Annotated in this window: 42 protein-coding genes and 1 tRNA gene (1 of these 43 cut by a window edge); 21 read left to right on the forward strand and 22 right to left on the reverse strand. The window is 37.9% G+C overall.

Annotated features, from left to right (window positions below; translation table 11 throughout):
- The 4 genes in view from A9996_RS03000 to A9996_RS03015 are tightly spaced (at most 34 nt apart) and all read left to right on the forward strand, a layout consistent with a single transcriptional unit that may run on beyond the window.
- A protein-coding gene (locus A9996_RS03000) for a hypothetical protein (RefSeq protein ID WP_066430738.1) crosses the window boundary here: on the forward strand, positions 1 to 225 show its 3' end. The gene continues 690 nt to the left of window position 1, outside the view; only the last 225 of its 915 coding nucleotides appear in the window; its start codon lies off the left edge, out of view; its stop codon occupies positions 223 to 225.
- A 34-nt stretch (positions 226 to 259) separates the two neighbouring features.
- Entirely contained in the window at positions 260 to 1,264 is a 1,005-nt protein-coding gene (locus tag A9996_RS03005; protein WP_066430740.1) for a glycoside hydrolase family 113, read from the forward strand.
- Positions 1,264 to 2,526, forward strand: a complete 1,263-nt coding sequence (locus tag A9996_RS03010; protein ID WP_066430741.1) for a POTRA domain-containing protein — start codon at positions 1,264 to 1,266, stop codon at positions 2,524 to 2,526. Before A9996_RS03005 ends, A9996_RS03010 begins: the two co-directional genes overlap by 1 nt.
- Positions 2,527 to 2,559: 33 nt before the next feature.
- Entirely contained in the window at positions 2,560 to 3,318 is a 759-nt protein-coding gene (locus tag A9996_RS03015; RefSeq protein WP_066430743.1) for a metallophosphoesterase family protein, read from the forward strand.
- A gap of 6 nt (positions 3,319 to 3,324) precedes the next feature.
- Here the strand turns inward: A9996_RS03015 and A9996_RS03020 are convergent, their stop codons facing one another.
- The 18 genes from A9996_RS03020 to A9996_RS03105 form a co-directional block, all read right to left on the reverse strand.
- The gene (locus tag A9996_RS03020; RefSeq protein WP_066430744.1) at positions 3,325 to 4,116 is read right to left on the reverse strand and encodes a TIGR04283 family arsenosugar biosynthesis glycosyltransferase; all 792 of its coding nucleotides are present in this window, start codon (positions 4,114 to 4,116) and stop codon (positions 3,325 to 3,327) included.
- An 87-nt stretch (positions 4,117 to 4,203) separates the two neighbouring features.
- Positions 4,204 to 5,007, reverse strand: a complete 804-nt coding sequence (locus A9996_RS03025; RefSeq protein WP_066430745.1) for a DUF547 domain-containing protein — start codon at positions 5,005 to 5,007, stop codon at positions 4,204 to 4,206.
- A 40-nt stretch (positions 5,008 to 5,047) separates the two neighbouring features.
- Positions 5,048 to 5,935 (reverse strand): sterol desaturase family protein, encoded by an 888-nt coding sequence (locus A9996_RS03030; protein WP_066430746.1) that lies wholly within the window; start codon positions 5,933 to 5,935, stop codon positions 5,048 to 5,050.
- Positions 5,936 to 6,369: 434 nt separating this feature from the next.
- The gene (locus tag A9996_RS03035) at positions 6,370 to 7,182 is read right to left on the reverse strand and encodes a purine-nucleoside phosphorylase (protein ID WP_066430752.1); all 813 of its coding nucleotides are present in this window, start codon (positions 7,180 to 7,182) and stop codon (positions 6,370 to 6,372) included.
- Positions 7,182 to 7,853: a TIGR04282 family arsenosugar biosynthesis glycosyltransferase gene (locus A9996_RS03040; RefSeq protein ID WP_083993826.1), complete on the reverse strand. Its 672-nt coding sequence runs from the start codon at positions 7,851 to 7,853 to the stop codon at positions 7,182 to 7,184. The genes A9996_RS03035 and A9996_RS03040 overlap by 1 nt, the downstream gene beginning before the upstream one ends.
- Positions 7,854 to 7,949: 96 nt before the next feature.
- Entirely contained in the window at positions 7,950 to 8,444 is a 495-nt protein-coding gene (locus tag A9996_RS03045; RefSeq protein WP_066430755.1) for a rhodanese-like domain-containing protein, read from the reverse strand.
- A 1-nt stretch (position 8,445) separates the two neighbouring features.
- Positions 8,446 to 9,273 (reverse strand): metallophosphoesterase family protein, encoded by an 828-nt coding sequence (locus tag A9996_RS03050; RefSeq protein ID WP_066430757.1) that lies wholly within the window; start codon positions 9,271 to 9,273, stop codon positions 8,446 to 8,448.
- Complete coding sequence (locus A9996_RS03055; RefSeq protein ID WP_066430758.1) at positions 9,258 to 10,646, reverse strand: sodium:solute symporter family transporter; 1,389 nt, start codon at positions 10,644 to 10,646, stop codon at positions 9,258 to 9,260. The genes A9996_RS03050 and A9996_RS03055 overlap by 16 nt, the downstream gene beginning before the upstream one ends.
- Positions 10,647 to 10,737: 91 nt before the next feature.
- Complete coding sequence (locus A9996_RS03060; protein ID WP_066430760.1) at positions 10,738 to 12,180, reverse strand: SusD/RagB family nutrient-binding outer membrane lipoprotein; 1,443 nt, start codon at positions 12,178 to 12,180, stop codon at positions 10,738 to 10,740.
- A gap of 72 nt (positions 12,181 to 12,252) precedes the next feature.
- Complete coding sequence (locus tag A9996_RS03065) at positions 12,253 to 15,465, reverse strand: SusC/RagA family TonB-linked outer membrane protein (protein ID WP_066430762.1); 3,213 nt, start codon at positions 15,463 to 15,465, stop codon at positions 12,253 to 12,255.
- Positions 15,466 to 15,555: 90 nt separating this feature from the next.
- On the reverse strand, positions 15,556 to 16,239 hold the full coding sequence (locus tag A9996_RS03070) for a TIGR04282 family arsenosugar biosynthesis glycosyltransferase (protein WP_066430822.1): 684 nt from the start codon (positions 16,237 to 16,239) through the stop codon (positions 15,556 to 15,558).
- A gap of 81 nt (positions 16,240 to 16,320) precedes the next feature.
- Positions 16,321 to 17,373 carry an arsenosugar biosynthesis radical SAM (seleno)protein ArsS gene (arsS, locus tag A9996_RS03075; protein ID WP_066430764.1) on the reverse strand — a complete coding sequence of 351 codons (1,053 nt, stop codon included), beginning with the start codon at positions 17,371 to 17,373 and terminating at the stop codon, positions 16,321 to 16,323.
- Between the two features lie 95 nt (positions 17,374 to 17,468).
- Positions 17,469 to 17,804, reverse strand: coding sequence for an arsenosugar biosynthesis-associated peroxidase-like protein (locus A9996_RS03080; RefSeq protein WP_066430767.1), 336 nt, complete (start codon positions 17,802 to 17,804; stop codon positions 17,469 to 17,471).
- A 169-nt stretch (positions 17,805 to 17,973) separates the two neighbouring features.
- On the reverse strand, positions 17,974 to 18,453 hold the full coding sequence (locus A9996_RS03085; RefSeq protein ID WP_066430769.1) for a nucleoside deaminase: 480 nt from the start codon (positions 18,451 to 18,453) through the stop codon (positions 17,974 to 17,976).
- An 11-nt stretch (positions 18,454 to 18,464) separates the two neighbouring features.
- The gene (locus A9996_RS03090) at positions 18,465 to 18,788 is read right to left on the reverse strand and encodes a type II toxin-antitoxin system PemK/MazF family toxin (RefSeq protein WP_066430770.1); all 324 of its coding nucleotides are present in this window, start codon (positions 18,786 to 18,788) and stop codon (positions 18,465 to 18,467) included.
- On the reverse strand, positions 18,779 to 19,024 hold the full coding sequence (locus tag A9996_RS03095; RefSeq protein ID WP_066430771.1) for an AbrB/MazE/SpoVT family DNA-binding domain-containing protein: 246 nt from the start codon (positions 19,022 to 19,024) through the stop codon (positions 18,779 to 18,781). Before A9996_RS03095 ends, A9996_RS03090 begins: the two co-directional genes overlap by 10 nt.
- Positions 19,025 to 19,122: 98 nt before the next feature.
- Positions 19,123 to 21,375, reverse strand: coding sequence for a translocation and assembly module lipoprotein TamL (gene tamL, locus A9996_RS03100; protein WP_169817236.1), 2,253 nt, complete (start codon positions 21,373 to 21,375; stop codon positions 19,123 to 19,125).
- Between the two features lie 214 nt (positions 21,376 to 21,589).
- The gene (locus A9996_RS03105) at positions 21,590 to 26,602 is read right to left on the reverse strand and encodes a translocation/assembly module TamB domain-containing protein (RefSeq protein WP_083993827.1); all 5,013 of its coding nucleotides are present in this window, start codon (positions 26,600 to 26,602) and stop codon (positions 21,590 to 21,592) included.
- 284 nt (positions 26,603 to 26,886) lie between these two features.
- Between A9996_RS03105 and A9996_RS03110 the strand changes: the two genes are divergently transcribed.
- Positions 26,887 to 27,528, forward strand: coding sequence for a fasciclin domain-containing protein (locus A9996_RS03110; protein ID WP_066430774.1), 642 nt, complete (start codon positions 26,887 to 26,889; stop codon positions 27,526 to 27,528).
- Between the two features lie 225 nt (positions 27,529 to 27,753).
- Here A9996_RS03110 and A9996_RS03115 read toward each other — a convergent pair whose 3' ends face one another.
- The gene (locus A9996_RS03115; protein WP_066430776.1) at positions 27,754 to 28,788 is read right to left on the reverse strand and encodes a bile acid:sodium symporter family protein; all 1,035 of its coding nucleotides are present in this window, start codon (positions 28,786 to 28,788) and stop codon (positions 27,754 to 27,756) included.
- A 262-nt stretch (positions 28,789 to 29,050) separates the two neighbouring features.
- On the opposite strand from A9996_RS03115, the gene A9996_RS03120 reads away from it, so the two are divergent.
- From A9996_RS03120 to A9996_RS03155, 8 genes are all read left to right on the forward strand, one after another.
- Positions 29,051 to 29,428 carry a PH domain-containing protein gene (locus tag A9996_RS03120; RefSeq protein ID WP_066430777.1) on the forward strand — a complete coding sequence of 126 codons (378 nt, stop codon included), beginning with the start codon at positions 29,051 to 29,053 and terminating at the stop codon, positions 29,426 to 29,428.
- 2 nt (positions 29,429 to 29,430) lie between these two features.
- Complete coding sequence (locus A9996_RS03125) at positions 29,431 to 29,928, forward strand: thermonuclease family protein (RefSeq protein ID WP_066430778.1); 498 nt, start codon at positions 29,431 to 29,433, stop codon at positions 29,926 to 29,928.
- Positions 29,929 to 30,115: 187 nt separating this feature from the next.
- Entirely contained in the window at positions 30,116 to 31,684 is a 1,569-nt protein-coding gene (locus A9996_RS03130; protein ID WP_066430779.1) for a type I restriction-modification system subunit M, read from the forward strand.
- A gap of 76 nt (positions 31,685 to 31,760) precedes the next feature.
- Complete coding sequence (locus A9996_RS03135) at positions 31,761 to 33,002, forward strand: restriction endonuclease subunit S (RefSeq protein WP_066430783.1); 1,242 nt, start codon at positions 31,761 to 31,763, stop codon at positions 33,000 to 33,002.
- A 362-nt stretch (positions 33,003 to 33,364) separates the two neighbouring features.
- Positions 33,365 to 33,703 (forward strand): GIY-YIG nuclease family protein, encoded by a 339-nt coding sequence (locus A9996_RS03140; RefSeq protein WP_066430786.1) that lies wholly within the window; start codon positions 33,365 to 33,367, stop codon positions 33,701 to 33,703.
- A 220-nt stretch (positions 33,704 to 33,923) separates the two neighbouring features.
- A complete protein-coding gene (locus A9996_RS03145) occupies positions 33,924 to 34,439 on the forward strand; it encodes a hypothetical protein (protein ID WP_066430789.1) in 516 nt (171 codons plus the stop codon).
- The gene (locus A9996_RS03150; RefSeq protein ID WP_066430791.1) at positions 34,436 to 35,686 is read left to right on the forward strand and encodes a PDDEXK-like family protein; all 1,251 of its coding nucleotides are present in this window, start codon (positions 34,436 to 34,438) and stop codon (positions 35,684 to 35,686) included. The genes A9996_RS03145 and A9996_RS03150 overlap by 4 nt, the downstream gene beginning before the upstream one ends.
- Complete coding sequence (locus A9996_RS03155; RefSeq protein ID WP_066430794.1) at positions 35,683 to 38,556, forward strand: type I restriction endonuclease subunit R; 2,874 nt, start codon at positions 35,683 to 35,685, stop codon at positions 38,554 to 38,556. The genes A9996_RS03150 and A9996_RS03155 overlap by 4 nt, the downstream gene beginning before the upstream one ends.
- Before the next feature lie 250 nt (positions 38,557 to 38,806).
- On the opposite strand, the gene A9996_RS20925 is transcribed toward A9996_RS03155, so the two are convergent.
- The gene (locus A9996_RS20925; protein WP_083993828.1) at positions 38,807 to 39,652 is read right to left on the reverse strand and encodes a YqiA/YcfP family alpha/beta fold hydrolase; all 846 of its coding nucleotides are present in this window, start codon (positions 39,650 to 39,652) and stop codon (positions 38,807 to 38,809) included.
- Positions 39,653 to 39,957: 305 nt separating this feature from the next.
- Between A9996_RS20925 and A9996_RS03165 the strand changes: the two genes are divergently transcribed.
- Positions 39,958 to 40,263 carry a hypothetical protein gene (locus tag A9996_RS03165; protein ID WP_066430795.1) on the forward strand — a complete coding sequence of 102 codons (306 nt, stop codon included), beginning with the start codon at positions 39,958 to 39,960 and terminating at the stop codon, positions 40,261 to 40,263.
- A gap of 189 nt (positions 40,264 to 40,452) precedes the next feature.
- Positions 40,453 to 41,790, forward strand: a complete 1,338-nt coding sequence (locus A9996_RS03170; protein ID WP_066430797.1) for an MATE family efflux transporter — start codon at positions 40,453 to 40,455, stop codon at positions 41,788 to 41,790.
- Positions 41,791 to 42,058: 268 nt separating this feature from the next.
- On the opposite strand, the gene A9996_RS03175 is transcribed toward A9996_RS03170, so the two are convergent.
- On the reverse strand, positions 42,059 to 42,244 hold the full coding sequence (locus A9996_RS03175) for a hypothetical protein (RefSeq protein ID WP_066430799.1): 186 nt from the start codon (positions 42,242 to 42,244) through the stop codon (positions 42,059 to 42,061).
- 299 nt (positions 42,245 to 42,543) lie between these two features.
- Positions 42,544 to 42,619, reverse strand: a tRNA-Phe gene (locus tag A9996_RS03185).
- Positions 42,620 to 42,761: 142 nt separating this feature from the next.
- Between A9996_RS03185 and A9996_RS03190 the strand changes: the two genes are divergently transcribed.
- The 6 genes from A9996_RS03190 to A9996_RS03220 all read left to right on the forward strand — a co-directional run bounded on the left by A9996_RS03190 (position 42,762) and on the right by A9996_RS03220 (position 50,834).
- A complete protein-coding gene (locus tag A9996_RS03190; RefSeq protein ID WP_066430802.1) occupies positions 42,762 to 43,490 on the forward strand; it encodes a type III pantothenate kinase in 729 nt (242 codons plus the stop codon).
- Positions 43,490 to 44,794: a BamG family beta-barrel-assembly machinery protein gene (bamG, locus tag A9996_RS03195; protein ID WP_066430804.1), complete on the forward strand. Its 1,305-nt coding sequence runs from the start codon at positions 43,490 to 43,492 to the stop codon at positions 44,792 to 44,794. Before A9996_RS03190 ends, bamG begins: the two co-directional genes overlap by 1 nt.
- Positions 44,795 to 44,812: 18 nt before the next feature.
- Positions 44,813 to 46,195, forward strand: a complete 1,383-nt coding sequence (locus A9996_RS03200; RefSeq protein ID WP_066430806.1) for a tetratricopeptide repeat protein — start codon at positions 44,813 to 44,815, stop codon at positions 46,193 to 46,195.
- Entirely contained in the window at positions 46,195 to 46,761 is a 567-nt protein-coding gene (gene lptC / locus A9996_RS03205; RefSeq protein WP_066430807.1) for an LPS export ABC transporter periplasmic protein LptC, read from the forward strand. Before A9996_RS03200 ends, lptC begins: the two co-directional genes overlap by 1 nt.
- 297 nt (positions 46,762 to 47,058) lie before the next feature.
- Positions 47,059 to 48,348, forward strand: a complete 1,290-nt coding sequence (locus A9996_RS03215; protein WP_066430809.1) for a hemolysin family protein — start codon at positions 47,059 to 47,061, stop codon at positions 48,346 to 48,348.
- A gap of 338 nt (positions 48,349 to 48,686) precedes the next feature.
- Positions 48,687 to 50,834: a peptidylprolyl isomerase gene (locus A9996_RS03220; protein ID WP_066430811.1), complete on the forward strand. Its 2,148-nt coding sequence runs from the start codon at positions 48,687 to 48,689 to the stop codon at positions 50,832 to 50,834.
- The last annotated feature ends 33 nt before the right edge of the window (positions 50,835 to 50,867 follow it).

Raw genomic sequence — 50,867 nt, forward strand, 5'->3', positions numbered from 1 at the left:
TATTTTCCTTCCGATAAATCGACCCTTTTCATTAATGGACAGCAAGCGTTTTTAGTGGATTTAGGGAATGATTTTTCCCAACGTTACACACAACTAGGTTTTGGTGGAAAATATCAAATAACAGACGTATTAAACCTTGAAGCGTCCTATGGAAAGATAGTCACAGGGCATAACTTTCAAGGATTGGGTCATACATTTAGTTTAGGATTGAGAGCGCTTTTTTAGAGATTTGAAGTATTTTAGTACTTAAATCGCTACTATGAAATTATTTAAGTCTCTATTGTTAACCTCTTTTGCTGTATTGCAATTAGCGTGTTCGGGGCAGTCTCCTAAAATCAACGGTGTTAGTTTTGTAGCTTCTCGTAACGCTATTACAGAGAAAAGTGTACAGCCTGTAGTGAGAATCAACGCAAATTTCGCGGCCTTGATGCCCTTCGGGTTTATTCGCGAATTATCACATCCCGAAATATGGTTCAACACAGAAAGACAATGGTTTGGAGAGCGCGAAGATGGCATTAAACAATATGCTGAAGAGCTTCGAAAGAAAGGAATCAAAATTATGTTGAAGCCACAAATTTGGGTATCAAATGGCCAGTTCACAGGCTTTATTAAAATGACAAAAGAAGAAGATTGGAAAACACTCGAAAAATCATATTCGTCATTTATTTTGGAATATGCGCGGATTGCCCAAGAAAGTAATTTTGAAATTTTGTGTATTGGAACTGAACTTGAGGGCTTTATTGATGCGCGTCCTAACTATTGGAAAGGGTTGATTACGGAGATAAAAAAAATATACAAAGGTAAACTGACTTATGCGTCCAACTGGAATGAGTACAACAGAACGCCATTTTGGGATGACATCGATTATATAGGAATTGATGCTTATTTTCCAGTTGATGATAAACAATCACCTACATTGGAAGCTAGTAAGAAAGGTTGGCAAAAGCATAAAATTGAAATGAAAACCTATTCAGAAAAGCATGACAAACCAATTCTGTTTACTGAATTTGGATATAGAAGCAGTGACTATGCAGGAAGAGAACCTTGGACCGTTGACAGAGTGGACAAACAAGTAAATCTCGAAGCGCAAGCAATTTTGACGCAGGCCTTGTTCGAAGAATTCTGGACTGAAGAGTGGTTTTCGGGAGGCTTTGTTTGGAAATGGTTCCACGATTACGAGAAAGTAGGTGGACCGGAAGACAACCGTTTCACACCTCAAAATAAACCTGCCGAACAGGTCTTAAAAACATTTTATTCTAAATAATGAGACCTCTAATCGCCCTTGCAGTATTCATTTTCAGCTTTCAAATGTCAGCCCAACAACCGAAAGTTGCGGATTTGAAAGTTCAGGGCATTAAAAAGCTCAAATCATCTTTCGTTCAAAAAGTGTCTAAAATACGTTCAGGCGAAGTATTAGATTCCATAATGATAGAGCAGGATATCAGACGTCTCAAGCGATTACCATCGATTGCACATGCTACTTATCAGGTTTTTCCAGCAGAAAATGAAGGTGAATATAACGTGATTTATAGCATTGATGAAAATTTCACAATCATTCCATCCCTGAATGTTTACACGACTAATGAAGATGAATTCGCTTACCGATTGGGATTGTATGAGTTCAATTTATTTGGTCAAAATATTGCCTTTGGTGGTTTTTATCAGAAAGATATTTACAGTTCTTACGGCATCAATTTTAGGGCGCCCTATTTATTCAGTCGTAATTTTGGTTTGGCCGTTAATCATCAAAATTTAACAACCCAAGAGCCTGTTTTTTTTAATAATGCATCGTCCGATTATAAATATAACAATACATCTTATGAGATTTTGGGCTTATACGAATTCAATTTCAAGAATAAGATAGAATTGGGAATCAATTATTTCACTGAAGATTATCAATATAAATTTGGAGCAACAAGTCCTGATGTGCCACAGGCATTAAAAGTCAATAAAGTGTTGTATAAGTTGATTTACGAATTCAATACTTTGGATTATGATTATCAATATGTCGCTGGATTTAGGAGTATTTTCCAATTTCAGAATGTAACAACGACCGACAATACATTACCAGCATTTCTAATTGGTTGGAATGATTTTCTCTATTATAAACGTCTTGGAGAAAAAGGAAATTGGGCAAGTAGACTGCGATTGGGTGTCGCTTCTAATGATGAAACACCTTTTGCGCCATTTTCAGTTGATAATAATCTGAACATTAGAGGTGTCGGAAATATTATAGATAGAGGTACCGCTGCCATCGTTTTAAATACGGAATATAGACACACATTTATTGACAAAACTTGGTTTGTGCTTCAAGGCAATGCCTTTGTTGATGCTGGAAGTTGGCGAAATCCAGGAGGTGATTTTGGCGATTTTGGAGACAATAAAAACTTAAGGGTCTATCCCGGTGTCGGATTGCGTTTTATGCACAAAAGGATTTTTAATGCGATTTTTAGGATTGATTATGGTTATGGGATTACCGAAAATGCCAGCAGAGGATTTGTGTTTGGTATTGGGCAGTATTTCTAACAAAAAAGCTCGAAATTTGTAAAAAAAAACGAATTGATTAGAACAATTGCAATCGGAGATATTCACGGCGGATTAAAAGGATTAAAGCAGCTTTTGAAACGTATTGATTTAAAGGAAGACGACCGACTTATTTTTCTGGGAGATTATGTCGACGGATGGAGCGAATCAGCACAGGTGATTCATTATTTGATGGAATTGTCCAAAACAAATGCCTGTATTTTTATAAAAGGCAACCATGATGCGTGGTGTGAAACTTGGCTGCGGACCAAAAAGGCAGAAAAAGTTTGGCTGGAACATGGCGGAAAAGGAACGATAGAAAGTTATTCGAGCTTTTCAAAGAAAGAAAAGCGAACGCATTTAGAATTTTTTGAGGGCATGAAATTGCATCATTTAGAGGATGAAAACCTGTTGTTTCTTCATGCAGGATTTACATCTAAATATGGCGTTGAACAGGAAACCTCTGAAAGTACGTTTTACTTTGACCGGACGCTTTGGGAAATGGCCTTGACCATGGACAAACAGATTGATGAAAACTCCGCGTTATTTCCAAAGCGCTTAAAACATTACCGCGAAATCTATATTGGGCATACCCCTACACTTAATTTTAATTCGGAAGAGCCAATGAATGCTGTTAACGTATGGAATGTGGATACCGGAGCTGCATTTTACGGGAAATTATCTGCAATAGATATCCATTCAAAACAGATTTTCCAAAGTGATATTATAATGGAATTGTATCCTGAAGAAAAGGGAAGAAATGAACGTTCATTAAATGAAATCTTAGGAAAGTAGCATTGTCTAATAAATGTGCTTTTGGTAATAAGCCAACAATGTTTGTGCATCTGCGCCAAACCATTTCTTTGCATAGATGACCCAAAAGTGGTACTGTAGTTTCCAAATACCATGTTTACGGTAGCGTCTTGAAGAGGTTTTTAGTTTTTTATTGATAACCACAAATTGTTTTCTGGCAAACAATTCATTGATCAACATATTGTCTTCATATATAGTAAAACGCTCGTCATAACCTCCAATCTCATCAAAAAGCTGTCGTGTGATAAACTGGCTTTGATCACCACCTCTGCAGGCACGCCAACGAAATTGTGTCAACCAACTTGCCAATCTTAACCACCAATGGCCGCTGTCAAACTGCATCCTAAAACATCCTGCTTTGTTGCCTTTTTCCACTTCATCAATAATATGCTGGTCAAATTTTTTGGGAGGAAATGAATCGGCATGTAAAAAATAAAGAATGTTGGCGTTGGCAATTTTAGCGCCTGCGTTCATCTGTTTGGCGCGTCCTTTTTGTGAGGCTATAAATCGTATCCTGGATTTTACATCTGGTCTGTCTTCAATAAAGTGTAGTTCGGCGTTATGGGAAACAGCATTTTTTGACTGATGTGATTGCAATTGCGATACTTCTGAAATAAAACTATTCACGATAGCTTTTGATCCATCTGTACTGCCACCATCCATAATAATAATTTCCGAAACATTTTTTGCAGAACTATAATCCAAAAGGTGATGAATCAGTTTCCCAATGGTTTCTTCTTCATTTAATATGGGAATGATGATAGAGATCTGGTTGCTCATAAGCAGAAAATCGTTCAGATATGTAACGCTGAAATTTCGAGACTTAAAGTTATGGATATAAATTTCTTAAGGAACACTTAAGCAAAATTACTTTTGCTCATTTAAATTCCAATCGTATTCTATGAAAGTGTAGGAGGCATTCGTATTGATTTTGGTGGTGCTGTATTGATTGATATAAGCAATAAGATCCTTTTTGCCGTTGACTTTAAAATCGGATGTATAAAAATCGAAAATTTTTGAGAATTTAGGATTATCGGCAGTAATCTCATTTAGATCGCTGTTGATAAATTCTTTGGTGGCTCTCTCCAACTGCTCATTTATTTCTGATGCTGTGTAAGCTTCATTCATCAGTTTGGGACAAGAAAAAGAAGCGCAATTGATAGCAAAATGAATTCGAGGTTCATTCATTTTTCGCAACACCCCATTTTCTATGGTTCCAAGTGAAACGTTCTTATCTCCAATTTTCACGAACCCTTTTGTCCAGGCCCCTTTAATATCCTTAATACTTTTTGTGGGATAATTTTTTAGAATTAATTCAACTGTTGCCGCGTTGTACAAATTAATATAATAGGCCAACAATTCTTGAACACTCCACTCTTTATTGGGCTCCGTCTTCGACAGGTTTACCAAGTAAGCTTCCAATTGGTCCTGATCAGATTTAAAGCCTTTGTAATTGACAAAGCCTTCAGCATTTACATGTTTTTTGAGCAATTTATCCCAGGCGCTATGGTCAACATTAATGGCAGAATTTGCCGTGGTAGAGGTCAATTTGTCGCCCACTTCTTTGGTAGGTTGGCCCTGGCTGCCAATACCTGCTGCTGCCGTAAGGTTACAGCTGCTCAAATTGAAAGCTATAAAAGTCAGAAATGCGAACTTGATAAGAGATTTCATTGTGGTGTTTTTAGGAGTTGTAATCTATATACGCAAAATATCACTTTCTAGTTTTTATCGGATAGATGCTTTGCTTGATAAATGTTTTAGGAAATTCTTCATCGTCTTCAAAGCCGAGTTCAATATCCCGTCCGTCAGAAGGAATATAATCCGTGTTGAAAAGATAATCCCAAATGCTTAAAGTAATGCCATAATTCATCCCATATTTTGTGTGTTTAGGCAGTTCTTTAGCGTGATGCCAAATATGCATCTTCGGGTTGTTCAAAACATACTTCAAAGCGCCATAATTCCAACCTAAGTTGGCGTGGTTCAAATGACCAATGGCAATGGTAAAAAAGTATATAATAGCCACATCCTGCGCATCAAAGCCACCTATAATGGCAATAGGAATGTAAAGTATGGACTTATAAACCACGGGTTCCATCCAGTGGTAACGTAAATGACCGGCAAATCCCATCTCTTTAATGGAATGGTGGACTTTGTGGAAATTCCATAGTAGAGGCACACGGTGCAACAGTCGATGGGTGTTCCATTGTACAAAATCGCTGATCAAAAATAAAATGAGTAAGCCTGACCAACGCGGCAGTTCGTCAACGTCAAAAACTTGTAAGCTGTTTACATGCCATCCAAAAACACTCAGAATGTCATTAAAGAATTCGGCCGTGGTATTGGAAAGTGCAATGAGCACGATCAAATTCAGCAAAAAGAAATTGAAGAACATATAAAAGGTGTCCAGCCAAAAGTCTTTTCTAAAGATTGACTGATTTTTGCGCCAAGGAAATATAATTTCAAGAGCCCAAACCAATAGTGAAATGACAATTAATCCGTAAAAGAAGTTGTCCCAATGGTACACGTCTATTAACTCATATTTGAGATAGTTCCAGTATCCAGAATAGGATTTTGATATGATGTCAATGTATTTTTCCAAGATGTTATTTTAATTAGTATTTTTTGGGCGTTACCTTTCGCCGAGATAATAATTTCAATTAAATTTAAGATTGGTCTTGGCGAAAGGTCGCGCTATCCACTATATCTTTTCGGAAGAATATCTGCCTTTAGGGCAGAAATTCTTCCGAAAAGGATGCCGTTCCTATCGCTAACGCAAATTTTACGCTAAACTTGATTTTTACGATTTTATTATAATTTGCCAGATTGAACAATCAAAAATTAAATCCAAAAAGTTGATTTGACTGATTTAAAAACAATTTACAGTCAATTAATTAGCTTAAAATAGCTTCCAACACTAATTTGAAATTAAAAATTCTAGAATGCTAATATTTAGTACAAACCTGCGTTACCTTTTGCTTTTCGCAAAAGATATAGCCGAAAGCCTGACCCTTTTGGGTAGCGCCCAAATAATAATTATAACATTCTAATCAATTCCTTAAACAAAACAATCATATCTGGCTCCGCTTTTTCAGCCATTGCGATGATCTCAGAGATATTTACAGGTTTCAGATTGCTTGGGTCGCATTCATCGGTTAAAACTGACACTGCTGCAACTCTTAATTTTAAATGGTTGGCCACAATAATTTCCGGAACGGTGCTCATCCCAACGGCATCAGCACCTAAGGTTTTCAGCATGCGATACTCGGCTCTGGTTTCCAATTGCGGACCAACAACAGAAGCATACACACCTTTATGAAGCGTTATATGATGTGCTGCTGCAATCTTCTCAAATTTAGAATTGATTTCGGCATCGTAAGGCGCACTCATGTCTGTAAAACGTTCACCTAATTGTTCCACACCTTTGAATGCCAATGGCGAGCTGCCCTGAAGATTGATATGATCATCAATTAACATCAGTTCTCCCTTTTTGAAATCGAGATTGATAGCTCCTGAAGCGTTCGAAACCAATAAGGTGTGAATGCCCAATTTTTCCATAATACGAACAGGATAAGTAACGTCTTGAAGCGTGTAACCTTCATAAATATGGAAACGGCCTTGCATGATCATCACTTTCTTGCCTTCTAAAATGCCGTAAATTAATTTCCCTTTATGGAATTCTACGGTTGCTGTTGGGAAATTTGGAATGTGGTTGTAGCTAACCTCTTGTAGTATTTCCAGTTCATTGACCAATTGGCCTAATCCAGTGCCAAGAATGATCCCGATTTCTGGTTTATCAAAGCCTTTGCTTTGTAGATATTCTGTGGTTTCATTTATAAACTTAATCATTATATGTTTTGAAATTTTTTGAGTTGTTCATACTGTTGCATATCTTCAAAAGTATCGATATCATTCAATTCTTTAAGTAAATGGAGCTTACTATTTTGAAGGTCATTCTTTGTGTCTTTTAATACCGTTTCAGTTCCCCAGGTTTTATTCTCAAAAATGTTAGGGTGTAAATTTTTCATGCCCAATAAATAATACCCACCATCTAATGCCGGGCCAATAACCACATCATTAGAATCAAGTTGACTAAAAGCATCATTCACGAGTTCTGAGTTTAAATCTAAAAGGTCGCTTCCAATAATGATTACTTTTTCATAACCCATTTCAAGTAATTCTGAAAAAGCATTTTGCATGCGCGCTCCTAAATCAGGGCCAATTTGTAGTTTCTTCCTAAAAACTCCAGACTCCCAAAGATCTTCTTTTTTGATATTTTCAGAATAGAATACGTAGCGGTCAGCTTTAATGTCTTTAGAAATGTGAGCGGTGTGGTTCAAAAGAAATTTATAGACTTCCAAGGCATTTTCATCACCAATTGTTGCTGCCAATCGCGTTTTGCATTTGCCCAATTCAGGATTGCGAGTAAAAATGATCAGTGCTTTTTTGGAGGTAGGAAAATGGAAATCGGTTGCCATTTCATTAGCGCTGGCGGTGTCCTTTGAGGAAAGTAAACCCATAATTAGAGATTAAATTGAACTATTCAGTAGTAACATTCAAAGTTAAGTTTTAGGAAAGATTTCCGAAGTATTACAAGGTTAAATTTTATCTAAAATTCAGTCATATACTTTAGTGCCTTTCAAAAGCCATTTTTCCCAAGCTTCGGAAAAGACATGGATATTTTCAGTTTCTTTTCCATCGGAATCAACGATAGGAAATCCCTTGTTTTTCCATTCAAAAACACCACCATAGAGATTGTAGACATTGGTATAGCCAGCTTTTTTGAGTTTATCAGCAACGGTTTCTGAACGGATTCCCAAAGAACAATACACGACAATGGTTTGTTGTTTGGCTTGAAGTTGTAGAGTCGTTTGTTCCAAATTGAAATTAATATAGCCTACAAAAATGGCATCTTTCAAATGGCTAACATCATATTCTTCTTTTTCTCGAGCGTCGAGTATAATAGCATCGGTTTTTGGCATTGCCAATTCTTGCACCGAAATGTAAGGTGCTCGATTCGTATTGTATTGATTGAGCAATTCATCCAATGTTTTCTGGGCATTGGCTTGAAATGTAAAGCAACTCAATAGTATAAAAAACAGTAATCTCATCTTAAAAATTTATTACAAATCCTTGTAAACCGCTTTCTACGGCTGGTAAAATTTCGGTGTTGTCCCAAATACCTGTGATGATGGTTCGAGCATATTCTTCTGGTAGAAATCCATTCTGCATCAACTTACTGGTCAATTTGTGATTGTAATCCAATTGATGATGTTTAAAATTGAAGGTTTCGTTGGCATCATCCAAAATCGCATACCAAACATTTGGCGTTCCATCATTCGCTGGCATTCCAATAACACCGGGGTTGAGCCAAAGATAATCATCGTTAAATTGATAAAATGGTAAACCACAATGGCCAGCAATAATCACGTCACTTTTGGTCGCTTTAAAACTGGGTTGCTTACGTTCCCAGGGTGTCGATTTAAAAATGAATTCAGAGGTATTTTCAAAAGAACCGTGAATCACGGTTACTTTCTTATCGGCATATTCAAAAGTGATATGGTCTGGTAAGGTCGCCATAAATTCCAATGAATTTTTGGACAATTTACTTTGTGCATATGGATACCACAATTGCGAAAATCCGTCACAACGTGAGCCTTTTCTAAAATCGCAACCGCAATCTTCGGCCCCTTCTCGTAATTGAATTTCCACATTTCCTGCGATACTTTGAGCATTCCAATTTTTAAAGAATTGAACCGTTTCTTCGGGTTGCGCACAATACCCAACAATATCACCTGTACAAATGCAGTTTTCTGGCGGAATGTTTTCAGATTCAGCTATACTTTTCAATTGTTCTAAAGCCTGTAAATTACTGTAGACGCCACCGAAAAGCATTATTTTTCCTGATATTTTTCCTATGTTATTTATTTTTTTATCCATTTCGGAATCAAATATAAGAGAATACAACTTGCAATACCAAATACGTTTACCCAAAGTAAATCAGCATATTTTCCTTCAGTGAAAATGAGCGCTTCAGGAAATATTTCAAAAACAAGAATAAACCCGAAGACCAATCCGCAAATCACACTCAAATAAAAACTAATTTTTGGGGCGTCCATCTTCCAAAATAGAAAAACTGGGGTTAAACCAATCACCATAGTTCCTGATATAGTCGTTGCAGAAAGAATTTCGGCATTCAAAAACACCGGCAGTGTTCCTAAAATAGCAATGGCAGCCATAGACGCGCGACCAATAGTCAAATCTTTTCCCATCTTCAAATCGATGGCCAGTAATTTTGAAAACGATGAAAACGTCGAATCTAAAGTAGAGGCTGCGGATGTGATCATGATAAAATTGATAACCAATAAAATAACGACGCCAAAGGCCTTCCCAACTTCAACTGCTGCTTGTCCAACCATACCTTGCATTTGCGCATACACACCAATAATACTAAACAGAACGATACATAATCCGCCTAAAACACTGGCCCAGAGAAAACTTTTGAGCGTGACTTTAGGCGAACTGATAAAAGCTCTATCTGTCAAAACAGGGTCATGAAAGGGATAACTGAACGATTGGATAATGGCGGCAAAAAAGAGGTTCAGACCAAGCTCAAAACTCCAAGTGCCTGACATGGTAACTTCCTTAACGGTAAAATCATCCTTTGTAAAAATGCTCCATAGAATAACACATAGTAAAATTGAAAATAGGCCCATTTGAATGACATCTGTAAATATGGAACTGCTCAAACCGCCTTTTATGGCATAAGCTAATGTTAGCGCAGTAAAAACAATTATAGCCCAATAATACTGTGAACTTCCTTGCTCACCAAAATAGGTGCCAATAACTGTGGTGTTGCTCCAAACTTCATTGAACAAACGTATGGCAATCAAAATGGAAAAAAGTGCCATGGCACTACGACCAAATTTTGTGGTCAAAAACTGATGGATACTTTTAAAACCACCATGTTTCCGCATGCGATAAATAAGAATTCCTGCTACGGCAAAAGACAAATAATACCCGGCATAAGCAACACCACCAACAATCCCAAAATCCAAACCAAGATTCGCGGCATTGGTAATGCTTTTTGCGAAAATCCATGAGATGATCAAGCTTCCCGTTAAAACAAAAGCATTTGGTCGCTTGTTTCGTTTAGAAGCTTTAAAAAATTGATTGGTTGTTTTGGCTAAGGGTGAAAGCAAAAAGAGGATCAAACTTGATCCGATGATGAGTGCCCATTGAGCCCATCCTATCCTTCCCGAAGGTAAGGAACTCTCACTCAAACTTAATATAGTTGAAAAAAGTGTAATCATTCATTTGGTTTAAGACCTTTCAGGTTTTCAAAACCTGAAAGGTTTGTTTACGCAATAGTTCCCTTCCTTTGGAAGGGTTAGGGTAGGCTTTCTATTCATCCCACCAAACTGGGACGTTGATACTATTATTATTTGTGCTAGCAGCTGCACTATTGTAATTTTCAGCATTCAATGCTTCTTCGTCTGCAGGATATGGCATTCTTAAAGGAATTAAATTATCATTTAAGCTTGCCGAAATGGTTCTTAATTCAGGGAATCCTGTACGTTTGTATTCTACCCAGCCTTCATAACCATTGATGATGTTCGCAATCCATTTTTGCGTCACGATTTGTTGTACGGGCGTTGTTCCTGATGCATTATATGCTGCTGGACCTGACAAATAATCTGATGGCAAAGTGGTGTTCCAATATTCAAAAGCCTGTATGACTCCTGTCTCATATAAATTTTGTGCATCAGCAGTAATTAAATTTCTTGCGGCAGCTTCTGCCAACGCGAATTTTACTTCCCAAGTGGTGATGAAATTGGCATCCAATGTTGAGGTGTCTTCACGGAAAGCAGTTCCAGCAACCGAATAATTTGATAAGGCGATGGAGGTTTGTGAGGCATCAATGCCATTTAGCAAACCATTGTACTCTTTTGTAGTGGAATTAGCGAAAGGTCTGAAAAACTCATCAATTCTGGAGTCATTCAAATGTGTCATAATATCTTCCATCGTTTCTGACAGCACAAAATTATTGAAATCGCCAATGCGCAGTTGTGCCAATCTGAAACTGTTAGGCCTGGTATTGGTAAAGTTGAAGATGGCATTTTGCGAATTGGTTGTAATGTAAATTCCAGAATCATAAAGGGCTTGTAATTGCGAAGACACATCAATTTTATCTGCAATACGCAACAAATGCTTAATCTTAAGTGAATTTGCAAAACGAATCCAAGCCTGTAAGTCACCATTAAATAAAATATCTCCTTCTAAAGAGATGGCATCGTCGTAAGCGTTGATAGCCGCAATGCCTTTATCTAAATTGTCTAAAATACCACCATCAGCCATATAGATTTGCTCTTGTGTATCATAGGCTGCTGTGACGGTTCCGGTAACGCCGTTGAAGGCTTCAAAATAAGGCACATCTCCAAACAAGTCTGTCAATCCTGCTGCCATATAGGCTTTAAGAATTAAGGCTGGACCTTCATAAACACGAAAGGTTTCAGTAGTTCTAGACTGGTTGAGAATAATTTCATTATCACGCAAATTGGTATAAAAAACAGGCCATGGGTTGCCGCCTAATTGTGGCGATTTCAATGCATGTCTGTCAAATAAATTAAAATCGATGGCTGTTCTATGTTGGGAAAGTAAATCTCCAGCCACAAAACCTTCGTAGCTCATTTCTTCACCAAAGTTATAAATGACCTGACGCAGCAATAAACTTGGTTGGACGGCTACAGGTGCATTGGGATTGGTGTTGATGTCTTCAAAATCTTTTGTACAACTTGAGGAGAATAGGAGGCTAATCAAGCCAATGATGTATATATATCTTTTCATGTTCTTATGTTTTTCAGACCTCACAGGTTTTTGATTCCGTCACTTCGGAGCTGTGAGGTCTAGCGTTTCTTATTAAAAATCAATTCCAATTTTAAACCCAATACTTCTGGTGGTGGCATAGCTCATGTCTTCAACACCACTCACAAATCCGTTGCCTTGAACTGCCAATTGCTCAGGATCTACGTGCGGATTTTCTGTAATGACGAATAAATTATTTCCAATGATGGAAAAATTGGCTTTAGCACCTTCTTGCAAACCTAAAAAGCCATTTTTCAAATTCACGGAATACCCAAGTGAGAATTGACGCAATTTTAAAAAGGAAGCATCATAAGTATTGTTTTCTTCATGATTTCTATCGTAAAATTGTCTGTAATAACTTTCCGCCGAAACAGCAGTTGTATTCGGAACATATACAGGATTTTCAGCAGTTCCTGTATTGAAAACACCTAGTGGAACGATGCCTTCTTCAGGACGGAATGATGTTTCCTCCAATTGACCACCAACAGTCGCCAAGGCTCGTGTGCGTGATACAAATTCGCCACCTTGTCGCCAATCGAACAAGAAGCTCAAATTCCAATTTTTATAATTGAAACTATTGTTCCATCCCAACATAAAATCTGGATTGTAGTTGCCTATTTTTCGCAGTGTATTATCCGCAATATAACGTCCGTTGGCATCTAGAATGAAATCACCATGTTCATTTCTCGTATATCCTGTTCCGTATATATCTCCTATGCGTCCACCTTCTTCCACTTGAAACCAAACCGTTTGATTGGCACTATCATAAATTCGGCTGTAGGCGAGTGTCAATCGTCCATCGGCTTGAGGTAATTCTTTTATGGTGGAACGGTTGGCGCTAAAATTGAAGGTGCTGTTCCATTTAAAATTAAAATTTCTAATAGGAATGATCCCCAAAATAGCTTCTACACCTTGCGTATTCACTTTACCGCCATTAACCACTTGTTGATTGTAACCAGAAGAAATGGCAATGGGCAATGAAATAATTTGATCTTTTGTATTGGCATTATAATAAGTGACATCTAAATTCAGTCGGTCTTTAAAGAATCGGACATCGGCACCAAATTCATAAGACGTGGTTTGCTCAGGTTTTAAATTGGCATTTGGGATAAAATTCTGATTGCTGAATGTTGGTTGTCCATTAAAGGTAGTCTGAGAAATAAAAGCTCCAGATGTTTGGTAAGGCGCTGTATCATTTCCCACTTGTGCCACACTTGCCCTTAATTGCGCAAATGAAAAAACGTCAGGAAGTTCGGTACCATTTGACAAGATGAAACTTGTTGAAACTGAAGGGTAAAAGAATGACGTGCCGTCTACAGAAAACGGTGTTGCCAAGGCACTTGACCAATCATTTCGTCCCGTGATATCCAAATACAGAAAGTCTTTAAAACCGAATTTGGCAATGCCATAAAAGGAATTGATGCGCTTTTGAGATTCGAATTGAAAGACGTCAATTGGCGATGCGGCATTATTCAAATTATAAATTCCGGGTTGTGCCAGGCTATTTGTTTGCGATTGTTTTGTAGATGCTGTCTGATCCAATCTATTGCCACCAAGAGAGATGTCGAAAGAAAAATCTCCAAAAGGAGTGTTGTAATTGATTAGGAAATCTGTATTGACTTCTCGATAAAAGACTTCGTGTTCTGCATACGCACCATTTTTAAAACGATTGCTGCTATAGGCACGACGGAATTGTCGTTTTTCACTTGAATAATCCATTCCTGAGCGTAAACTGATACTAAAATGCTCAGTAAAATTCTGTTTAATGGCTATGTTTCCAAAAACGCGGTCACGTTCAAAGGAGTTGCGATTTTCCAACAATGTAAAATATGGATTGTCAAAATAGGTGTAATTGAAAGAATACTGTTGTACATTTTCCAAACCTGGTTGCCAGTAATTTTTCATATTTTCAATATTCAAAGAACGAGGTCCCCAAGCTACCAAGGCATAATTGACGTTTTCACTTCCATAACCGTTTGACGGACGATTGTCACTTGAAGAATTTACATAACTAATTGCAGAATTGATTTCAGTTTTTGAAGAAGGCTTAAAACTTAATTTCGCACTTGCAGTCTGACGGTCTAAATTCACACCAGGAATGATGGATTCACTACGCAAATCAGTAAATGATAAACGGTAATTGCCTGTTTCAAAACTGTTGGATACTGCAATGTTGTTAATGGTCGTGATGCCCGTTTGGTAATAATCCTTGAGATTATCAGGATGAGACACAAAAGGCGTTGCAGTAATTGGCACCCCACTATATAATGAGGTATCAGCACCACGAACTATCGTGCCATCTGGCAACACTACCGGACTGTCATATTGCGGTATGAGCAAACCAGAATCTAAACGAGGTCCCCAAGAATAGCTGATCAAATCATTGGTACCACCACCAAGTCCGTCTACATATTCAAACTGTGCTGAATTTCCTTGCCCATATTGATTTTGAAATTTAGGAAGCCTAAAGGCACTATCGACAAATAGGGAAGAATTAAAACTAATGCCTAGGCCTTTGGATTTGCTGCCATCTTTCGTTTTAATTACAATGACGCCGTTTGAAGCCCGTGTACCATAAAGTGCCGCTGCGCTAGGACCTTTTAAAACGGTTACAGATGCAACGTCATCTGGATTAACTTCCATGGCGCCATTTCCAAAATCAATTTCCTGAAATCCGGCTGCAGCTTCATTGGTGACATTAAACACGGTTTCGTTATTGATTGGAATGCCATCTACCACAAAAAGTGGATTATTATTCGAAAAAGAAGCTTCACCGCGGATGGTTATTTTTGATGACGAGCCAACCCCTGTGGCACCTTGTGTTATTGTTACACCTGCCAGTTTTCCAGCTAAATTGTCCAAAAAATTAACGGTCTTAACTTCTGATACATCTTTCGATTGTATGGATTGTACGGTATAGCCCAATTCTTTGGTTTCCCGTTCAAGACCCAAAGCAGTGACAACTATTTCATTCAAATTGGTCAATGATTCCGTCATGACTACATTTAAGACTTTTCTATTGCCAACAGTTATGGTTTGTGTTTCAAATCCGATAAATGAGAATTTGAGTTGATCTTCATTTGACGTGACTACAATGGTATAATTGCCATTGTCGTCAGAATTTGTAGATGTTCCATTGGAGGAAATTATGGTAACATAAGGCAATGGTTCGCCATTTTCAGAACTTGTTATCGTTCCTGTAACTGTAGATTGTGCAACGCTAAAACATGAAAATAGCAGCAGCACACCAACATATAGTTGCTTCATAAAATTTTATTCTTTAGTTAATAAATGTTTGGTTTGAAGAGGACTTCAAGGATTGAGAAGAAACAGCAGCTTCTAATTTCTCAATACTCGTTAAGCATAAATAAAATGGGGAGAACCCTTGTTGAAATAAGAATTTTGAAAGGAAGTTGTAAAGTGAAACTGAAAAGAATAGTCTATTTGATTAGCTTCTAAAATGACTTCAAGAAGTGCGATTTTTAAACATGAAGCAATGTACTTTTTACTCCCAAGAATAAATTTGATATCAGAAACAGTGTCGATATCCGATAAAGCTTCAAGTTTGAATACTCGGGTATTATTAGCTTCAATTAGGCGATAAAAGCTATGCGACAATCGTGAAGTTTGCCAAGGTAATTTTAAAAAAGTTTCTGCACTGAAATGCGATTTTTTCAATCCCATCAAGTAAAACCCGCCATCCAAAGAAGGTCCCAATACAATGTCATGGTTTTTTAATTCCTTCGCTGCCTGAATGATTTGGCCGGATTTTAAATGCGGTGTATCGTTTCCAATTGAAATGACCGAGTCAAATCCCTTATCATAAATCGATTGAATGGCATTTGTGAATCGTTCAGCAAAGGTAGCTCCAATTTGCTCATTTTCAGAAATATGGAAATATGGAAGACCCGTTGCTTTGACTTTTTTAAGCGTTTGGCAATTTAGTTCATCAAACAGAAGTTGTGATGACTTGAATTGTTTTGCAAACGCCTCCTGTTGTCCGGAGTTTGCAAAGATTAATATGGCGGTTTTGTTATTCAAAAGTGGGGTTTTTAGCCACGAATTCACGAATCATTTTTTATTTCTTTTTCCTTTGGGGAAATGTCAGAAGGACAAAGGGGACTATGTCACACTACCTTGGCAACTACTGCCTGCCCCTGCGGTACACCCATAACAATGTTGGGAGATCGTGATGGTTCTGCCATCTAAAAGTTCTTCGTTGTATTCTGAAATATGTTTTACGTTACTGTTCACTGGTAAATTCAACATCTGGTTAAAATCACAATCGTACAAATATCCATCCCAACTTATGGATAAGGTATTTGTGCACATCACGTTTTTTACCGCGGCTGGATTGTAGGCTTCCACTAAGGAGTACATATAGTCTTCATAGTTTTCTGAAGCGATCAAATAATCTAAAAAGCGAGCTATAGGTAAATTCGTAATCGCAAAAAGATTATGGAAATGAATATCAAAATCTTCCTTTAATGCTTTCTTGAAATCTTTCTCCATGCTGGCTTGATTTCCGGGTAAAAATGCACCTGAAGGATTGTAAACCAAATCCAAGCGCAAATCACTATCTGGGATGCCATAGCCAACAGCATTTAAATCTTTTAAAGCCTGTATAGATTTATCAAAAACCCCATCACCACGTTGCTTGTCAGTTTTTCCTTTGGTCCAATGTGGCATTGAGGAAATAACATGAACGTTGTGCTGCTTGAAAAATTCAGGCAGATCATAATACTTTTTATTGGCTCTAATGATGGTAAGATTGGAACGCACGATAAAATCCTTAATCCCAGCTTTTGAAGCTTCATCCACAAACCATCTGAAATCAGGATTCATTTCAGGTGCGCCTCCAGTCAAGTCTAACGTGTGTGCTCCCGTGTTTTTAATGACTTCCAAACATTGTTTCATCGTTTCTCGGGTCATAATTTCCTTGCGATCAGGTCCTGCATCTACATGGCAATGCTCACACACCTGATTGCACATGTAGCCAACGTTGATTTGTAAAATTTCAAGTTTTTTCGCCTTTAGCGGAAACTGCCCAGTCTCGGCAATCTTATCCTTGAATTTTGGTAAATCGCCATTCTGGAAAATACCGTTCGATAAAATTTCGAGCTGTCTGTTGCTGTTTGCTAAGTCGCTTTTTCGCTTATGTAAGGATTTAATCATATTCTTGTTTAATGCATTCTACTTGATAAAAAGATCCCGATAAATATCGGGATGAGCGATCTGTAAGATTTTGTTTCACAAAATCAACAGCCTGCTCACATCTCTAATTTATTCACTTTATTCATCATTTGCACACCGTGTACCAGGGTTGCGCCAGCTTTAATTGCGGCGCCAACATGTAAAGCTTCCATCATCTCTTCTTTGGTAATGCCACGTTGCAAACCATCTTGGGTGTAGGCATCAATACAATACGGGCATTGCTCAGTGTGGGCGACGGCCAAAGCGATTAAGGACTTTTCGCGAGCGGATAGTTTCCCTTCTTCGAAAACTTTTCCATAATAATCAAAAAATTTGGTACCAAGTTCTTCGTTCCATTCGGTGATTTTTCCAAATTTTTTGAGATCTGCTGGGTCGTAATAGGTTTTTTGCATGAGTTTTATGTTGTTGGTTATACGTACGAGAAAAAGTGCGATTGAGTTTTTAAGTCGGTAATATTGTCTAAACTTAACTGAAATCCTAATATAATAAAACGATTGGGTTTTAATTGAAGCAGTAGAAGAGTTCTAGTATAGAAATTCAAACTGACAATGAGTGGTTTTACTAGTAAACCGTTTTATCGTCTTTATCGCTCCATTTTTGGAATGGTTCCAAAGCGATATCTCGCGCCACTTGTTCAAAAGGAATGCTTCGTTTTTCGTAAGGTAACTCAATTTCCTTGTAGATAAACTCATCGTCAAAATCAATGTCTGCAGCATCTTTTTGGCTACAGCCATAGTATACTTTGTCTGGTCTTGCCCAATAGATGGCGCCAAAACACATGGGGCATGGTTCGCAGGACGTGTAAATTGTACAACCTTCCAATTGAAAGGAATTTAAGTTTTTGCAGGCATCTCTAATGGCCATCACTTCAGCGTGCGCCGTTGGGTCGTTGTTGGAAGTTACTTTATTATTGCCTCTTCCGACAATTTTTCCATCTTTTACAATGACGCATCCAAAAGGGCCGCCTTCATTATTCTGCATGCCTTTTAGTGCTGCGTTGACAGCTTCGAGCATGAATTTGTTTTCGTTGTCTTTATTCATTTACTTCAATTTTAATCTACAAAAGTCTCTTTGATGATGGCTTTGCAGTTTGTAATTTCTTTAATGGTTAATGATTCAAAAATTTTAACAATTCTTGATTTATCAATAGTTCGGATTTGGTCTATGGCCACCATACCTTTTTTTCCGTTATGATTGACAGCAACTCTTGTAGGATATTTTTTGAGATTTGTGGTCATTGGTGCGACCACAATTGTATCCATGTGTCTATTCAATTCATTTGGCGAAATAATGACACATGGTCTCGTTTTCTGAATTTCGCTTCCAATGGATGGGTCTAAATTGACCAAAACAATCATATATTGCGTTAGTTCCATTCTTCAAAGGTTTCGTCTTCAAAAACAGAATCCATCAATGGTTTGCCATCACCCTCTTGATGCATTTTTTCAAATGCTTTATCCCAACCTTTTCGAGGTTCATCTATAGGTTTCAGGATGATTTGGTCATCTTCAAGTATCAATTCCACTTTATTTTGGATGTTGTATTTTTCTAAAATGGTTTTGCTCAAACGTAAACCTTTCGAATTTCCTATTTTAATGATTGTTACTTCCATAAGTTTTAAAATGTGATTACAAAGTTATTACATTAATTTCTGAAAAGCAAGAGATTTGCATTTATTTAGGTAACACCGATAATTATAAAAACCTTGGATCAAAACGGATACCCAATGGCAAAATTCAGAATTGGGTTGGCTACATCAAAATTCCAGCGTTCACCCATGGGTAATGCTGGGTCGTGGAATGGTGCGGCCAAGTCGAATCGTATCACGAAACTTTGGATGTCCACACGCAGGCCTACACCAGCACCCATTCCGAGTTCGCTCAAAAAATCACTTGAAAATTTACCTTTTCCGTTGAAGGCAGGATTTTCTTTGGAGTTCCAAATGTTTCCAGCATCGGCAAATACCGCCCCCTTAAAAAAGGAGTAGATGGGGAAGCGATATTCAATATTGGCTTCCAGCCTGATGTTTCCTGTCTTATCAAAAAAATTGCCGCTGGTGGCAGCATCCTCGTCGGAGTTATAAGTACCCGGTCCTAAAGAACGGATTCTGAAAGCGCGAACACTATATGGACCACCTGAATAATATTGTTTTATAAAAGGCATCACATCCGAATTGCCATATGCTAGTCCGTAGCCAGCAAAAAGTCTCGCCGCAATCATCTTTTCTTTTGCAAAATTATAATGGTAATGGAAGTCGAGATCTGTTTTGGCATATTGTGCATATTCCAAGCCCAAGAATGTTTCTCGGCCATTAGACGCTTCTTCTTTTCCAAAAAGGCTTATGGAATTACCAGCAACATCCAGTGTGAGGTTGAAGAAAAATTGATGTTTATTTTTTACGTCGACCATCCCATTATAGGTAAAAGCATAGGTTAAGCCAGAAATAAACTGTTGCTCAAAACTGCGACCTAAAAATGGATTGTCCGCTAAAACTTGTTGAAATTCAGGTGTGGCATTAGTCAACTCTGTATAATTAACGGAAATCGGATTGATTTGATGGGTGACGTATTTATTGGCATCCCAAACATAACCAAATAGTGCGGTGCCCGAAAGTAAGGTATATAATTGGGTTCTATTTAGGTAATCAAGACTGATGGATGTTTTTGTTTTTGGAATGGAATATTCGAAGAATTCATTGTCAATTTTGATGGGAAACAGAACACGCGGAAAAATCAATTCGTTCTTTAAACCAAGTTCGAGGCTCGTTTTTCCAGCATTTTTTCCGCCACCCAACTGTGCTTCATAGCCTATTTTTAGGGTGGTGTTGAAGGTTTCGCCGCCTCTAAAAACATTTCGGTTGCTGTAGGTCAATGCCAAAGCAGGACCCGTAAAATTGTTAGATTTTGTAACAACCTGAAGTTCGGCCCTGAAGGCTCGTTTTTTTAAGGGGGATAAATAAATGTTTGCCTCCAATAGTCCCAAACTATCCGTGGCCAAAGTATCAATGACCTTGTATTGGATGTTGACGTATTTATACGCGCCAATGGTAGACAAGCGTCTGGCAGTATTTTTTGAAGTTACTGGATCGTAAAAATCGCCTTCTTCAATTTTTACAAATGGTTCGAGACGTTTGGGCTCAAAAAACACTTCCTTTTGAATGAAATTTTTCTCGTTATAGCGAATGGTTTGCGTTTGAATGGAATCAGCCACATCATAGGTTGGATAGATATTGACCTCTGCAATTTTATAAGGAATGATGGATTTTTTTGGAACGCCGTTCTTTAACTTCAAGAACAAATCGAATCTTTTATTATCATAGCGATTTGTGTCTGCTGCAAAAAGTAAAAAGGAGTCGTCAAAATTATAATAACCCTTTTGTTTTAGATTGAAATCGATGCGTTCGCGTTCCAATTTCAAGCTTGATAAATCAAAACGCATTCCTTTTTCGAGAGGGGATGTTTTTACCAATTTCTTGATGTCACCAAAAATTGGCGCAGGCATCGAGTCCACTTGATAGGTAGCCATCCGATAGGGTGTTTTTAAATTTACCATATAATCTATGGACGCCTTTCGTTCGGTTTCATTAAATTCAGAAGAGGCTCTACTATAGAAAAAACCTCTATTTTCCAATCGGTTCAACAACAAGTCTTCAACTTCATATTCTCTAACATCTGACTTATAAACGGGCTCTTCTCCAAATTTTTTATACAGCCAACGGTTAATGATCCCAGGTTTTTCCTTTTGGTTTTTATAATAGTAGTATAATCCAAGGTACATACCCAAAATTTTTGAGTTCGGTTCCGGAATCAATACCGTTTCGAGCTCTGATTTTAGACCGTCTTCATTTTTAATGATGGAGTCTGATTCAATGGTCAAGCTCGCGCCGGTGTATAACCGTTTGTCTTCAGGAATGAGCTTGGCAATACTGCAAGAGTACAGGCTTCCACATAGGAGGAGGAGCATGGTGATGTATGTAAGATATAATTTCAAGGTTTAAGTTTATTTTGACACGGATTACACGAATTGGCTGAAGCTGATTTCAACGATACTATCTCTCAATCTGTTAAGTAACTTACGGACTTCCAATTCCCTGTAATTTGGTTTTTCTAAATAATTAAGAACCATTTCGCCAGACACATTAGTGTTCAAATCTTTTCTATGTCGGTTTTAGATCTTTCTATTGCTTTATGCTTTTAATGCTTTCATCTGTAGCTTCCTCTTTAGCTTTTTGTGCTGCCTCGGCTGCTTCTTTATCGGCTTCAATTTGTTTTTCTTTTCTGGTAGATGACTTCACCATAGCGTCCCAAAGTTCGCTAAATTTGTTGAATTCCTGTGTGAAAATCAGTGCAATTCCGCTAACAATAGTCTGTCCATCAATGACATTATCGAAGACACTGCGTCTAAAACCCTTCAATCGATACCGACCGTTTTCTGTAAGAATATATTCGATGCTGACGTTGCCAATAATTGGTGTTGCTTCGCCTGTTGAACTGCTGCCTTGCACATCTACCGCACTTCCGACACTAACAATCAATCGGTCGTCAAAAAGTTTTTTTTGTGCAGCGATATCCAATTGTGTACGTTCTTGTGGCGAATTCCCTTGATAGTCAGTATAGCTGTCCAAATCAAAATTGAGGTCTAAACCAGAACTGCCCAGCAATTTATCTGAAAATATATTGAGTTGGTCAGCAACGGCATCGTTTAAATTGTCTCTTGCAATGGATGCCACACCACCTGTACTACCATCACTTCCAGGGTCTGGATAGAAACGGTTCAAAACCAAAAGCGAAAACACCTGCCTGTTCAGTTCATCTTCCTGCTGGTTGAGTTGCTGAACCCTTCCATATACTTGTCCGCCAATGGAACCTTGCTCATCTTCTGGCATATCGAGAGTGAAATTTATTTTGGGTTCCATCAACTGGCCATCAATATTAAGATAGACATAAAATGGGAGCACTTGCCTAAATTTACCTGTAATGGATGCATCCTCTCCTGAAAACGCAGGGGACATTAAAGAAGAGGCAGATGTTTCAACTTTGTACAACGCTTTAATATCCAACTTGGCATCAAAAGGGTCTCCCGACCATACGATGCGACTTCCAGACATAATATCAAATCTACGGTTGACCAGATTGTAAAGGTTCAGTTCATAATACCCATCCTTTACCTCATATAATCCTGAAAGCGTCATATTACCGTTGGGATACATATTATAGTTCAAATCGCCTTTACCAGACACCTTAAAATTATCGCCAGTTTCTTCATCTATCACAATCGTCACGGCAGCCTCATTGCCAATTTTTACGTAGGCCGACAGATCAAAACCCTTGACCGTTGCGGTGACTTCTTCGGTTCGGGTTAAGATGGCGTCAGGGTTTTGGCGGTTTACAAAAATGACCACGCCATCACGTTCCTCAATGTTTACAGAGGCAGAAGGCATAACATAAGTGATATCAGTAGCTGGTAAGACCGTTAGGTTCATATCAATTATCGGGATTTGTAAATCGCCCTTTATTCTGGCCAGAACGTCAAAACTTGCTTGTCCATAAATAAACTCGTTATTTTCTTTTGTGGCGTTTAGCAACTGGAAATTGTTAGCTTTTACCATGACGTTGAATGTAGGATTGAGATAGGATTCTGTGCCTACACTTCCAGTCATCACCATTTCGTTTTGATTTTCATCCAAAATGGTAAAATTATCCATCGACAGCCCGTTGCTGTCCACATCCAAGGTTTCATTGGGCAAGGTGAAGGCTGCACTTAAGCTGGCCACTTTAAAATCGGCGTCATTGAAAAATAATTGACCTTCGTATTTAGGTGCCGTAGGGGTGCCGCTCAATGTGAAGTTCCCTTTAAAACTGCCATCGGTGCCTATAATTTGTCCTTGTGTAAATCCAGTCAAGGCTTTCATGTTGAATTGATTGATATCCAAATTCAAATCGAGTTCTGCACCAGTTTCATTCGCCACATAATTACCCTTTAAATCCAAATTCACTTCTCCACCTTGCATATTGGCATTGAAAGCATAACTGTTGCCACCCAAAGATTTGGCATCCACGCTTAAGGTGCCCATATCCACATCCATGGCACTCAAACTGGATATATTCAAATCGGCCACAAGACCTGTATCTGCAAAAGGTTCTTCAATTATCAATTCGCCGTTGAGGTTACCTGTGGCCAATTTATCATCAGGATTTAGATAGCTCAAAAATTCACTTAACTGAAAATTTTCAAAATCGATGGCGATGTGCTCTTTCGAAATCGAAGGCAACTTATCCGTAATTTCAACCGATTGGTCATTTTTGTCAAATCGAAAATCGTTGAATATTAAGTTGGAGTCGGTATAAATCATCTCGTTGGATTCGGGAGTATTCCAAGATTTATAGTTGATAATCAAATTTTCAGGCAAGACATGAACGCGCAAACGGTCACGATGACCCGTAATTTTGCTCAATATTTGAATCATTTTTTCCTCGTTATTATACGCTATAAAATCTAGGGACAGTTCATTATTGGTTTGGTTTCCTCTGATTACGGTTTTTTTGATATCAAATGGCCCCGCTTTTATTCTATTAAATCCAAGGTCGAAGTTGAATTTTTCCATATCGGTTTCCATAGTAAAGGCAAGACTGTCCAATTCATACCCGCTGTAATTGACATGAGGCGCCGTAATGTAAGCTTCCAACTCCCGTTGGGCTTCATTAAAATCGACCGCAATTTTTATAGTATCCAAATCTTGGACATTGACCAAGAAGACTTCATTGAGAATTGGTGCCTGAATAATTTTGGCCCGCAGTTTTAAATTGACAGGATTGGTAATGCTATCCGTAACTTTTTCATCGCGATAAAAATAGCTGAACACATGACGCTGTAATGCCGTGCTGAACGTTTGAGGATCTGCATTTGACTGCAACAGTACATCTACCAATTTATTTTTTATCGAAACGGCTGTAGAATCTTTTCGCACATGGGCCAAAGCATTCAAATCGCCCATCAGGTAGGTTTTATTGTCATAGACTACTACGCCGTTATCCACAATGGCGGCAATGTCATAATTTGTGGTATTACCTTTAAAATCAGCATAGATTTTCATGCCTGTTTTAACATCCCGCTGCATTAAACCGAGGGCCTTCAAATCGGCGCCTTTAATATCCAATTCCACAGTGGCCTCTGGTGCGACCGAATCGAGAACAACAGTGGCATACAAATCCATGTTGAGGTTGTAATCTTTATAATGCGAAGTGACTTTACCACGTCCATCTTTAATATCGCCAACCAGTTTCAAATCATTGATGTCGTAATTATTATATGTAAAACTTGAAATTGTAGCCTCCACCTCAGCATCTAAATTATTGATTGTTTTGCCATTGCCGTTGGCTTTTAAGGTCATACTTAAAGTGCCTAATTGCTCATTTTGAAGTAGTTGATTCAACTTGTAGTCTTCAATGGAAAGATCAGCGTCAAACTCCAAGGTTTTGCCATTTTTAAAATTACCTTCTATTGAAGCTTTGCCCTGTGTGGTGGTCAAGGTGGCGTTTGCATACATGGCATTAGGAGTTCCTTTTAGATGTCCAGCTAATTTAACATCTTCAGGCATACTGACGCCAAGTTGCTCTTCATTCACAAATTGAACGATGTCAGAGCGTTTTGAGATGGCTGAAAAATTTGGAATGTTGAATTGGATGCTGTTGGGATCTGTAACGTTTTGAAGTGTGCCGTTTGCTGAGATACGCGTATTTGCCCAATTGGCAGTCATACGGTCAATGTTGATATCTGAGACATAACCGTTCGCTTTGATGATTCCGGTAAGCAGGTTTTTGCTGAGTGTGTTGAGGTATGGATTTTTCTTCAGTTCAGGCTGAATCAAGAACACATCTTTTAACGACACCTGAAATGTTGGAATGTTTAGGTCAATCTTCGATTTTTCTGGCATTTCTATCAATGCCGATAATTTGGGATAATCGAGACGTAAAGTAGCCTGCAGGGTATTATTGTTTAGAGCAGTTTTTAAATCTGTAACTTTCAAAGTCGTGTCATCTGCATTGAATGTTAGACTCAATTTTTTCAAATCAAAACCTGAAATTTCTTTAAAAGTGGAGTTTTCAATGTGAAGTGCTGCTGCTTTATCTTTTAGAAGGATAGTATCTGCTTGGAGATTGAGATCATTCAAAACAATTGCATTCGGATTGAAACGGCCTGTTTTAGCTTCTGCGGAAGCGACAAAATAGCTAAACTTATTATTTTCAAAATCTACAGAACCAATGGCCAAACGCAATTCTGGCCATTCAAACGTTTGGATATCTTTTTTGATATCTTGCGTAACTTCCACCACCTTTTGGGTCACGGCGTTGGTTTCTGTTTCTGTGCGTATAAGGATGGAAGAGTTTTTAAGATTGAAGGTCTCCACCTCAAAATCGCTATTGGCCAAATCGACTTTCGGGATTTTTGCGAATAATTCACTGATGTTAACTTCTGCGGCAATGCGATCCCCATAAGATTGGTAATCTGCAGACACATTGGTCAATGTTAAGTTTTCAACTGACAATAACGGTAAAGGAGCAGGTTCAGCATTTGGATCAATGGGTACTGGTTTTTGGATAAACTTGATATTTGAATTGGTCAACTTGAGGGTAGATGCCTTAAAGACCATCTTCTGCACGTCAGTGGTTTCCATGTCTGCATTGAGTGTGCCAATGTCAAAACGGCTCTCAATTCCAGCCACAGCGTCATCAAAAACAACATCAAAATCTTTGAAATTGAGTTTCCCTAAAACGATGTTTAAAGGTGCAGCGGATGAATCTGTTGCTACTGTTGTGGTATCGGTGGCAGCAAAGGCATCAATCAAAAACTGAAAATTATAACCATTAAGGGTATCTTTTCTTATGATGTTAGCGCGGACGCCTTCCCAGTCTAGCGCATCAACACCAATGCCTTCTCCTCTAATCATAGCCCATAAAGGGATATTAGCTTCCAGTGATTTCGAATAAATTAAAGTGTCCCCTTTTTTGTCTTCGAGATAGAGGCCATCCAATTGTATGTCGCCGTCATAGGTGACGAAAAGGTTTTCTATTTCAACTTTGGTATTTGTTTTATCGGAGATATAAGAAACAACTTTATCTACTATAATGCCTTGGCCCCAAGGACTTCTAACAAACAGAACGAGAAGAATAATGAATATGAGGATGCCCAAAATAATTTTACCAATTATTTTGAGGGCCCTATACTTCTTTTTTTTGGGTTGTTTTAGTATCGTCGCTATTCTCTTCCAATCAGTCTGATTAAGAATTACAAATTTATCGTTTTACAATGTGGAAAATGTGATCAAATGCAATTAATACTAACTCTAATCTCAATATGATGTTAAATTTAACGATTTATAGATATTGAAACTAATTATGTTAAAGTTCTATTAATAATACTCCAAACGCTCATTTTGGACGTATATCTGTACATAAACCAATAAAAAATTATATTATGATTTTTAAAAAAACTAGTATTTTGTTTGCCGCTGCACTGACAGCCTTTGTTTTTGTATCCTCTTGTGATGATGGAAAAAAGAAAGAAGAGCAAATGAGAATGGAAACCGAACGGGTGGAAATGGAAAATGCTGAGAAAGCTAAAATGGAAATGGAAGCTGAAGAAACCAAGATGAAGGAAGAAGCGAAAGCTAATAGTATTGCTGGTCAAGCAATGGCTAATAATGACTTGACTACTTTGGTGAGTGCATTAACTGCTGCCGATTTGGCGACCATGTTGTCTGAACCTGGAGAATACACTGTGTTTGCGCCGTCAAATCAAGCTTTTGATAAATTACCAAAGGAAACACTGGATGGGTTGATGCAACCAGAAAACAAACAAATGTTAACTGATGTGTTGACGTACCATGTTGTTGAAGGGGCAATTACTGCAGATGAAATGGCAGCCGCTATAAAAGGTGCCAATGGCTCTTACAGTTTTAAGACTGTAAAAGGTGAAGAGTTAACTGCCATGATGAATGGAGATCAATTTGTAATCAAAGATGCTTCTGGTAAGAAAGCCCAAGTTATTTTAGGTAGTGTGGAAGCTTCTAACGGTAGAATTTACATCGTTGATGCAGTATTGATGTCTAAGAAATAATTAGATTATCAACAACTATAAATTTAGGCTCAACGTTTCGTTGGGTCTTTTTTTTGGTCTTATGTTTTGATTTTATTTAAAGTGAATGGAATCTTGGATGTATTTGAAATGCCACGAATTCACGAATGCTTTTTGGTGTTAGTGATGAAGGATGTTTTTAGGAGTTGATGTTGTATATTCTGATGTATTATCCAAGGAGGATCTCGTTGCTCTCAACACAGCGGATTATTTAATGTGATGATCTTCCACAGTGTTGGAGTCCTTGAGGTTGACATGCTCCTCCTTTGTTTCGATCCATTTTTTTCCCTTTTTTGTAGCGATTGCACTAATAATCAATATCTGAAGGGCGTGATAGAACATCAAGGGCAATAACATAATGCCCACCATGCTGGTCTGTCCAAATAAGGCTTCAGAAAATACAGTGCCATGGACCAACGACTTTTTGGTGCCGCAAAACTGGTTGGTAATTTGGTCGGCAGGATTGAATTTTAAAAGTTTCCCAATCCAGCCCGTCAAACTGTACACCACCACAAATAATATGATGACCAAGCCTAACATGCTCAGCATTTCAAGAAGACCTACACTGCTAAAAATGTTGTCTTCAAAAGACTGTACAAAACTCTTATATATGATGAGCAAGATGATCAACTTATCAAACTTGTTGAGTGTGCGTTTGTGTTTCTGTGCCCAAGCTCCAAGGAATCTTCTGAGTACTAATCCCAATGCCAACGGAATGACGATCTCAGAAATCAGTTGTAAATAAATTGTTGAGAAATCGAAAGCGACATCGGTTTGTTTGATAAACGGCATCATCCAAAGCGGGGTGAGGACTATGCCAATAATCCCAGAAATGCTGGCATTGAAAATAGCTCCCGGCAAGTTGCCTTTTGCCATAGCCACCATCACCACTGAGGACGACACGGTAGAAGGCAATGCCGCCATAAATAAAAAGGCGAGCCAAAGCAATTCATAAGACGTGTTACGTACCAAAGGGAAGAATGGCACTATCAGTAGTGGAAATAGCACAAACGTAGACGCTTGCACGGAGACATGCAATTTCCAGTTTTTGAGTCCGTTTTTTATTGCTACAGAACTTAAACTTAGGCCATAGAAAAAAAAGATAAAGGAGATGCCCAAACTACTGATCAGATCCATCGGTACAGGACTGCCTGATGCGCCCGGTTGCGGAAAAACATAAGCAAGGACAATACTAATAATGATAGCGATGACAAATGGGTCGATTCGTATTTTTTTCAGCATTTGGAAGACTATTTTGTTGCAAATATAAAGAGACAGGATTTTGCAACCCATAAAAATGGCCAACATTGATTTATTTCTTGAATTAGAAGGGCTTTTTTAGGAATCACATGTGTTTATCAACCTTGGTTGTGATAACTTCCTTAGGCTGGCGAAAATTATAAAAGGAATGTTGTTTGTGAATTTTAAAACTCAAAACTAGCAATTTCAGTAAATGTGCAGTAAGTTAGTAGCTGGTTAAAAACCAAATCAACAACTCTAAGCCATGGGAATTTTAAATAAACTATTGGGAAACGCCAGTGAAGTTTCAGCAGAAAAATTAAGTGAAAAATACAGACGTCTTTTAATCGACACTGAGCAAATAGAATTAGGGTTTACCTTATTTAGAGATGTGTTTATGTTCACCAATAGACGTTTGATCATCATAGATGTGCAAGGGTTGACTGGGAGTAAAATAGAATACAAATCCCTTCCGTACAAAAGCATCTCACGGTTTTCTTTAGAAACATCAGGGACTTTTGATTTGGATGCCGAATTGAAAATTTGGATCTCAAGCGAAAACATACCCTCAGTAAGTAAAAAATTCAATAAAAGTATTGACGTTTATGAAGTTCAAAAGTACTTGGCTAGCAAAGTCATGTAGGGATGAACACAATTAAATTATTTTTAGTTGCATGCTTTGTCTTAAGCACGTTAGTTTCCAATTCCCAAACCCTAAGTGGCAAAGTTATTGGCATCATGGATGGCGATACGTTTAAGCTCCTAACGTCAGATTCAACCCTAGTAAAAGTGCGCTTAGCAAATATTGACTGCCCAGAAAAAAAGCAGCCCTTTTCTGCACGTGCTAAGGAATTTACAGCCAACGCCATCTTTGGCAAAACCGTCACCATCAACATCCAAAAAACAGACCGCTATAAGCGCTATATCAGTGACGTGATCTATGATGATGCTTTAAGTTTATGCCATGAGTTGGTCAAACATGGATTGGCGTGGCACTATGTTAAATATTCCAAAGATAGTGCCTTGCAGGATTTGGAAGACAGGGCAAAAGATGCCAAAGTAGGCCTTTGGCGAGATCCCAAGCCCATAGCACCATGGGACTGGCGGAGCAGCAAAAAGAAGAAAAAATCAAGATTAAAATGAGCTATCCCAAATGTGGCTGTTTCCAAATGTATAGAAAAAATACAGGCAGAAACATAGTATGGACGGATAACTAAAAGTGCAAATGGAAGCTGTTATCAGCACGTGTAAATACAATCCAAGTTTTTTCTCGTGTAAAATTTCCAAGAAACCCTATTTTTACAACCCACATAACCATTCAACCAACTAAATGTCCGAAGACCAAAAACAGCAACTACTCAAACAAACCCTCTGGAACATCGCCAATGACCTACGTGGCAATATGGATGCCGATGATTTTAGAGATTATATATTAGGCTTTATCTTCTATAAGTACTTGAGCCGCAAAATGGAACTTTATGCCAATGAAATCCTCGAACCAGACGGATTGACTTATGACCAAGTAGAAGGTCACACACAAGAAGACCTATTGCTCAACAACATCAAAGACTTTTCATTGGAGAAGTTAGGCTACTTTTTAAGACCAGACGAACTCTTTAGCGAGTTGGCACGTCGTGGCAATGCAGGTGGCAAGAGCAAGTTTATCTTGGACGACCTCTCGAAAGTCTTGACCAATATTGAACAAAGTACGATGGGCAGCGAGAGCGAAGAAGACTTCGGGAACCTGTTTGAAGATTTGGACTTAACGAGCAGTAAACTCGGAAAGACCGAAAACGCCAAAAACGAACTCATCGTTAAAGTCCTGTCGCATTTAGAAACCATCGACTTCGATTTGGAAAACTCCGAAAGCGATGTGCTTGGTGATGCTTACGAATATCTTATTGGGCAGTTTGCTTCTGGTGCTGGTAAAAAGGCAGGCGAGTTTTATACACCTCAACAAGTCTCTAAAATCTTGGCAAAGCTGGTGACGGTTGACAAAAACAAACTGAAAAACGTGTACGACCCAACCTGTGGTTCGGGTTCGTTGTTGTTGCGTGTGGCAAAGGAAGTGAAAGAAGTGGGCGAATTCTTCGGGCAAGAGAGCAACCCAACAACCTATAACTTATGCCGCATGAACATGATTATGCACGAGGTACACTACAAACGTTTTGATATCTATAACGAAGACACCCTTGTCAATCCGAGCCCAAAACATCTGGACATGCGTTTTGAGGCCATTGTCGCAAACCCACCGTTTTCGGCAACTTGGAAACCTGATAACATCATCAACGACGACCGTTTTTCTGCATACGGCAAGATGGCACCAAAGAGCAAAGCCGATTTTGCCTTTGTACAACACATGGTGTTTCAATTGGCAGATAATGGCACGATGGCTTGCGTCTTACCACATGGCGTGTTGTTTCGTGGTGCTGCCGAAGGGCACATCCGTCAATACCTGATTGAAGACCGCAACTATCTCGATGCGGTGATTGGCTTACCTGCCAATGTGTTTTATGGTACCAGCATCCCAACCTGTATTTTGGTGATGAAGAAACAACGCACACACAAGGATAACATCTTGTTCATCGATGCCAGCCAACACTTTGAAAAGGTAAAGACCCAAAACGTTTTGTTGGAGGAACATATTGAGGAAATCATAGACACCTACAAAACCCGTGAAACCAAAGACAAATACAGTTATGTCGCCACCTTGGATGAAGTACGAGAAAACGATTATAACCTTAACATTCCACGTTATGTAGATACCTTTGAAGAAGAAGAGCCTGTAGATTTGCAAGCCGTGTCACAAGAATTACAAGCCTTGGAACACGACATTAATGACACTGATGCTGCTATTGCCGATTTTTGCAAACAATTAGGAATTGATACACCGTTTTGAAATCAGAGCGTCATTGCGAGGAGCGCAGACAGAACATGAAAATTAAAACGAATACACCAAGCGACGAAGCAATCTCATGAATGAACCTAAATCATTAAATATAACCATCACGAAGCAATCTGTTTCTTTAATACCTGAATTACGGTTTAAGGAGTTTGATGGTGAATGGAAAAAGAAAAAGTTAAGTGATTTAACAAAAATAAATCAAGGTTTGCAAATAGCTATATCTGAAAGATTTACTGAACCATTTGCAGGTTCACAGTTTTACATTACAAATGAAGTTTTAAGAGCAGGTTCAGCTAAAAAATATTTTATTAAGAATGCACCTAAATCCGTTCTGTGTGTTGAGGATGATATTTTAATGACAAGAACTGGCAATACAGGACAAGTGGTTACTGGTGTAAAAGGTGCTTTTCACAATAATTTTTTTAAAATAAAACTTGACTCACTATTAGATAAATGGTTCATGTATTATTTTTTAACTGATTATAAAACACAGCATTCAATTCTTAAATTAGCTGGAACATCAACAATTCCTGATTTAAATCATGGAGATTTCTATAGATTAAAAATTAATCTTCCCCAACTCCCAGAACAACAAAAAATAGCCACCTTCCTAACCGCTATAGACCGCAAACTCCAACAGCTCAACACCAAGAAAACCCTATTAGAGCACTACAAAAAGGGCGTGATGCAACAGTTGTTTTCTCAAAAGTTGCGGTTTAAGGATGATGATGGGAAGGATTATGGGGATTGGGAGGAGCAGAAGTTGGGAGATATTAGTTCTAATATATCATATGGCATGAATGCCGCAGCAACTACCTATGATGGTCAAAATAAATATTTAAGAATCACAGATATTGATGAGTTTTCAAATGGGTTAAATGTTGATAAACTTACTTCGCCTAATGGATTACTTGAAGTTAAATTTAGAGTTAAAGAAGGAGATATATTATTTGCAAGAACAGGGGCAAGCGTTGGTAAAAGTTATTTGTATCGTCTTCCAGACGGTATTCTATATTTTGCCGGTTTCTTAATTCGATTCCACATTAAGGAAGCACTACCGGCTTTCGTTTATTTACAAACTCAAACAAGTAAATATAATAAATGGGTTAAAATTATGTCAATGAGGTCAGGACAACCTGGTATAAATGCGGAGGAATATAAAACGTTTAAAATTTTATTACCCTGCAAGGAAGAACAACAAAAAATAGCCAATTACCTATCAGCGATTGATAGCAAAATAGAAACCATCACGCAACAAATAGACAAAACGCAAGCGTTTAAAAAAGGGTTGTTGCAGGGGATGTTTGTTTAACGGTCATTGCGCCAGACGTCGTCATTGCGAGGAGCGCAGACAGAACTTGAAAATTAAAACGACAGTATGATGCGACGAAGCAATCTGTTGAATGAAACTAAATGCCTAATGTATAGTGACTAAACAAATAAAAGAGAGTTTCAACATACAGATTGCTTGAGTTTGCTTCGTCCTTCGTCCTCGCAATGACTGGCTCGCAATGACAGCATTGGAACAGATTGCTTCGTCGTGCCTCCTCGCAATGACGGCAGGGAGAGGAGTGACTGAATGAAAGAATTGGTCGTTGCAACTTACAGATTGCTTCGTCGTGCCTCCTCGCAATGACGGCTTGGGTGGCTCGCAATGACGCTAAATAATAAAACATGAAACCTGGCTTCATTTACATACTTACCAACAAAAACAACACAACATTATATGTAGGTGTCACATCAACTATTGTTAAAAGAGTTCAGCAACATAAAGACAAACACGACCCAAAATCGTTTACTGCAAGATATAATCTTGATAAATTAGTATATTACGAAGCCTTTCAAATGATAGGCGATGCAATAGGTCGCGAAAAGCAATTAAAGGGCGGGAGTAGAGCCAAAAAGGAAGCATTGATAAACAGTATCAATCCTGAATGGAAGGACTTATTTGATGAGTTAAAAAAAGAATTTGGAGATGATGATGATTATGATGATGATGATGATGATGAATAGTGATTGCGACCTAATTTCGTCACTGCGAGGAGTACACGTGAGACGTCATTGCGAGGAGCGCAGACAAAACATGAAAATTAAAACGACATTATAAATGCGACGAAGCAATCTGTTAAATGAAACTAAATGCCTAATGTATATTGACTAAACAAAGAAAAGAGAGTTTCAACATACAGATTGCTTCGTGCCTCGCAATGACGGTTATAATTAAAAATAAACCATGAAAAACAACTTCATACAAAACGAAATCTGGACACTAACCTTTAGTGCAGCTTTTCAACGCGCAAATATCTACAAAGGAAATCCTTCTGAAAGTGAAAAACGAGCACTAAAGAATAAATTACGTGGCTTGATAGAGCATGTTTATTTAGAACAATATGAAAAACCAGTTGAAGACCATCAGCATATTAAAAATATTTATGGATTAAGTGACTTTTCAAAAAGCTTTGATAATATTTTGAACGATGGGCAACTCAACTTTGGAGTCTGCCAAAAAATATTGAATCTCTATCTAAAATATCAATGGTGTTTAGGACATTTTCCAGAGCCACCACATTTTCCTGTGGATAGACGAATTCAAGAAATCTTGAGCATTCATCCGGTAGTATCTTGGACACAGATGAATGATGATAAAGATTACATGACTGTCATTAATAAAGTTAGAGATTTAGTAGACAAAAAGGAGTCCATAGCAAGCTATGAACTTCAAAATTTTTCAAGACGAAATTCAATATGAGTGTAAACGAAACCTCACTCAAGCATTTGCTTTCCAATACAGGGTTAATTGTGGCTCATAACAATGAATTAACCATTGCAAAAGGAGAGCATTTCAATATATTTTCAGTACTTAAAATAGAAACGAGGGAAAATAAAACTCATTCAGCCTTTCTTACCGAGCTTTTAAACCCAAAAGGTTCTCACCAAATGGGAGATGTATTTTTAAAACACTTTCTGTTCACAATAAATTATGCAGAACCTTTCGATACAGATAACCCATTCGTTAAAGCCGAAGAGGATATTGGTAGGATAGATTTTAAAGAAAAAGAAGGAGAAGATAGAGCGCATGCGATTGGTGGTCGTATCGATATATATTTAAGAGATAAGAATGGTTATACCATAAGCATAGAAAACAAAATACACGCTATTGACCAAAAAGCTCAAATACAGCGCTATTGTAATCATTGTAAAGGTAAAAATCGTGTGTATTATTTAGCTTTAAAAATTAAAGAACCTGAAAATTATAGCAAGCTTAAATTAATATCTGGTGAAGATTTTCATATAATAAGTTATAAAGACCATATCGTTGATTGGTTAGAATTATGTTTACGCGAAGTGCCTAATTTTTCAACCTTAAGAGAAGCCATAAATCAGTATATTGTATTAATTAAAAAATTGACCCATACTTTGAATAAAGAACAGGAAAAGAAATTATTAGATGTGATGAAATCGCATCTCGAAGAATCACGTTTCGTAGCAGACAACTACAACAAAATGGTTATCAGACTTTGGAATAATTTTAGAATTGACTTGAAGAAAGAATTATTAGATAGAATTAATAAAGAGAGGTATTACATTACAATTGACAAAAAGGTATATGAGAAATATTCACAACTTTGGATTCATTTTAAAAGTGAACCCAGTCCTCAATTTCTTTTTGGAGTAGAACCATTTAGTGGTGCAGGTCATAAAGAGGGGAAAATGTTTATAGGACTTTATAATTCAGGTAATTCAACTTTACTAAAAGACCTTGAAGAAGAAAACAAATTGTCAAACAAATGGAAACAAGTTAGATACATTCTGACCAAGGATAGAAACAGCATAAGCTTTAGCGATAACTTTACTATTGATAAACTGGCAAATCAGTCTGATAATAAAGAATATGTAAATTTATTTGCAACACAAATAATTAAATTTATAGAAGATTACGAAAAATTATTACCTCAAGAAGTGTTCGAGCAAGTTCAAAAAATGGAGGGCGAATGACGCATCAACCCGAAGCCATATTAGAGCACAACCTCATCCAACAACTCGTTGGCTTGGGTTATGAGCGTGTTACTATCCCAGACGGTGAGCACTTGTTGAGCAATCTTAAAAGTCAGTTAGAGCGTTTTAATAACACCAGCTTTAGCGATAAAGAGTTTGACAACATCCTCAACCATTTGGCAAAGGGAACAGTCTTTGAAAAAGCAGAGATGCTGCGCGACCGCTTTTTGTTGGTCAAGGATGATGGTGATAATTTTTATGTACGGTTTTTTGATAAGGAGCAGTGGAGTAGGAACAACTATCAAGTGACCAATCAAATCGCCCAAGAGGGCACGTATAAAAACCGCTATGACGTCACGCTGTTGGCAAACGGGATTCCTGTGATGCAGATAGAACTAAAACGTCGTGGTCTGGAAATCAAGGAAGCTTTTAATCAAATCAACCGGTATCAGCACCAATCGTTTTGGAGTAATTATGGGTTGTTTCAGTATGTGCAGTTGTTTGTCATCAGCAATGGCGTGAACACCAAATATTTGGCAAACAACAAAATGCAGTCGGTCAAGCAAACCTTCTTTTGGGCAGATGTGCACAATAAAAATGTGACAGACCTCACCGAGTTTTCGGACGCGTTTTTAAATACCAATCAGTTTGGAAAAATGCTTTCGCATTACATCGTACGTAGCGAAACCCATAAAATCATGATGGTCTTGCGACCGTATCAGTATTTTGCAGTTGAACAGTTGGTGCAGCAAGTGGCAACCACCAATGATAATGCCTATATATGGCATACTACGGGTTCTGGTAAAACACTGACCTCGTTTAAGGCAAGCCAAATCATTATGGATTTGCCCAATGTACATAAGGTGGTGTTTGTGGTAGACCGTAAAGATTTGGACTACCAAACCATGAATGAGTTCAACAGTTTCAAAAAAGGAAGTGTGGATGTTACTGGCAATACCAACGAATTGGTGAAGCAATTGGCAGATGATACCAAGTTGGTTTTGACCACCATCCAAAAACTCAACAATGCCATATCTAAAAACCACTACGAGCAGAAGCTGAAACATCTCCAGGATAAAAAAGTGGTATTTGTGTTTGATGAATGTCACCGTTCGCAGTTTGGCGATACCCATAAAAAGATAACCGAATACTTTCAATACGCACAACTCTTTGGTTTTACAGGCACGCCAATCTTTGCAGACAATGCAGCTAAAAATGAGTTAGGCAAACGCACAACCAAAGACCTTTTTGGTAAATGCTTACACAAATACGTGATTACCGATGCCATTAGAGACCAAAACGTCTTGCGATTTGGGATTGAATACATAGGCAAATACAAACAAAAGAGTAACACCTTCATCGATATTGAAGTCGAAGACATCGACAAAGCCGAAGTGTTTGCAGACCCAAGACGTTTGGAGAAGATAGCCGATTATATGATTGCCTATCATGACCAAAAGACTTTTAATAAGGAATATTCAGCACTCTTTGCGGTCAATAGTATTGATACGCTTATCAGTTATTACGATATTTTTAAACGCAAAAAAGAGGCTGGCGAACATGACTTACGCATTGCCACCATCTTTACCTATGGCACCAATGAAGATGATGAACATGCCAAGGATTATATGCCAGATGATGATTATTATGGTACTGAAGAACCAGAACCTGGTTACGAAACTAAACATACAAGAGACAAACTGGAATCCTACATTAAGGATTATAATGCCATGTACAACACGAGTTTCTCTACCAAGGACAGTCAGCTGTTTGAGAGCTATTTTAAGGACATCAGCAAGCGACTGAAAGAACGGGAGAAAATCTCCTTCAATGATGAAAAAGACCGTTTGGATATCGTGTTTGTTGTGAACATGATGCTGACAGGTTTTGATGCTAAAAAGGTAAACACTCTTTACGTTGATAAAAACCTAAAATACCATGGATTGATTCAAGCCTTTTCCAGAACAAACAGAATATTAGGGGAACGGAAATCACAAGGGAATATCCTATGTTTTCGAAACCTTAAAAAATCAACTGACGAAGCGATTACTTTGTTTTCCAATAAGGATGCGATTGAAGATATTATTTTACCACCTTACGAACATGTTGCCAAGAAATTTGATGAAGCATTAGAGAATCTATTGCAAATCACACCAAGCTATCAAAGTGTGGACGATTTGTTGAGCGAAGAAGACGAAGCTGCATTTATTCAAGCCTTCCGTCAACTCATGCGTGCCAAAAACGTGCTGGAATCTTACACCGATTTTGATTGGCAAGATTTAGACATGTCAGCTCAAGAGTTTGAAGATTATAAAAGCAAATATCTTGACCTCTACGAGAAAGTAAAACAAGACCGCCAAAAGCAAAAGACATCCATCCTTGATGATATCGATTTTGAATTGGAGTTGATACATCGTGACCAAATCAATGTGGCATATATCCTTCATTTATTGGCTAAACTAAAACAATCCACAGGTGCACAAGCGCAGCAACAGAAAAAAGCCATTATGGATATGCTGTCTGGAGATATTCAATTGCGAAGCAAACGCGAGTTGATAGAAAAGTTTATTGAAGAAAACCTGCCTAAAATTGATAATCCAGATGATATTGAAGACGAATTCCAAACTTATTGGCATGAGGAAAAAATACTCGCACTTGCAAAATTATGTGAAGAAGAACATTTGGATAAGCAACAGTTTAATTCCCTCATAGAAAGTTACTCATCATCAGGACGAGAACCTTTGAGGGATGAAGTTTTTAAATGTTTGGATAATAGGCCGAGTATTTTGAAAGCTAGAGAAATTGGCGAACGGATTTTAGACAAGATGCGAGAGTTTGTTCAGGTGTTTGTAAATGGAATGACGGGATAGGCAAAATACCATCAGATGTCTTCATTGCTAATATGCTAGAATATAAAAAGACGATCAATTAAAGAGAACTTACTTGATTTGATTATACTTCAGGTACACAAATCTTAAGAAACTCAGACGAGTTGAGTGAACATAGCATTTCGAGATAGTGCAAAAATATTATTTGATTTTATTTCAGATGCTATGATCCATTCAGCCAATGATGAATTTGTGTTGGTATGAGCTATCTATTTAGGTTTTACAAATACTTCTACTTACCCGACTTATTCAAAAACCTAATATAATTCCCCAATAGCCCACGAATCTGTTCTGCAGCCACTGGATTTGCTGAATGGACCTTAAATTGGAGGTTTCGTAAATCGAGATCTGATTCATAAACCAGCCATTTGGCGGCGGCTAATCCGTCTGGAGCTAGAGCGCCGTCATCATCCAATCCCAAATCATTATCAAAACTAATAAAATCGGGGAGACCGTGTTTGATGATGTAATCCACAAAGGCATCATAGGTTCTCACGAGATCAAATTCAGATTCAAAGGTTTTGTCATACACCATGTCGATGGTTCTGATGTCGTCCAAAAAGAGCCTTTTCTTTTTAAAAGAAGGTTTCGTCAGGCGCTCAAAAAACAAAGTGACTTCTTCCTGAAATACGGGCACAGGAATCCGATGTTCCAAACCATGCCGAATGCTGATATTATAATCTTGGCGGTGTATCAACGCATCTCCCAAAAAGTTCAACGTGCTTTTAGGATCTACAACATCGTCTTTTGCTCCTAAAACTATACTAATGGTAGAGCCGTTAGTTTCTGGAGTATCAGGTATGTTTTGAAACACACTCCTAGAGGCCAACGCCGGATTGAATACCAAGGCAGGAAGATGTAACAGTTTGGACAGGTGATAGCCTGCAAATCCGCCCATACTGCTGCCCATGATCAGCTCTATTTTGGCATCTTTATATGTATCGTAAAGCCATAGAATACTGTCAGGATTGTTTTCATAATCAATAGTGGGTGATTGTACTGTGCCATAGCGTTTTAAAATAGTTTCTTTTTCCGGACTAAGGCTGCCGTTAAGGCCGTGGATGTATAGGATGTTCATTTTTTGATGTTGGATGTTTGTTGTTGGTTTTCTGTTATTGAGGGTTAATAGTCAGTTACAACAGTTTTACCGGATGTAAATGTAATTTTCAAATTTAAAACATAAGACCGTCAAAACATGACAAGGTATTAAATATAGCCTTATTTATGTGTTCAATATGGGATGACGTGCAGCTTTTGTCGCTTTGAATCTCCATCTCGAAATTACAGTTCAAATAATCTGTGATATTTTTTGAAACGTTTTGCGTGTTCAATCCTTTGTGCACTTGCTTTCCGATTCACTATCTTTGAAATAAAACTGTTATCATGACAAACTCTAAAAGATTCAGATTTCCAAAGACGGTAGTGTTTGGAATTACCAGCCTGTATATCATCATAATGTTGGCCACTTATTTTTTATATTTCAAAGAGCCTGTTATCGACTGTGCTAAACGCTTGTTGTTAGCCCAATCTATTGCGTTGGGTTTTCAAATAGTGCTCAATTATTTTAATTATCATTCAAAAGAGAAAATTGTCATTCTCGCCACACTGTTTGTAAGTGCTATGATTGTCTCTGGCGTTATTTCATCTTTTTTCAATTTTGGGTTGATGTGTCAATACCTTGGATTTTAAACCTCCTGCTGATGCTTCTTTTCATCATCCATTAGAAACTATCATTTTTTGAGCCCAGACTAAGACTTAAACGAGAATGAATACCCATAAAAAACGAGATTTCTATAAAGCTGTCCGTAAAAGATGAGTAGGTTTACGCAGTTTTAAACTGCTACGTATTCAACAGATTTTTGAAAACTCCTTTGGCCAATGAAGCAAAGTAATTATGTACACATCATTAAATTGGCGATTCCCATTATCATTGCCAATGCTTCTGTACCGCTTTTAGGTTTGGTGGATACTGCTGCAATTGGTCAAACGGCATCGGCGGCAGCTTTAGGTGCGATTGCCTTAGCGGCCTTAATTTTTAGTTTTGTATACTGGGGATTTGGTTTTTTAAGAATGGGAACTACAGGATTTATTGCCCAGGCTGCCGGAACAAAAGATGATAAAGAACTTCATGCGTTAGTGTTTCGATCTGTTTTTCTTGGCGCCGCCATTGGTCTGGTCCTTGTCATCTTGCAGAAGTTAATTGGGGAGTTATCTATCTATTTACTGAGTGCAAGTGATGAGATTAAAGCATTGGTCAAAGCGTATTTCTATATCCGTATTTGGGGAGCTCCTGCCACATTAATTACGTTTTCCCTTTTGGGGACGCTTATCGGAATGGGGTGGACCAAACGATTGCTTTGGGTACAGCTGTTTTTAAACGGATTGAACATCGTGTTTAATATCACTTTTGTTGTGGGTTTTGGGATGGGCGTAAAGGGAATCGCCCTAGGCACCATGTTGGCAGAATGGCTGACTTTGTTTTTTGCTGGGGTTGTGTTATTTCAAAAACTCGACATCAAAAGGCCTTATGAGCGTGCCCGGGAATTGAAAGCACAAATTTTAGATCGCTCCAAATTGCTTGCCTTGTTTAAAGTGAATGTGGATATCATGATTCGCACTCTGGCGTTACTCAGTGGTTTTGCTTGGTTTGCCAATCAGGGCGCTAAGTTTGGCGACTATACCCTTGCTGCCAATCATGTGTTATTGCAGTTTGTGACGCTGTCAGCGTTTTTTTTGGATGGTTATGCCAATGTGGTAGAAATGCTCGCCGGAAAAGCGTTTGGTGCAAAAGACAAAGCTGCGTTTACACTTCAGGTGAAGCAATCAACTGTTTTGGCGGGGGCCACCGCAGTGTTACTGGCCTTGATGGTATTTGTTTTTAGTGATATGGTCATCCCTTTATTGACCAAAGATATCCAGGTGCAAACCATCGCATCCAATTATAAGAATTACGCCGTGGTGTATATCTTATTTTCTTTTGTCGCTTTTCAGCTGGATGGGGTTTTTATTGGCGTTACAAGAAGTAAGGAAATGCGAAATGCCACAATCATAGCGTCAATTGCTTTTATTGGGTTGGGGTTGATTCTTGTGGATTACTACGGCAATACTGGATTATGGGCGGCCTTTATATTTTATGTGATTGTAAGAGCTGTTGCATTGGGGCTTTATTACCCAAAAATTCTTAGGATGGTGGAGTTGAAAACGAACGGGCGTTGAGGGCAAACCTGAGGGATGTTTTCTTTGGAGAATGCGCTTCTATTGCGCTTATCATGATCCGCCCCAAAGCGATTCTTTTAGAACTTGATTAGCGGCATGTCAAAAATAACTAGGGACCCTAAAAAGGTTTCAGAACTTCTTGAACATAAATTGAGTTAATTGTGCTCACTTATTGTCACGGTCCACCTTATCATAGGCCCTAATAATCACAATGGCCCAGATCACAACGCAAATGGAGACAAATCCAGAAAACCAGAAGACAATAGCATTAGCGTCCATTTTTGATTTGTTTGATGAATATGACAATGCCTAAAAGTGTTGGTGCCCATAATCCGATAAAAATAGCATGGAGTTGATCGCCTTTTAAAAACAAATATTCAGCTACCCCTATAATAAGGAGACAAAGTGCAAGTATAAGGAGATTTGGAAAGCCTAATTTTTTAATGAAATCCATTTGTAGCTATTTTGTTGAGTCTTCTAAAGTACTAAAAATATAAAACGAAAGCCTATCAAGAGCAGATAAAAGAAGGTCACTTTATAATAAATATGCTTTGCATGTTTTTAAAACCAATATTCAAAACAAAATGTCTTCCCCAATCGACGGGAATGATTATGGTGTTTTTAGTTCCGAAGCCTCGGAGGAATTGGGAGCACAGCCTTAAAATCCCACAACTTTTTGACTTGATCCCCAAAAAGCAGAAAGGCGGAAATAGCAAAAACCAAAAAACCCGAACATTTTGTTCGGGTTTTTGATGGTGGTGCCTCCAGGAATCGAACCAGGGACACAAGGATTTTCAGTCCTTTGCTCTACCAACTGAGCTAAGGCACCAGTCGCATATTTGCGAACTTGTCCGACTGAAACATTACATTTCAATCCTCCAAGCGGGTGCAAATATAAAGGCATTTTTATTATTCGCAAAAATAAAAGATATAAAAATTGCTTTTGTAAATTTACTGCTTTTATTTTAGATATGAATTTAATTGTTGATGTAGGCAACACACTTGTCAAAATTGCTGTTTTTCAGGAGGATAAACTCTTGGAAAAACAGACTGTGGAGATTTCAAAGTTTGAAGAAACCCACAAAAAAATTTTTGAAAACTATCCCAAGATTCAGAAATGCATCCTTGCTACCGTCGGAAGATTGCCAAAAGAGGTCATGATAAGCCTCGAGAAACAAACGGAAGTCCTCATATTGGATGCCAGTTTGAAATTTCCGTTTCACAATCGGTATGCAACGCCAACCACTTTAGGAGTGGATCGAATGGCACTTGTAGCAGCCTCAGTAAAACACTACCCTCAGCATAATGTTTTGATTATAGATGCAGGAAGTTGCATTACTTACGATTTTATTACCCATCAAAATAACTATCTGGGCGGCGCCATCTCTCCAGGCCTACGGTTGCGTTATAAAAGTCTGCATAATTTGACGGCAAATCTTCCGTTATTAGATACTGAGATGCCAAAAAGCATTACTGGAGACAGTACGGCTGCAGCAATTCACTCTGGTGTAGTGCTCGGAATTATCAAAGAAATTGATGGCGTCATTGACGATTATCGAAAAAAATATCCAGATTTAACAGTTATTTTAACAGGAGGGGATGTCAATTTCTTGTCAAAGCAATTAAAAAATAGCATATTTGCCAACTCGAATTTTCTTTTAGAGGGTTTAAACTTTATTTTAGAATTTAATACAAACTAATGATAAAAAAACTTGTAATAGTTTTCATCACCGTTTTCGCATTTCAAGCGCAATCGCAAAACGGCACAGCATCTCCTTATTCATTTTACGGCATTGGAAGTTTAAAATTTAAAGGGACAGTTGAAAACAGGAGTATGGGAGGCTTAAGTTTCTTTACTGACAGCATCCACGTTAACCTCCGCAATCCTGCTGGTTATGCTGGTAACAATCTTAAAATGTTCAATAATGAAAGTCGGCCCATTAAATTTACCGTTGGTGGAAGCTCTAGCAATTTAACGCTTAAGACTGATAACGAGAGTCAAAAAACCAATGCTACAACCTTTGATTATTTAGCGCTTTCGGTGCCCATTGGTAAATTTGGTTTTGGATTTGGTTTGTTGCCTTACACTTCAGTGGGTTATAAATTGGAGTCCAGAAACGATGAAGGCAATTTAGACAATCGTTATAAAGGTGAAGGCGGACTCAATAAGGCATTTATAGGTTTGGGGTACCAAATTACACCAAGTTTGGGCGTGGGTGTTGATGCGAGCTACAATTTTGGAAACATCCAAAATAGTGCCCTCGAGTTTGCTTATGTAAATGGAGAGCCTTTACAATATTTTTCCAAAGAAAGCAACCGCTCTAATTTGAGTGGTGTCAATCTCAATTTTGGACTGAGCTACAAAACAATGGTTACTGATAAATTGCAATTAACGTCAGGCCTAACCTACATGCCAAAAAGTAACATCAAATCTGAAAATGAGCGTTTCTTCTCATCCGTTGTTGTAAATGTTGTTACAGAGCAGGAAATTCTTATTAATACGATTCAAGCCGATTTGGAAAGTCAGAACTTGAAAAAGACAGACTTAACCCTCCCATCCAAATTCTCATTTGGTGCGGGTATTGGCCAACCTCAAAAATGGTTCGCAGGGGCAGAGTACACCTTTCAAAAGACGAGCGAATTTGAAAATCCTATTTTTACGGCTAGTAATGCTGAGTTTATTGATGCTTCTACGATTGCATTGGGCGGATTTTATATTCCGAACTACAACTCGTTCTCAAGTTATTGGGAAAGAATAGTTTATAGGGCTGGTGTGAACTTTGAAAACACAGGGCTGAAGATCAATAATGAGACCATTAATGAGTTTGGCATATCTTTTGGAGTTGGGTTACCAGTTGGAAATCTTTTCTCAAATGCCAACATTGGTTTTGAGTTCGGAAAGAGGGGTACAACTAAGGCAAATTTAATTGAAGAAAATTTTATGAATTTGCAAATTAGTTTATCTTTAAATGATCGATGGTTCCAAAAAAGAAAATATAATTAACTGAATAAATTTAAAACGATGAAAACACGAGTTACTTTAATCCTACTTGCTTTGTTTATGGGTTTCAATGTTGGTTTTGCACAACAAGATGAGGAATGCATGCTCAACTTAACGTTAATGAGCGATAATGCCAAAAGCAAAAAGTTTGATGAAGCCTATGAGCCATTTATGAAGCTTCGTAACAAATGCCCAAAATTTAATTACGCCATTTATTATTATGGTGAAAGAATTCTGAAAGACAAAATTGAGAAAGCAACAGGAACTGAAAGAGTTGATTTTGTCAATGATTTGATGAAGGTTTGGGATGAAGGTCTTGCAAATTTCCCAGATAAATACAACGTTGGAGATATCCTACAGGAGAAAACCTTGTTAAAGTATGAAGAAAGAGAAGCGTTAGGTTTAGGCAATAAACAGGTGTATGATGCTTTTGATGAACTTTACAAGAAAGAGCCTAAAAGCTTTACCAATCCAAAAGGCTTGTATGTTTATTTCTCAACTATAGTTGATATGCATGATGCCCAGGAGGTAGAAGTATTGGATGTCTTTAATAAATATGACGATGTTAGTGAAAAGATCAATCAGGAGATTGACAATTATACCGAAAAGCTGAATCCACTTGTTGAAAAGGAAGAAGCTGGTACAGAATTGGACAAAAAGGAAGCGCAGTATAAAAAACAATACGAAAGCTATCTGGAGGCCTATGAAAAAATATCAGGTAGTATTGACAGTAAGCTTGGTAAATTAGCCAATTGTGAGGTGTTAGTGCCATTATACAAAAGAGATTTCGATAAGTTTAAGAGTGATTCTGAATGGTTAAAACGTGCGGTTAACAGAATGTACAATAAAGAGTGTACAGATGATCCGCTATATATTGACTTGGTAAAAGCGTATGATGCGTCTTCACCATCAGCAGACACCAAATACTTTGTTTACAATTTGTTGATGTCACAAGGCAAGGAAAAAGAAGCAAAGCCTTATTTGGACCAATCTTATGATCTTGAAAAAGACCCATTAACAAAATCTAAATTGGCCATGCGTTTTGGTAAAAGTTTAAAATCTCAAGGCAACTATGGTTCTGCAAGATCTTATTTCCAGAAATCTTTAGAGTTAAACCCATCTAATGGGAGAGCTCATATTGAAATTGCGAACATGTATGCGGCTAGTGCCAACAACTGTGGCGATACCAATTTTAACAAGAGAGCGGTATTCTGGTTGGCAGCTGCCGAAGCTAGAAAAGCTGGTAGAGTAGATGCCAATTTAAGATCTTATGCTGAAGAGTTGGCTAGAAGTTTTGAGGGTAAAGCACCACAAAAAAGCGATATCTTTGGATTGGGTAACTCTGGCGAAACCATAAGAATTGCTTGTTGGATTGGTTTAAGTGTGACCGTGCCAAAGATTTAATGACAAAAAAAATATCATATTATATATTTAACATAGTCACAGCGTTTGCTGTGACTATGTTTTTTTCATGCAAAAACAACTTTAAAGAGGTCCAGCAAATTGGAGTTCTTCAAAACGAACCCATAGGTGTTGCTGAAAACATGAATCTTAAGTATACAGATTCCGGGCGTTTAAAGGCAAATTTGCTAAGTCCTAAAATGTTGGATTTTTCCAATAGAGGATTTTCCTATAATGAATTTCCTGATGGCGTTATCCTTAACCTTTATGATGAACTCAATAAGAAAAGTATCATCGTCGCTGATTATGCCATCGTGTATAACGGTACGGATTTGATTGACTTGAGAGGGAATGTGCGTATTACTACAGAAACTAAAGATACGATCTTTGCACAACAACTGTTTTATGATCAAAAGCGCGATTGGGTGTTTTCCAACAAACCCGTAAAATACGTATCTCCAACTAAAGTCGTGACCGGAAATGCGTTTGATTCTAACCGTGACTTTACCAGCTATGGTATTAGTGAGGTTACCAGTACGGTATATTTAGAAGAAGATACGTCTCAGTAAAATCAGGTGCCAGTGGCAACATTTCTTCCGCTCGGCAAATCCATTATTTTAAATTTAAGTACAGCTAAATAATTAGCTATCTTTGTCGCTTAATTAAAATGATTCATTAAAATGCTTCAAAAAATTATTCAATACATTTATTTATTTATCGCCATATTCTTTATTTATGAAACCGTTAGGTTGTGGAATGAAGATAGAGGTAAAGCATATATGCTTTTGTTTTTTGCGGTTTTGGCCGTGGGAATGTATTTTTTCAAAAAGCATTTCAGAAAAAAAATGAATAACAACCAATAATTTATGGACGGTAATGCCCTTATCATTATTGTGTCCCTCATTTTATCTGCTTTTTTCTCAGGCATGGAGATTGCCTATGTGTCTTCCAACAAAATCCACATAGAAATTGCTAAGAAGCAAAATGATTTTCTAGCCAAAACACTTACAAAACTTACTGCTAAACCTTCTAAGTTTATAGCTACCATGCTTATTGGTAACAATATTGCTTTGGTGGTCTATGGCTTCTTAATGGGCGATAAGTTGGTCAATTGGTTCAAATCCCTATTGCCCACAGACTATGTTTTTTTGAACTACCTGTTGAATGATTTGAGCCTTTTGTCCCAAACCATCATTTCAACCTTACTGATCTTAATTACTGCCGAATTTTTACCGAAGGTGTTTTTCCAGATTTATGCCAATTCACTTCTCAAAATATTAGCAGTTCCTGCATACTTTTTCTACGGCTTGTTTTCATGGGTTTCAGATCTTGTGATTTGGATTTCCAATATGATTTTGAAACGCTTTTTTGAAACGGGTGGAGATGATGTACATCTGGTGATGACAAAAATAGAACTGGGAAACTATATCAGTGAGCAAATGGAGTCTGTTGAAGAACATGATGAAATTGACAGTGAGATCCAGATCTTTCAAAATGCCCTTGATTTTTCGGAAGTCAAGGCGAGAGAAGTGATGTTGCCTCGTACTGAAATTATCGCCGTTGATATCAATGATTCCATTAAAAACTTGAATGGGCTGTTCACCTCTTCCGGATTGTCAAAGATTTTAGTGTATAACGATTCGGTAGATGATATCTTAGGGTATGTCCATTCTTTTGAGTTGTTCAAAAAACCTAAAGATATCAAATCAGTAGTAATGGGTGTCGAGTTTGTGCCAGAAACGATGTTGGTAAAAGATGTGCTGAACGTGCTGACCAAAAAGCGAAAGAGTATTTCAGTGGTGATTGATGAGTATGGTGGAACGTCAGGCATTATTACCGTAGAAGATATTATTGAGGAATTGTTTGGAGAGATTGAAGACGAACATGATACGATAGCATTGATTGAAGAAAAAATAGACGATGAAAATTATAAGTTTTCGGCACGATTTGAAGTCGACTATATCAATGAGGTCTATAAATTAAATCTTCCGGAAGGTGAAAATTATGAAACTTTAGGAGGATTGATCGTTGATGAAACCGAAGAGATTCCGCAAGTCAATGATCAAGTCCAAATTGAAAAATATTTATTTACCATTTTAGAGGTGTCCACAACAAAGATTGACCTTGTATCGTTGCGGGTACTTGATGAGGATTAGGGTTTAGTTTTCAGTCTTCAGTTTTCAGTGTTCAGTTGGCAGTCGGCAGTTTTCAGTGTTCAGTGTTCAGTGTTCAGTATTCAATGTTCAGTGTTCAGTTGGCAGTATCTAATGTCTAAATTGATTGCCAATGACGTGTTACAAACCCCAAACCCCAAACCTAATACCCCAATCCCTAACTTGCTTCTAAACACCTCATTTTCGAGATACTTCCAGGTCATTACCAAAGATCAGCAGCACACAATGCACTAATAATTTAATAAAGTAGTATTCTACTTTTATTATTTGATAGAAATTGGTATTTTCGCGCACTTATATTTTCTAACTTATACAACATAATGGCAGTTTTAAATAAAATTAGACAACGCTCAATTTTTCTTATTGTAATTATAGCCTTGGCATTATTCGCTTTTGTGCTTTCTGACCTGTTCAGAAACAGCAGTGCTTTTGGGACTTCGCAAGATACCATTGCCACTATTAATGGCACTGATATTAAACGTGATGACTTTATGGGCCGTGTTGAAAACATGCAACGCCAAATGGGTCCTAGTGCAACTTCCACCCAAACAATGAACAGAGTATGGGACCAGGAAGTGAGACGTGCTGTTATGGAAAATCAATTTGAAGGTTTAGGTCTTTCTGTTGAAAAAGATCAAATGAGAAATCTTTTGAGAAACAATTTTTCAACGTTCCCAGAATTTACCAATGAAGCAGGTATTTTTGACGAGAACAGATTAAATGAGTTTATTGCCAATTTAAAAGCGATCGCTCCAGAGAGAGCACCGCTTGGAAACTTCCAAATCAACTATGCGGAATGGGTGAGTAATGAAAGCTCAATAGCTGTTGCTGCAAAAGAGCAGGCTTATTTTAGCATGGTCAAAGCTGGAGTTGGTGCAACGCTTGCTGAAGCAGAGGTAGAGTACACAATGGAAAGTGCCACTGTGGATATGAAATTTGTAAATGTGCCTTATTCTTCAATTGACGACAGTGCGGTTAAGGTTTCTAAATCTGAAATTTCAGATTATATCAATAAACACAAAAAGAAGTTTGAAGTTGACGCTTCAAGAGATATCAATTTTGTACAATTTACAGAGTCTGCGTCCTTAGAAGATGAAAATGCTGTTAAGGATAATGTGGCTTCCATGTTAAACACAAGAGTAGAATACAATGAAGTGTCAAAATTGAATGACACTATAGTTGGCCTAGAAGCAACTAAAGATATTGAAGGTTTCATCAACGCCAACTCTGACGTGAAGTACACCAATAATTATTTGACAAAATCAAGTTTGCCAGATGTGGCACAGGATAGTATTTTCAATTTGAATGTTGGGCAGTATTATGGGCCATATAAAGACAATAATATGTACAAGATCACTAAGGTGGTTGAGGAAAAATTTATGCCAGATTCTGTAAAATCAAGACATTTATTGATTCCTTTTGTAGGATCTCGTGCCGCAGATGCTGAAACGGTTCAAACAGAAGCAGAAGCAAAGGCTACTGCAGATAGTTTGTTGACTATTATTAAAGGTAACCGTTCAAAATTTGTTGATCTTTTAGATTTCTCTGTTGACAAGGTCAGTAATGAGAAAGAAGGGGTTTTAGATTGGTATTCTTACAATTCAATGGTGCCAGAATTTAGAGATTATACTTTTGAAAACACTAAAGGAGATCTTGCCGTGATCAAAACCGATTTTGGTTTTCACGTAATTGAAATTTTAGATCAGACAGATAAGAAGCGTATGGTTAAAGTGGCAACACTTGCACAAGCCATCGAGCCTTCAGAAAATACAGTTGATGATGTTTTTAACCGTACTTCAAAATTTGAAATCGCACTTCAGGATAAAGATTTTCAAGATGTGGCAAAAGAAAACGATGCAGAAGTTAAACCTGTAAATAATATCAAAGAACTTGAGGAGAATATCCCAGGATTGGGTAGTCAAAGAGCTATTGTACGATGGGCTTTTGAAAACGGAACCAAGGTAGGTGATTATAAGCGTTTCTCTATCCCAGGTGTAGGTTATGCTGTTGTTCAGGTAACTTCAGTCAACAAAGAAGGATTGATGACGCCAGAGGCTGCTTCAGCAACTGTGATTCCTGAAATCAGAAAAGAGAAAAAAGCAAAAATGATCCGTGAGAAAATTTCTGCTGCAACTGTAGATGCTGTTGCAAAGAATCAAAATGTACCGGTATCTACTGCAACTGCTGTAAACATGAAGAACCCAACCCTTTCAGGTGCAGGTTTGGAGCCTAAGGTTGTAGGAACTGCTTTTGGATTAAAAGAAGGTCAGACCTCTCAATTAATTGACGGCAACAAAGGTGTGTTTATGGTAGAAGTGACTAAAAAGACAGGTGCTCCTAAATTGGACAACTATCAAGCTATCGCCAACCGTTTAAACACATCAAAAATGAACTCAGCACAAACTCAAGCTTATGAAGCTCTAAAAGAAGCTGCAGAGATTAATGACAACAGAGCTACATTTTACTAGTAGTTTTCAAAATATAGTATAAAAAAAGAGGTC

Origin of the sequence: Gelidibacter algens, from assembly GCF_001678675.1 — a bacterium.
Lineage (GTDB): Bacteria > Bacteroidota > Bacteroidia > Flavobacteriales > Flavobacteriaceae > Gelidibacter > Gelidibacter algens.

Coding starts and splice junctions, on each gene's coding strand:
- A9996_RS03005 (WP_066430740.1), top strand. CDS start 260: ATGAAATTATTTAAGTCTCTATTGTTAACCTCTTTTGCTGTATTGCAA.
- A9996_RS03010 (WP_066430741.1), top strand. CDS start 1,264: ATGAGACCTCTAATCGCCCTTGCAGTATTCATTTTCAGCTTTCAAATG.
- A9996_RS03020 (WP_066430744.1), bottom strand. CDS start 4,116: ATGAGCAACCAGATCTCTATCATCATTCCCATATTAAATGAAGAAGAA.
- A9996_RS03025 (WP_066430745.1), bottom strand. CDS start 5,007: ATGAAATCTCTTATCAAGTTCGCATTTCTGACTTTTATAGCTTTCAAT.
- A9996_RS03035 (WP_066430752.1), bottom strand. CDS start 7,182: ATGATTAAGTTTATAAATGAAACCACAGAATATCTACAAAGCAAAGGC.
- A9996_RS03040 (WP_083993826.1), bottom strand. CDS start 7,853: ATGGGTTTACTTTCCTCAAAGGACACCGCCAGCGCTAATGAAATGGCA.
- A9996_RS03045 (WP_066430755.1), bottom strand. CDS start 8,444: ATGAGATTACTGTTTTTTATACTATTGAGTTGCTTTACATTTCAAGCC.
- A9996_RS03050 (WP_066430757.1), bottom strand. CDS start 9,273: ATGGATAAAAAAATAAATAACATAGGAAAAATATCAGGAAAAATAATG.
- A9996_RS03055 (WP_066430758.1), bottom strand. CDS start 10,646: ATGATTACACTTTTTTCAACTATATTAAGTTTGAGTGAGAGTTCCTTA.
- A9996_RS03060 (WP_066430760.1), bottom strand. CDS start 12,180: ATGAAAAGATATATATACATCATTGGCTTGATTAGCCTCCTATTCTCC.
- A9996_RS03065 (WP_066430762.1), bottom strand. CDS start 15,465: ATGAAGCAACTATATGTTGGTGTGCTGCTGCTATTTTCATGTTTTAGC.
- arsS (WP_066430764.1), bottom strand. CDS start 17,373: ATGATTAAATCCTTACATAAGCGAAAAAGCGACTTAGCAAACAGCAAC.
- A9996_RS03080 (WP_066430767.1), bottom strand. CDS start 17,804: ATGCAAAAAACCTATTACGACCCAGCAGATCTCAAAAAATTTGGAAAA.
- A9996_RS03085 (WP_066430769.1), bottom strand. CDS start 18,453: ATGAATAAAGACAACGAAAACAAATTCATGCTCGAAGCTGTCAACGCA.
- A9996_RS03090 (WP_066430770.1), bottom strand. CDS start 18,788: ATGGAACTAACGCAATATATGATTGTTTTGGTCAATTTAGACCCATCC.
- A9996_RS03095 (WP_066430771.1), bottom strand. CDS start 19,024: ATGGAAGTAACAATCATTAAAATAGGAAATTCGAAAGGTTTACGTTTG.
- tamL (WP_169817236.1), bottom strand. CDS start 21,375: ATGCTCCTCCTCCTATGTGGAAGCCTGTACTCTTGCAGTATTGCCAAG.
- A9996_RS03110 (WP_066430774.1), top strand. CDS start 26,887: ATGATTTTTAAAAAAACTAGTATTTTGTTTGCCGCTGCACTGACAGCC.
- A9996_RS03115 (WP_066430776.1), bottom strand. CDS start 28,788: ATGCTGAAAAAAATACGAATCGACCCATTTGTCATCGCTATCATTATT.
- A9996_RS03120 (WP_066430777.1), top strand. CDS start 29,051: ATGGGAATTTTAAATAAACTATTGGGAAACGCCAGTGAAGTTTCAGCA.
- A9996_RS03125 (WP_066430778.1), top strand. CDS start 29,431: ATGAACACAATTAAATTATTTTTAGTTGCATGCTTTGTCTTAAGCACG.
- A9996_RS03130 (WP_066430779.1), top strand. CDS start 30,116: ATGTCCGAAGACCAAAAACAGCAACTACTCAAACAAACCCTCTGGAAC.
- A9996_RS03135 (WP_066430783.1), top strand. CDS start 31,761: ATGAATGAACCTAAATCATTAAATATAACCATCACGAAGCAATCTGTT.
- A9996_RS03140 (WP_066430786.1), top strand. CDS start 33,365: ATGAAACCTGGCTTCATTTACATACTTACCAACAAAAACAACACAACA.
- A9996_RS03145 (WP_066430789.1), top strand. CDS start 33,924: ATGAAAAACAACTTCATACAAAACGAAATCTGGACACTAACCTTTAGT.
- A9996_RS03150 (WP_066430791.1), top strand. CDS start 34,436: ATGAGTGTAAACGAAACCTCACTCAAGCATTTGCTTTCCAATACAGGG.
- A9996_RS03155 (WP_066430794.1), top strand. CDS start 35,683: ATGACGCATCAACCCGAAGCCATATTAGAGCACAACCTCATCCAACAA.
- A9996_RS20925 (WP_083993828.1), bottom strand. CDS start 39,652: ATGAACATCCTATACATCCACGGCCTTAACGGCAGCCTTAGTCCGGAA.
- A9996_RS03165 (WP_066430795.1), top strand. CDS start 39,958: ATGACAAACTCTAAAAGATTCAGATTTCCAAAGACGGTAGTGTTTGGA.
- A9996_RS03170 (WP_066430797.1), top strand. CDS start 40,453: ATGAAGCAAAGTAATTATGTACACATCATTAAATTGGCGATTCCCATT.
- A9996_RS03175 (WP_066430799.1), bottom strand. CDS start 42,244: ATGGATTTCATTAAAAAATTAGGCTTTCCAAATCTCCTTATACTTGCA.
- A9996_RS03190 (WP_066430802.1), top strand. CDS start 42,762: ATGAATTTAATTGTTGATGTAGGCAACACACTTGTCAAAATTGCTGTT.
- bamG (WP_066430804.1), top strand. CDS start 43,490: ATGATAAAAAAACTTGTAATAGTTTTCATCACCGTTTTCGCATTTCAA.
- A9996_RS03200 (WP_066430806.1), top strand. CDS start 44,813: ATGAAAACACGAGTTACTTTAATCCTACTTGCTTTGTTTATGGGTTTC.
- lptC (WP_066430807.1), top strand. CDS start 46,195: ATGACAAAAAAAATATCATATTATATATTTAACATAGTCACAGCGTTT.
- A9996_RS03215 (WP_066430809.1), top strand. CDS start 47,059: ATGGACGGTAATGCCCTTATCATTATTGTGTCCCTCATTTTATCTGCT.
- A9996_RS03220 (WP_066430811.1), top strand. CDS start 48,687: ATGGCAGTTTTAAATAAAATTAGACAACGCTCAATTTTTCTTATTGTA.